General features: G+C 67.0%; 56 protein-coding genes (2 of these 56 cut by a window edge). 26 read left to right on the top strand and 30 right to left on the bottom strand.

Annotation, left to right across the window (positions count from 1 at the left end):
- On the bottom strand, positions 1–2,703 hold the 5' portion of the coding sequence (locus tag JRI60_RS35880) for a kelch repeat-containing protein (RefSeq protein WP_204220425.1). Its footprint begins 1,875 nt before the window's first position; only the first 2,703 of its 4,578 coding nucleotides appear in the window; the start codon lies at positions 2,701–2,703; the stop codon falls past the left edge of the window.
- 116 nt (positions 2,704–2,819) lie between these two features.
- On the bottom strand, positions 2,820–3,017 hold the full coding sequence (locus tag JRI60_RS35885) for a hypothetical protein (RefSeq protein WP_204229492.1): 198 nt from the start codon (positions 3,015–3,017) through the stop codon (positions 2,820–2,822).
- Between the two features lies 1 nt (position 3,018).
- Here JRI60_RS35885 and JRI60_RS35890 point away from each other — a divergent pair, with 1 nt between their 5' ends.
- Positions 3,019–4,104, top strand: a complete 1,086-nt coding sequence (locus JRI60_RS35890) for a hypothetical protein (protein WP_204220426.1) — start codon at positions 3,019–3,021, stop codon at positions 4,102–4,104.
- Between the two features lie 52 nt (positions 4,105–4,156).
- Here JRI60_RS35890 and JRI60_RS35895 read toward each other — a convergent pair whose 3' ends face one another.
- Positions 4,157–5,032, bottom strand: coding sequence for a LysR family transcriptional regulator (locus JRI60_RS35895; RefSeq protein WP_204220427.1), 876 nt, complete (start codon positions 5,030–5,032; stop codon positions 4,157–4,159).
- A gap of 145 nt (positions 5,033–5,177) precedes the next feature.
- Here JRI60_RS35895 and JRI60_RS35900 point away from each other — a divergent pair, with 145 nt between their 5' ends.
- Positions 5,178–6,398, top strand: coding sequence for a YbfB/YjiJ family MFS transporter (locus JRI60_RS35900; protein WP_204220428.1), 1,221 nt, complete (start codon positions 5,178–5,180; stop codon positions 6,396–6,398).
- Positions 6,399–6,557: 159 nt separating this feature from the next.
- On the opposite strand, the gene JRI60_RS35905 is transcribed toward JRI60_RS35900, so the two are convergent.
- Positions 6,558–7,727 (bottom strand): hypothetical protein, encoded by a 1,170-nt coding sequence (locus JRI60_RS35905; RefSeq protein ID WP_204220429.1) that lies wholly within the window; start codon positions 7,725–7,727, stop codon positions 6,558–6,560.
- A 366-nt stretch (positions 7,728–8,093) separates the two neighbouring features.
- Entirely contained in the window at positions 8,094–8,291 is a 198-nt protein-coding gene (locus JRI60_RS35910; protein ID WP_204220430.1) for a hypothetical protein, read from the bottom strand.
- Positions 8,292–8,423: 132 nt separating this feature from the next.
- Here JRI60_RS35910 and JRI60_RS35915 point away from each other — a divergent pair, with 132 nt between their 5' ends.
- The 8 genes from JRI60_RS35915 to JRI60_RS35950 all read left to right on the top strand — a co-directional run bounded on the left by JRI60_RS35915 (position 8,424) and on the right by JRI60_RS35950 (position 15,485).
- Positions 8,424–9,551 carry a sensor histidine kinase gene (locus JRI60_RS35915; protein ID WP_204220431.1) on the top strand — a complete coding sequence of 376 codons (1,128 nt, stop codon included), beginning with the start codon at positions 8,424–8,426 and terminating at the stop codon, positions 9,549–9,551.
- A complete protein-coding gene (locus JRI60_RS35920; protein WP_204220432.1) occupies positions 9,548–10,345 on the top strand; it encodes a LytR/AlgR family response regulator transcription factor in 798 nt (265 codons plus the stop codon). Before JRI60_RS35915 ends, JRI60_RS35920 begins: the two co-directional genes overlap by 4 nt.
- Before the next feature lie 162 nt (positions 10,346–10,507).
- Entirely contained in the window at positions 10,508–11,428 is a 921-nt protein-coding gene (locus JRI60_RS35925) for a TolB family protein (protein WP_239469911.1), read from the top strand.
- Positions 11,429–11,495: 67 nt separating this feature from the next.
- On the top strand, positions 11,496–12,155 hold the full coding sequence (locus tag JRI60_RS35930; protein WP_204220433.1) for a MarR family winged helix-turn-helix transcriptional regulator: 660 nt from the start codon (positions 11,496–11,498) through the stop codon (positions 12,153–12,155).
- 94 nt (positions 12,156–12,249) lie between these two features.
- On the top strand, positions 12,250–12,837 hold the full coding sequence (locus JRI60_RS35935; protein WP_204220434.1) for a protoglobin domain-containing protein: 588 nt from the start codon (positions 12,250–12,252) through the stop codon (positions 12,835–12,837).
- Positions 12,837–13,412 carry a redoxin domain-containing protein gene (locus tag JRI60_RS35940; RefSeq protein ID WP_204220435.1) on the top strand — a complete coding sequence of 192 codons (576 nt, stop codon included), beginning with the start codon at positions 12,837–12,839 and terminating at the stop codon, positions 13,410–13,412. Before JRI60_RS35935 ends, JRI60_RS35940 begins: the two co-directional genes overlap by 1 nt.
- A gap of 101 nt (positions 13,413–13,513) precedes the next feature.
- Positions 13,514–14,254, top strand: coding sequence for an alpha/beta fold hydrolase (locus tag JRI60_RS35945; RefSeq protein WP_239469912.1), 741 nt, complete (start codon positions 13,514–13,516; stop codon positions 14,252–14,254).
- A 454-nt stretch (positions 14,255–14,708) separates the two neighbouring features.
- A complete protein-coding gene (locus JRI60_RS35950; protein ID WP_204220436.1) occupies positions 14,709–15,485 on the top strand; it encodes a hypothetical protein in 777 nt (258 codons plus the stop codon).
- A 56-nt stretch (positions 15,486–15,541) separates the two neighbouring features.
- Here JRI60_RS35950 and JRI60_RS35955 read toward each other — a convergent pair whose 3' ends face one another.
- From JRI60_RS35955 to JRI60_RS35975, 5 genes are all read right to left on the bottom strand, one after another.
- Positions 15,542–15,799 carry a hypothetical protein gene (locus JRI60_RS35955; protein ID WP_204220437.1) on the bottom strand — a complete coding sequence of 86 codons (258 nt, stop codon included), beginning with the start codon at positions 15,797–15,799 and terminating at the stop codon, positions 15,542–15,544.
- A 105-nt stretch (positions 15,800–15,904) separates the two neighbouring features.
- Entirely contained in the window at positions 15,905–16,177 is a 273-nt protein-coding gene (locus JRI60_RS35960; RefSeq protein ID WP_239469913.1) for a hypothetical protein, read from the bottom strand.
- Between the two features lie 273 nt (positions 16,178–16,450).
- Positions 16,451–16,750, bottom strand: a complete 300-nt coding sequence (locus tag JRI60_RS35965) for an RtcB family protein (protein ID WP_430384336.1) — start codon at positions 16,748–16,750, stop codon at positions 16,451–16,453.
- Positions 16,747–18,318 carry a hypothetical protein gene (locus JRI60_RS35970; protein ID WP_204220439.1) on the bottom strand — a complete coding sequence of 524 codons (1,572 nt, stop codon included), beginning with the start codon at positions 18,316–18,318 and terminating at the stop codon, positions 16,747–16,749. Before JRI60_RS35970 ends, JRI60_RS35965 begins: the two co-directional genes overlap by 4 nt.
- The gene (locus JRI60_RS35975) at positions 18,315–20,804 is read right to left on the bottom strand and encodes a hypothetical protein (RefSeq protein ID WP_204220440.1); all 2,490 of its coding nucleotides are present in this window, start codon (positions 20,802–20,804) and stop codon (positions 18,315–18,317) included. The genes JRI60_RS35970 and JRI60_RS35975 overlap by 4 nt, the downstream gene beginning before the upstream one ends.
- A 248-nt stretch (positions 20,805–21,052) precedes the next feature.
- Here JRI60_RS35975 and JRI60_RS35980 point away from each other — a divergent pair, with 248 nt between their 5' ends.
- Genes JRI60_RS35980 through JRI60_RS35990 form a run of 3 tightly spaced genes read left to right on the top strand, consistent with a single transcriptional unit; the run spans position 21,053 to position 22,630 of the window.
- On the top strand, positions 21,053–21,721 hold the full coding sequence (locus JRI60_RS35980) for a MotA/TolQ/ExbB proton channel family protein (RefSeq protein ID WP_204220441.1): 669 nt from the start codon (positions 21,053–21,055) through the stop codon (positions 21,719–21,721).
- Between the two features lie 31 nt (positions 21,722–21,752).
- Entirely contained in the window at positions 21,753–22,178 is a 426-nt protein-coding gene (locus JRI60_RS35985) for an ExbD/TolR family protein (RefSeq protein ID WP_204220442.1), read from the top strand.
- Positions 22,175–22,630, top strand: coding sequence for an ExbD/TolR family protein (locus tag JRI60_RS35990; RefSeq protein WP_204220443.1), 456 nt, complete (start codon positions 22,175–22,177; stop codon positions 22,628–22,630). Before JRI60_RS35985 ends, JRI60_RS35990 begins: the two co-directional genes overlap by 4 nt.
- Before the next feature lie 26 nt (positions 22,631–22,656).
- Here the strand turns inward: JRI60_RS35990 and JRI60_RS35995 are convergent, their stop codons facing one another.
- From JRI60_RS35995 to JRI60_RS36010, 4 genes are all read right to left on the bottom strand, one after another.
- Positions 22,657–24,201, bottom strand: coding sequence for an alkaline phosphatase D family protein (locus JRI60_RS35995; protein WP_204220444.1), 1,545 nt, complete (start codon positions 24,199–24,201; stop codon positions 22,657–22,659).
- 519 nt (positions 24,202–24,720) lie between these two features.
- On the bottom strand, positions 24,721–25,368 hold the full coding sequence (locus tag JRI60_RS36000; protein WP_239469914.1) for a M23 family metallopeptidase: 648 nt from the start codon (positions 25,366–25,368) through the stop codon (positions 24,721–24,723).
- Positions 25,368–26,162, bottom strand: coding sequence for a TolB family protein (locus JRI60_RS36005; RefSeq protein ID WP_204220446.1), 795 nt, complete (start codon positions 26,160–26,162; stop codon positions 25,368–25,370). Before JRI60_RS36005 ends, JRI60_RS36000 begins: the two co-directional genes overlap by 1 nt.
- A gap of 354 nt (positions 26,163–26,516) precedes the next feature.
- The gene (locus JRI60_RS36010) at positions 26,517–28,421 is read right to left on the bottom strand and encodes a sialidase family protein (protein ID WP_204220447.1); all 1,905 of its coding nucleotides are present in this window, start codon (positions 28,419–28,421) and stop codon (positions 26,517–26,519) included.
- 167 nt (positions 28,422–28,588) lie between these two features.
- On the opposite strand from JRI60_RS36010, the gene JRI60_RS36015 reads away from it, so the two are divergent.
- On the top strand, positions 28,589–29,194 hold the full coding sequence (locus JRI60_RS36015; RefSeq protein ID WP_204220448.1) for a Crp/Fnr family transcriptional regulator: 606 nt from the start codon (positions 28,589–28,591) through the stop codon (positions 29,192–29,194).
- On the opposite strand, the gene JRI60_RS36020 is transcribed toward JRI60_RS36015, so the two are convergent.
- Positions 29,172–29,837 (bottom strand): DUF4386 domain-containing protein, encoded by a 666-nt coding sequence (locus tag JRI60_RS36020; protein WP_204220449.1) that lies wholly within the window; start codon positions 29,835–29,837, stop codon positions 29,172–29,174. The genes JRI60_RS36015 and JRI60_RS36020 overlap by 23 nt on opposite strands.
- A 177-nt stretch (positions 29,838–30,014) precedes the next feature.
- Between JRI60_RS36020 and JRI60_RS36025 the strand changes: the two genes are divergently transcribed.
- From JRI60_RS36025 to JRI60_RS36035, 3 genes are all read left to right on the top strand, one after another.
- The gene (locus tag JRI60_RS36025) at positions 30,015–31,031 is read left to right on the top strand and encodes a methyltransferase (RefSeq protein ID WP_204220450.1); all 1,017 of its coding nucleotides are present in this window, start codon (positions 30,015–30,017) and stop codon (positions 31,029–31,031) included.
- A 212-nt stretch (positions 31,032–31,243) separates the two neighbouring features.
- Positions 31,244–31,615, top strand: coding sequence for a hypothetical protein (locus JRI60_RS36030; RefSeq protein WP_239469915.1), 372 nt, complete (start codon positions 31,244–31,246; stop codon positions 31,613–31,615).
- Between the two features lie 121 nt (positions 31,616–31,736).
- A complete protein-coding gene (locus JRI60_RS36035) occupies positions 31,737–33,305 on the top strand; it encodes a sensor histidine kinase (RefSeq protein ID WP_204220451.1) in 1,569 nt (522 codons plus the stop codon).
- A 14-nt stretch (positions 33,306–33,319) separates the two neighbouring features.
- Here the strand turns inward: JRI60_RS36035 and JRI60_RS36040 are convergent, their stop codons facing one another.
- Positions 33,320–33,769, bottom strand: coding sequence for a hypothetical protein (locus JRI60_RS36040; protein WP_204220452.1), 450 nt, complete (start codon positions 33,767–33,769; stop codon positions 33,320–33,322).
- 212 nt (positions 33,770–33,981) lie between these two features.
- Between JRI60_RS36040 and JRI60_RS36045 the strand changes: the two genes are divergently transcribed.
- Positions 33,982–34,770 (top strand): alpha/beta fold hydrolase, encoded by a 789-nt coding sequence (locus JRI60_RS36045; RefSeq protein ID WP_204220453.1) that lies wholly within the window; start codon positions 33,982–33,984, stop codon positions 34,768–34,770.
- A gap of 352 nt (positions 34,771–35,122) precedes the next feature.
- Complete coding sequence (locus JRI60_RS36050) at positions 35,123–35,764, top strand: hypothetical protein (protein ID WP_204220454.1); 642 nt, start codon at positions 35,123–35,125, stop codon at positions 35,762–35,764.
- Between the two features lie 139 nt (positions 35,765–35,903).
- On the opposite strand, the gene JRI60_RS36055 is transcribed toward JRI60_RS36050, so the two are convergent.
- The gene (locus JRI60_RS36055) at positions 35,904–36,104 is read right to left on the bottom strand and encodes a hypothetical protein (protein WP_239469916.1); all 201 of its coding nucleotides are present in this window, start codon (positions 36,102–36,104) and stop codon (positions 35,904–35,906) included.
- Between the two features lie 391 nt (positions 36,105–36,495).
- On the opposite strand from JRI60_RS36055, the gene JRI60_RS36060 reads away from it, so the two are divergent.
- Positions 36,496–37,314, top strand: coding sequence for a MerR family transcriptional regulator (locus JRI60_RS36060; RefSeq protein ID WP_204220455.1), 819 nt, complete (start codon positions 36,496–36,498; stop codon positions 37,312–37,314).
- A gap of 78 nt (positions 37,315–37,392) precedes the next feature.
- Positions 37,393–38,433, top strand: a complete 1,041-nt coding sequence (locus JRI60_RS36065) for an aldo/keto reductase (protein WP_204220456.1) — start codon at positions 37,393–37,395, stop codon at positions 38,431–38,433.
- A gap of 30 nt (positions 38,434–38,463) precedes the next feature.
- Here the strand turns inward: JRI60_RS36065 and JRI60_RS36070 are convergent, their stop codons facing one another.
- From JRI60_RS36070 to JRI60_RS36085, 4 genes are all read right to left on the bottom strand, one after another.
- Positions 38,464–38,790, bottom strand: coding sequence for a cytochrome P450 (locus tag JRI60_RS36070; protein WP_239469917.1), 327 nt, complete (start codon positions 38,788–38,790; stop codon positions 38,464–38,466).
- A gap of 99 nt (positions 38,791–38,889) precedes the next feature.
- Positions 38,890–39,342 (bottom strand): hypothetical protein, encoded by a 453-nt coding sequence (locus JRI60_RS36075; protein ID WP_204220457.1) that lies wholly within the window; start codon positions 39,340–39,342, stop codon positions 38,890–38,892.
- A gap of 383 nt (positions 39,343–39,725) precedes the next feature.
- The gene (locus JRI60_RS36080; protein WP_204220458.1) at positions 39,726–40,757 is read right to left on the bottom strand and encodes a hypothetical protein; all 1,032 of its coding nucleotides are present in this window, start codon (positions 40,755–40,757) and stop codon (positions 39,726–39,728) included.
- Between the two features lie 4 nt (positions 40,758–40,761).
- A complete protein-coding gene (locus JRI60_RS36085; RefSeq protein WP_204220459.1) occupies positions 40,762–40,917 on the bottom strand; it encodes a hypothetical protein in 156 nt (51 codons plus the stop codon).
- Between the two features lie 381 nt (positions 40,918–41,298).
- Between JRI60_RS36085 and JRI60_RS36090 the strand changes: the two genes are divergently transcribed.
- On the top strand, positions 41,299–42,060 hold the full coding sequence (locus JRI60_RS36090; RefSeq protein ID WP_204220460.1) for a right-handed parallel beta-helix repeat-containing protein: 762 nt from the start codon (positions 41,299–41,301) through the stop codon (positions 42,058–42,060).
- 288 nt (positions 42,061–42,348) lie between these two features.
- Here JRI60_RS36090 and JRI60_RS36095 read toward each other — a convergent pair whose 3' ends face one another.
- The 3 genes from JRI60_RS36095 to JRI60_RS36105 all read right to left on the bottom strand — a co-directional run bounded on the left by JRI60_RS36095 (position 42,349) and on the right by JRI60_RS36105 (position 44,894).
- The gene (locus JRI60_RS36095) at positions 42,349–42,666 is read right to left on the bottom strand and encodes a hypothetical protein (RefSeq protein ID WP_204220461.1); all 318 of its coding nucleotides are present in this window, start codon (positions 42,664–42,666) and stop codon (positions 42,349–42,351) included.
- A gap of 453 nt (positions 42,667–43,119) precedes the next feature.
- Positions 43,120–44,061: a type VI immunity family protein gene (locus JRI60_RS36100; RefSeq protein WP_239469918.1), complete on the bottom strand. Its 942-nt coding sequence runs from the start codon at positions 44,059–44,061 to the stop codon at positions 43,120–43,122.
- Entirely contained in the window at positions 44,061–44,894 is an 834-nt protein-coding gene (locus JRI60_RS36105) for a hypothetical protein (RefSeq protein ID WP_204220462.1), read from the bottom strand. Before JRI60_RS36105 ends, JRI60_RS36100 begins: the two co-directional genes overlap by 1 nt.
- Positions 44,895–45,041: 147 nt before the next feature.
- Here JRI60_RS36105 and JRI60_RS36110 point away from each other — a divergent pair, with 147 nt between their 5' ends.
- Complete coding sequence (locus tag JRI60_RS36110; protein ID WP_204220463.1) at positions 45,042–45,221, top strand: hypothetical protein; 180 nt, start codon at positions 45,042–45,044, stop codon at positions 45,219–45,221.
- 432 nt (positions 45,222–45,653) lie between these two features.
- On the opposite strand, the gene JRI60_RS36115 is transcribed toward JRI60_RS36110, so the two are convergent.
- Both JRI60_RS36115 and JRI60_RS36120 read right to left on the bottom strand, forming a co-directional pair.
- Positions 45,654–45,869, bottom strand: a complete 216-nt coding sequence (locus JRI60_RS36115; protein ID WP_204220464.1) for a hypothetical protein — start codon at positions 45,867–45,869, stop codon at positions 45,654–45,656.
- A gap of 18 nt (positions 45,870–45,887) precedes the next feature.
- Positions 45,888–47,897 (bottom strand): C-type lectin domain-containing protein, encoded by a 2,010-nt coding sequence (locus JRI60_RS36120; protein WP_204220465.1) that lies wholly within the window; start codon positions 47,895–47,897, stop codon positions 45,888–45,890.
- A gap of 580 nt (positions 47,898–48,477) precedes the next feature.
- Here JRI60_RS36120 and JRI60_RS36125 point away from each other — a divergent pair.
- Together JRI60_RS36125 and JRI60_RS36130 are read left to right on the top strand one after the other, a co-directional pair.
- Complete coding sequence (locus JRI60_RS36125; protein WP_204220466.1) at positions 48,478–49,497, top strand: M20/M25/M40 family metallo-hydrolase; 1,020 nt, start codon at positions 48,478–48,480, stop codon at positions 49,495–49,497.
- A 124-nt stretch (positions 49,498–49,621) separates the two neighbouring features.
- Positions 49,622–50,842 (top strand): phospholipase D-like domain-containing protein, encoded by a 1,221-nt coding sequence (locus JRI60_RS36130; protein ID WP_239469920.1) that lies wholly within the window; start codon positions 49,622–49,624, stop codon positions 50,840–50,842.
- Positions 50,843–51,021: 179 nt separating this feature from the next.
- Here JRI60_RS36130 and JRI60_RS36135 read toward each other — a convergent pair whose 3' ends face one another.
- The 4 genes from JRI60_RS36135 to JRI60_RS36150 all read right to left on the bottom strand — a co-directional run bounded on the left by JRI60_RS36135 (position 51,022) and on the right by JRI60_RS36150 (position 54,780).
- Positions 51,022–51,804: a hypothetical protein gene (locus tag JRI60_RS36135; protein WP_204220467.1), complete on the bottom strand. Its 783-nt coding sequence runs from the start codon at positions 51,802–51,804 to the stop codon at positions 51,022–51,024.
- A gap of 134 nt (positions 51,805–51,938) precedes the next feature.
- Positions 51,939–52,880: a hypothetical protein gene (locus JRI60_RS36140; protein WP_204220468.1), complete on the bottom strand. Its 942-nt coding sequence runs from the start codon at positions 52,878–52,880 to the stop codon at positions 51,939–51,941.
- A gap of 329 nt (positions 52,881–53,209) precedes the next feature.
- A complete protein-coding gene (locus tag JRI60_RS36145) occupies positions 53,210–54,367 on the bottom strand; it encodes an RtcB family protein (protein ID WP_204220469.1) in 1,158 nt (385 codons plus the stop codon).
- Complete coding sequence (locus JRI60_RS36150; protein WP_204220470.1) at positions 54,364–54,780, bottom strand: ribosome-binding factor A; 417 nt, start codon at positions 54,778–54,780, stop codon at positions 54,364–54,366. Before JRI60_RS36150 ends, JRI60_RS36145 begins: the two co-directional genes overlap by 4 nt.
- 328 nt (positions 54,781–55,108) lie before the next feature.
- On the opposite strand from JRI60_RS36150, the gene msrB reads away from it, so the two are divergent.
- Positions 55,109–55,306: the start of a peptide-methionine (R)-S-oxide reductase MsrB gene (gene msrB, locus JRI60_RS36155; RefSeq protein ID WP_204220471.1), read on the top strand. 225 nt of this gene lie beyond the right edge of the window; only the first 198 of its 423 coding nucleotides appear in the window; its start codon is at positions 55,109–55,111; its stop codon lies off the right edge, out of view.

Raw genomic sequence — 55,306 nt, forward strand, 5'->3', positions numbered from 1 at the left:
GCTCAGCGTCCCATGGGCCGGAGGGGTGACGATGACGAAGGTCAACGAAGGATCCATCTCGGCATCCGTCGCCACCAGCGACAGCTCCACGGGCTCGCCGTACGGCGTGGAGACCGTCAGGTCCTCCGCCACCGGCGCGGTGTTCTCCACCACCGTCACCATCCGCCCGCCGCCTCTCGCGTTGGCGAAGACGGAGAGCGTATGGGCGCCTGGCGTCGCGCTGGCGGGAATGGACACCGTCACGCCGGTGGCGGACATCTCGGTGCCCGGCAACGTCCAGAGTCGGCGCCCCTCGGCCGCCTGCAACCGCACCAGCGGGAAGCTCGTCGCGGAGTCCTTGTGGTCTCCCGTGCTGGCTCCGGAGATGCCCCGGAACAGCGTGCCTGTGATGCGTGCGGAACAGGCGCGCATCACCACGTCGGGCCCCGTCACCACCGGACGCCAGGCCGGCTGCGCCCCGGTGTCTTCGTACAGCTCGGCGCTCGCCAGCCATACGCCCGCGGCGCCCTGCCCTCCCAGCGCGAGCACCTCGTTCGAGGGCAGGACGACGGCGTCGAAGCGCACCCGCTGGGCAACGAGACCCGACGCGGGTTTCCAGGTATGGGTCGCGCTGTCGTACAGCTCCGCGGTGGCGAGCACCGTGCCCCCCGGTCCCTGACCGCCCATGACCAGCACCCGGCCGGAGGGCAACAGCGCGGCCGAATGGAATGCGCGCGGACTGGCCAGTGTCCCCGCCGGGGCCCAGGTGTTGGAGACCGGGTCATACACCTCCGCCGACGCCAGCTCCGCCGCGAGCGAGCTCCCCGCCACCGCCAGCACCCGGCCCGACGGCAGCAGCGTCAGGGTGAAGGAGGACCGTGCCTGCGAGAGGCCCGCGGCGGGGGCCCACGTGTTGGAGGCCGGGTCATACAGCTCCGCGGAGGCCAGCGGCGCGCCCCCGTTCTCGCCACCCGCCACCAGGACCCGGCCGTCGTGCAGCAGCACTGCCGCGTGACGCGAGCGGGGCGTGGCGGCCGAGCCGGCGGAGCTCCACGCGTTGGCGGCCGGGTCATACAGCTCCGCCGCCCCCGTGCCCGCGCCGCCCACCACGAGCACCCGGCCCGAGCCCAGCACCGTCGCGGTGTGCCCATCCCTGGCGGCAGACATCGAGCCCGCGGGCGTCCAGGCATCCGCCAAGGGGTCGTACCGCTCCGCCGAGGCCAGCGGCCCCCCACCATTCCCACCTCCGACGGCGAGCACCTGGCCAGACGGCAACAGGCTCAGCGTGGCGCGCTCGCGCGCGGTGGCCAGGGAGGCGGCGGGAGCCCAGGTGTTGCTCGCGCGCGTGTAGCGCTCCGCTGTCCCGAGTACGCCACTCGCGCCCCGGCCCCCCGCGGCCAGCACCTGTCCCGACGGCAGCAGCACGGCGGCGGAGCCCCGGCCCTGCGCGAGATTGCCGGCCGGAGCCCAGCGGTCGCTGGAGGCCTCATAGAGCTCCACGTTCGCATAGAAGGTCAGGCTCGGGTTCGAGCTGTAGCCTCCCATGATCAGCACCTGACCCGTCGTCAGCAGGGTGGCGGTGGCATTCTCGCGAGCCACCGCCATCGTACTGGCGGCGGCCCAGGTTCCCGTCGCCGGGTCATACAGCTCCGACACGGCCTGCGCGTTGCGTGCCCCGTCCGAGCCACCCTGGACCAGGACCTTGCCATTGGGCAGCAGGGTGGCCGTGTGCCCGTTTCGCGGATGGAGGAGCGCACCGGTGGCGGTCCACGTGTTGGCCACCGGGTCATAGAGCTCCGCGTGGGTGGTGATCCCCGCGCTCGTGAAGCCTCCTGCCAGGAGGACACGACCATCGGGGAGCAGCGTCGCGCTCGCATAGTGCCGGGGAACCAGGGGAGGCGCCGCCAGCGACCAGGTCCCGGCGGAGGGGTCATAAAGCTCCGCGACGGGCACTTCGCGCGTGACGTTGTTGACGCCGCTGGCCACCAGCACCCGGCCGTCCCTCAGCAAGGTGGCGGTGTGAGCCCGGTGGACGACGGACATGGAGCCGGTGGCGGTGAAAGTATTCGTCTCGGCGTCATAGAGCTCCGCCGTGTTCAGGTTGGAGCCTCCCGCGACGAGCACCTGCCCCGAGGACAGGAGGGTGACGGTGGACAGGCTGCGAGTCGCGGACATCGCCCCCGTGGCGGACCAGGTGTTCGTCGCGGCGTCATGGATGCTTGCCGACCGGCTGCCGTCCGTCACGACGAACGCCCTTCCCGTGGGAAGCAGGACGCTCGACATGATGTTTCCCAAGATGCCTGGGCTTCCGGCGAAGGCCCAGGTGCCGGTCTCCGGATCGAAACGCTCGGCGGAAGCCACGAACCCGGTCCGGTTGACGCCGCCCGCCACCAGGACATCGCCGTCGGGCAGGAGCAGGGAGGTGTGCTGCGCCCTCGCACTCGCCATGCTGGCCGTCGACGACCAGCCCGGGGCCACCACCAGCGGCGCGGTGAGCCCCTCGAGGGAGACCTCGGTGGCGAGGCCCACGCGGGGCCCCTCTGCCTCGGCGAGGTTGGCTCCAGGGGACGCCGTCACGTCGGCGGCGAGCTCGGGGAAGTATGCCCACGCCAGGGCGACTGCCTCCGCCGAGGATGGCAGGGTGCCCTTCTGCTCGCATGCGAGGACGAAGACACCGCAGAGCATCACGAGAACGAGGCGTCCCGAGACCCAACCTGTCTGCATTCACCCTCCAGGCCCAGGCCTGCGCCATGGGCTGACGCGCCGAGGGGCGCGCCCGGCGCGGAAGTCCTCCGCGTGTGACTCGGCGTGTATCACGCCCACGGGTCAATCGGCTCGGGTCAATAGCAGTTCTGCTCCACGCCGCCCTCGCGCCGCACCGTCACCTGGCGTATGCGTATAGGCGAGATAGAGGCCATGTTGAGGGTGAGGGCTGGAGCGGAGGGGCCGAGGAGCGCCGCTGACGGGGGCCGCCCGAGCAGTGCGCCAGGCTGGTGGAGAAACCACGCGGGCGTGTGGTCGCGTAAGATGGCAGGCACCATGCTCTCCATTCGCTCTACCACTCTCTCCTGCCTCGTCGTGCTCGGCTTCGTCGCTGCTTGCGGCGATAATTCCACTCCCAGCCCCGTCGACCCACCCGACGCCTCTACACCGGTGCTGTGCAACAGCGTCGGCGTCGAGCTGTGCGGCGACTCCTGCGTGAACACCGTGAGCGACCCGAAGCACTGCGGTGGTTGCGACAAGGCGTGCGCGACCGGAGCGGCTTGTGAGGGCGGCGCCTGTGTCGCGATCTGTCAGATCGACGGCAAGCAGGTCGCCGTCGGGGCGGTGAACGCGGCGAATTCGTGCGAACAGTGCACGCCGGCGACGTCCGCGACCGCGTGGACGCAACGCGCTGACGGGACGTCGTGCAACCCGGGACAGGTCTGCTCGGCCGGCGTGTGCACTCCGAAGTGCTTCATCGACGGCGTGGTCTACGCCGCGGGTGCGCCGAACCCGGGGAACGCCTGCGAGACGTGCGTGCCAGCGACGTCGACGACGCGGTGGACGGCTCGCGCGAGCGTTCCGCTGCTGGTCGGCGGTGACGACATCACGGCGCAAGGCTGGACGACGGCCTCGCAGACGCCGAACACGCTCACGTACGGCGCGGACTACGTTCGCCTCGCGACGTCGACAAACAGCGGCGCGCGAACGAGCGGGCAGCTGCTCATCATGCGGGCGAACTCGCTCGACGCAACGAAGCCGTTCACGCTCCGCGTGACGATGCAGGTCGAGTCGGTGAACACCCACAACCAGTTAGACAGCGGAGCAGCCATCCTGGGGAGCATCACACCTCCGGCCGGACAGAGCGTGGATCGCTCGCAGATGATCTACCTCGACAGCGCGGCGATCGGCTGGGCGGACGACACTCAGTCCGCGGCGTTCCCGGTGACCGACGGCGCGTATCATGTCTACGATCTCTCGGTGGACGCAGCGAAGGTGGCGACAGTGAGCATCGATGGCGTCGCGAAGCTCACGCGGAACAACTTCACGGCGAACGGCACCATCGCCATCGGCGACCAGACGAACGACCCGAACGTCGACGGAGCAGTGCGGATCAAATCGGTCGAGCGGCTCTGTCCCTAGCAAGACAGGAAGCAGTGGGCCCTGCCTGTCGGGCGGTTCCCCGGACCGCGGCTCAGTCCGCCGCTCCTTGGATGGCCTCTGTCAGGAACTTCGCCACCGCGCGGACACGCGCGGTCCCGCGCAGATCCGGATGAGTGACCAGCCAGACCTCGTAGTTCGCCTTGCGGGTGCGGCCGGGCCAGAGCCGCACCAGGCCTTCTTTCTCGCCCATGTAGACCGGCATTTCGCCGATGCCGAGCCCGGCGGCGACGGCGCGCCGCACCAGCAGGCTGGAATTGAGCGCCGCCGCAATGCGGCCCTGGCGCGTCGGTTCATCGAGCAGCGTCAGCCCCTTGCCGCCGTCCAGGTAGCCCTTGTAGGCGACCAGATCATGCCCGGCGAATTCGGTGTTCGGCGCCGGCTCGCCGCGCGCTGCCAGATAACCCTCGCTGGCGAAGAGCGCCACCGGCCATTGCGCGATCCGGCGGGCGAACAGGTCCGGGTTCTCCGGCTTCATGTTGCGGATGGCGATGTCCGCCTGTCGCCGGGTCAGATTGAGCATCTGGCTCGAGGCTTCGAGATCGACGCGGATACCGGGCTGCGCCTCGTGCAGCGCGGCGACCGCCGGAATGAGGAAGTCGATCGCGATCGAGTCGGTGCTGGTGACCCGCACAGTGCCACTGAGCGCCTCGTCCTGGCCGTCGATCTTGGCCTGCAACTCCAGCGCGGCGCTTTCCATCCGGCGGGCGGCGGCGAGCGCGGACTCGCCAGCCGGCGTGAGCAGATAGCCGTCGGACGCGCGCAGGAACAGCTTGGCTCCGAGGTCCCGTTCCATCGCGGCGATGCGGCGCCCGACGGTCGCCTGGTCCACGCCCAGGGCGCGCGCGGCGCCGCGCAGGCTGGCCTCGCGGCTCAGGGCGAGAAAGATGCGGGTGTCGTCCCAGTTCATCCGGCGGTCCTCGGTCTGCTCTCGACGGGGTGATGCACAACTGCATCACATGGATGAGAAGGTGCAGCAACTCTACAACGCCTTGCCGGCCCTATCCTCTCGCCCTGCGTATCCGCGATCGATACGGACCGGGAAGGGACAAGACATGACCATCCATCGCTCCACTGCCGGCGCCAGCGCGGGCGCCACCGCTGAAACCCTGTTGGCCATCTTCGCGGGTCTGTCCGCCAGTCTCGTCGGCATCGGCCTGGCGCGCTTCGCCTACACGCCGCTGCTGCCGCCGATGATCCAGCAGCACTGGTTCGCGGCCTCCAGCGTGGCGTCGCTGGGCGCGGCCAACCTCGCCGGTTATCTCATCGGCGCGCTCAGCGGACGCGGCCTGGCGCGCTACGGGTCGCCGGTGGCGGTGATGCGGCTGATGATGCTGCTGACCTCGGTGTCCTTCCTCGCCTGCGCGTTTCCGCTCTCGGAGGTCTGGTTCTTCTGCTGGCGCCTGCTCTCCGGCGTGTCCGGTGGCGCGGTCATGGTGCTGGTGTCCGGCGTGGTGCTGCATCAGGTGCCGGCCGAGAAGCGCGGCCTGGCCAGCGGCGCGATCTTTCTCGGCATCGGCCTGGGCGTGGCGCTCTCCGGCACGATGGTGCCGCTGATGCTGACCGTCAGCCTGCGCGCCGCCTGGCTCACCCTGGGCGTCGTCGCGCTGCTGCTGACCTTCGCGAGTTGGGGCGCCTGGCCGGCGCAGGACGGCGCGCACAAGGTGCCGACGCTGGCGTCGCCGCGGCGCAGCCGCATGTCGCGGCCGATGCGGCTGTTGATGGCGCAGTACGCGCTGATGGCGGTGGGCCTGGTGCCGGAGATGATGTTCCTGGTGGACTACATCAGCCGCGCGCGCGGCAAGGGAGGCGGCCTGGGGGCGGCGGCCTGGGTGGCCTACGGCGTCGGCGCGATGGCCGGCCCGGTGCTCTACGGCCTGGCTGCGGACCGCTGGGGCGCGCGCGCCGCGATCCGGCTGGCGCTGGCGGCCCAGGTGGTCGCGGTGCCTGGACTGATGGCCGCGACAAGCAATGCCGCGCTGATCGCGCTGGCGGCGGTGATCGGCTCCTTCCCCGCCGGCGCGGTGCCACTGGCGCTCGGCCGGGTGCATGAGCTGATGGAGGACCCTCACGCCCGCCAGGCGATGTGGAGCCGGGCGACCGTCTGCTTCGCGCTATCGCAGGCGCTCAGTGGCTATGCCTATTCGGCGGTCTACGGCCTGACCGGCGGCCATCACCTGGTGCTCTTCGGGCTGGGCGCCGGCGCGTTGCTGATCGCCTTCGCGCTCGATGCGCGCGGGCAGGACGTGCGCCATCGGCCGGCGTGTGCCCAATAAGCGCTGCCTGGCCTGTCCACCAGCCGGGCACACAACCCGGGCAGCCCCCTCCTCGGCCCCTCCGCTCTTGCCCACGCCTTCAACAGGGCCCCCACCCCTCCTATACCCAGCCCGAGCCGTCTTGGTGCGGCGAGGCATTGGACAGCGCGCGTCGTGGAGCTACAGGCGCCCGTGGGGGAGGCGCCCCTGGCTCATCGCCTCCACCTGAAGGAACGTGAACGGCTGGTCGAACAGCATCCGGTCCTGCTGGCGCGAACGGAACAGATCCACGATGAGGTTCATCCGGTCCGCGAGATTCGCCCAGTCCCGGGCACCGCTCCCCCGCGTGGCGTCCGGGGTCCGGTCCAGCCGGGCCAGCAGCTGCACCAACTCCGGGTGCTCCAGCTGGGCGAGGTCCGGTGGGAAGTCCCGATCGCTGGCCAACGAAGGGAGATCCTCCCCCAGCCGGAGCGTCACGTCCGGCAACTCCATCCGCATCAGGGCGTGGGTGGCCAACTCGCGCCAGCGCTGCTCGAGCCAGCGGGTGAAGGAGTTGAGGGACGCCGCCAGCGACTTCGCCACGGGGGCGCCGGGCAAGATCCCCCGGAAGGAGCCCAGCGACGCCGCGATTTGCCCGTTGAAGATCTCCCGCACCGGCGCGTTCAGCGCGCCCGCGACGGCGTCCTGCAAACGGACCTGCTCGTGGTACCCCACCAGCAGGTTGGCCAGCAGGAGGAGCTCCGCGCGGCGTTTGGGGGAGGACTCGAAGATCGCCTCGTCGTAGTGGGTGATGGCCTGGATGAGCAGTTCCTGCCCTCCCTGCTCCACCGCACCCGGCGTCAGGCGCTCGATCAAGCCCCGCAGCACGCCCGGCTCCTGGGGCGTGGAGCCCCCGACACGCCCCCGCATGTCCGCGTAGAGCGGCCCCAGCTCGGCGAAGACGACGAGGTTCCCCCGGGCGAGCTGCTGGGCGATCTCGTCCACCACCTCCTCCACCGTCCGGGTGAGCGCGAGCTGAAGCGCGGCGGGCGAGCCCCCCCATTTGTGGGATAGCGCCTGCGCCGTGTCATAGCTCCGCGAGCGGGCATCCGCCCGATCGACGATCTCCTGGAGGAACGAGCCCAGCTGCTCCTTGCGGATGAAGGTGCCCGCCGTCTTCGACGCCCAGGAGGCGAAGGCGCACCAGGAGACGTTCTCCTCGCCGAACACGTCCGCCAGCGCCACCTTGAGGTCGTGGTAGGCCTGCGTGATGCGGAGGTTGCGCAGGACCGGATCCTCCATGCGCACGATGGCTTGCACCTCCTCCACCGACGGCGCCGGCCAGAGCCTGGGAATCGTATTTAGGGCCATGTGACTCCTCCCTGACATCTCACGATGCGACCGCGCGTCCAGGCCTGGGAGGGAAGTGGCACCGGGCGAGGCGCTCGCTCCTCTGGCTGCAATTCACGAGCAGCGCGAGCCTCGTACCCGTCCGAAGCTCTACGTCTTGAGCCGGCCCACCACCTGGTGCGGCTGAAGCTCGGGCTCCCCCTCAATCCCTTGTAAAGGGGAACCCCGGAAGCGGAGATAGCGGAGCCTGGGTGCTCATCCAATCCGACAAGGCTTGCTGAAGCGCCTCGGCGGTCGGGTACCGGTCATCCCGTGCTCTGGCCAACGTACGCTGGAGGATCGCCAGGAGAGCCTCGTCCAGAGAGGGATTGAACTGCCGCGCGGAAATCAGCCGCCCCTCCACGATCTGGGAAAGCCGAAGTGGGAGATCTTCACCTCCCCCTCGAAGCTCACCAGCACATTGCCGCCATGGAGGTCCTGTCGGACGAAACCCAGAGGCACTCCCCGCGCGTCCAGCCGCGTGTGCCAATAGCGCAGGCCCCGGCATATCTCGATGGCGATGCCCACGGCGATGGGCGCGGGCAACCATTTCTGACCCCGCCCCCTGGCCACAAGGACCCTGAATGGAGGGCCGCACAACGGTTGGTCCCCGCCAGCGCTCCGTTCGTCCCAGGGGGTGTGGCGACCGTCCGGAGCGCTTCGCTAGCCTGCCGGCCCATGTACGAGCAGGACGAAACAATCACCGAGCCCGAGGAGGTCCCTCCCCTGCCCGCCTGGGCACTCTGGAGCGGGGCCCTGTGCTGGTGGCTGGCGGACGCACTGGTCACGGTCAGCCAGGTGCGACTGCTGCAATCCGCGGGAGAGGCGCCCGCCAGCGAGGGACCGCTGTGGCGCATGGCCCTGGGCAGCTCGCTGCTGTGGGTTCCCATCACGGTGCTGTGTCTGCGTTTGTCCGAGTGGTTTCCACTCCTCCGCCCCCGGTGGAGGCGCGCGGGCGCCGTGCACCTCGCCACACTCGCCACCGTGGTGCTGGGGCGAGCGCTGTTCGTCGTCCTCACCCAGGACGTCTTCGGCTGGTACGCCCGCCCGCCGGGCTTCGGTACCGTGCTGGCGCAGAGCGTGGCCAACAATGTGCTGCCCTACGTGCTGATGACCGCCGGGGCCCACGCGCTGGGGCTCGCCCGCCGCGCCCACGTGCGCCAGCAGCGCGCGTCGCGGCTGCAGGCCCGGCTCGCCGAGGCCCGGCTCCAGGTGCTCACCTCGCAGCTCCGGCCCCACTTCCTCTTCAATGCCCTCAACGCCGTGGCCGCCCTGGTGCACAAGGACCCCGACGCGGCGGAGCGCATGCTCGCGCGACTGGGAGACCTGCTGCGCCATGGCCTGGAGTCCTCCGGACGCCAGGAGGTGACGTTGCGCGAGGAGCTGGACGCGCTCGCGCCCTACCTGGACATCGAGCGCACGCGCTTCGGCGAGCGGCTCGCGGTGGAGTGGCGGCTCGCCCCCGATGTGCTCGACGCGCGCATCCCCCACCTGGCGCTGCAACTGCTCGTGGAGAACGCCATCCGTCACGGGCTCGCGCCCCGGGCCGAGCCCGGCCGGGTGCTCATCAGCGCCGCGCGGGACGGGGACTCGCTGCACGTGCAGGTGCGGGACGATGGCGTGGGCCTGCCTCCCTCGGGACTGCCCCGGCATGGCCGGGGCGTGGGCCTGTCCAACCTGCGCGCGCGACTGGCCGCCCTCCATGGCACTCGCGCCACCCTGGAACTGAGGCCCGGGCAGCCTCGTGGCACCGTGGCCGAGCTGCGTCTGCCGTTGCCCTCGCGGGGCGGTGAGGTGACGGCGTGAGCGGGGGCACCTCGGAAGAAGCCCCCTTGCGCGTGGTGGTCGCCGACGACGAGCCCCTGGCCCGCGAGCGGCTGCGCACGTTGCTGGCGGGCGAGCCCGGAGTGGCGTTGGTGGCGGAAGCGGCCAGCGGCGCCGAGGCGGTGCGCGCGGTGCTCTCCACCACGCCGGACGTGCTGCTGCTCGACATCGAAATGCCGTCGGGCGACGGCTTCGAGGTGCTGCGGGCGCTGCCGCCCGACCAGACGCCGGTGGTGGTGTTCGTCACTGCCTGGCAGCGCTACGCGGTCCAGGCCTTCGAGGCGCGGGCGTTGGACTACCTGCTCAAGCCCTATGACCGGGAGCGCTTCCGCACCGCGCTGCTGCGGGCCCGTCAGCACGTGCGGCTCGTGCGCCGGTCGGAAGCGCCCCCCCACAGGCAGGAAGAGATGCTCTGCGCGCTCGCCCAGGCGGAAGCACCGCCACGGCGGTTGCCCGTCAAGGCGGACGGCCGCATCCGCTTCGTGGACTGCGCCGCCATCACCCACGTGGAAGCCGAGGCCAACTACGTGCGCGTGCACGCGGGCGGCGAGCAGTTCATCATGCGCGAGACGCTGACACACCTGGAGGAGCGGTTGGACCCGCGCCGCTTCCTGCGCGTCCATCGCTCGGTGCTGGTCAACCTGGACCACGTGCGCGAGCTCGAGCCGCTCTCCCAGGGCGAATACATCCTGTCCCTCTCGGGCGGCGTCGCGCTGCGCACCGGCCGCGGCCACCGCTCCCGCGTGGAGCAGGCCCTGGGGCTGGAGGGGAACTGACGTCCGCCGCGTCCGTCCCCGCGCCCGCGCACTTCGTCCCGCGCCGCGCGCGCTTCGTCCCCACCTCCCGGACAACCCCTCGCCAACACGCTACCTCCATGTCCGTGGCGAGCGGAGAGAACCCCGCTCCGCCGCCCGCACCCATCTCAGGAGGAACCTGTCATGTCCGTGTCGTCCCTCGTCCGTTCCCCGATGCTGCTCTCGCTGCTCACCCTGGCCACGCCCGCCCTCGCCCAGGAGACCGCCGCGCCGTGCGTACCGGAGGTGCTCGCCCCCGGCTTCGTCTCGTTGCCGGACCAGGAGGAGTACCGCATCGTCTTCACCCTCGATGGGCGCACCGCCTTCTGGGGCGTGAGTACCGACTTCTTCCCCAGCTCTCGCCAGTCCACCATCGTCTTCTCCGAGTGGCGCCACGGCCAGTGGAGCGAGCCGCGTGTGGCGCCCTTCTCCGGCGAGTTCAGCGACATCGATCCGTTCGTGTCGCCGGATGGCCGCTCGCTCTTCTTCTCGTCCATCCGGCCGGTGGATGGCGTGGCCCGCGAGGACGCCGAGCTGTGGGTGGTGGAGCGCCAGGGCACGGGCTGGAGCGAGCCGCGTCACCTCGGCGCCGCCGTCAACAGCACCTCGGACGAGCTCTACCCCAGCGTGGATGCGTGGGGCACGCTGTACTTCGGCTCGGACCGGCCGGGCGGCTTCGGGGGCTGGGACCTCTGGCGCTCGCGCCGGCGGGCCGATGGCTCCTACGGCCCCGCGGAGAACCTCGGTGCCGCGCTCAACACCGCCTACTGGGAGTTCAACCCCACCGTGACGGCCGACGGGAACACGCTGCTCTTCGCCTCCATCGACCGACCGGACGGCTTCGGCTCGGGAGACCTCTACGTGGCCAGGCGCCAGCGCGATGAGTGGAAGCCCGCGCGCAACCTGGGCCCCGTCGTGAACACGGAGAGGGATGAGTACCACCCCTCCCTCTCCGCCGACAGGCGCACCCTCTTCTTCGTGCGCCATCAGTACGAGCCCTTCCTGCCCGGCGACCTGTACCACGTGAGCGCCCATGCGGCGGGCGTTCCCTCCTGGGGGGGTTGAGGCGGGCTCGGCGGGTGGGTGACCGGGCAGCCTTGACAACTTAGGACTCCTAAGTTACCTCAAGACCATGACTGGGAAGCGACCGGAGTACTTCAACGAGAACAGCGAGCCGATCTCCGCGCGCATCGCGACAGGGCTGCACAAGATCGGGCTCGCGATGAAGCAGCAGGCGTGGCAGCAGGCGAACGGGGTGGGCCTGTCCGCCACGCAGGGGCAGATCCTCGCCGCGCTGGTAGCGCACGGGCCCCTCTCCAGTACGGAGCTGAGCGAGCGCCTCGGCGTGACGCTTCCCACCATCAGCGATTCTGTCCGCGTCCTCGTCGAGAAAACACTCGTGACCAGGTCCGCGGACCCGAGGCACCCGCGCGCCAGCCTCCTCATGCCAACGACGGAGGGCGCCGCACTCGGTGCTCGCGCGCGTTCGTGGCCAGAGTTCATGGCGGACGCGGTCGCTGACCTCTCCCCGGATGAGCAGCGCGCGTTCTTCGCCGGCATCGTCAAGATGATCCGGATGCTTCAGGAGCAAGGGCTCGTTCCGCTCACCGGCATGTGCGTGACCTGCACGCATTTCCGTCCGAACGTGCGCCCAGGCCCGTCGCCGCATCACTGTGCCTTCGTGGACGCGCCGCTATCGAGTGATCAACTGCGCCTCGATTGCCCGGAGCATGAGCGCGCGGCTGAGTCGGCGCGACGAGAGGTCTGGGAGCGGTTCATGCGTCGCGGCTGACGCCATTGCGTCTCAGGCACGAGCGAACACGAATTCCGCGGCCATTCCGGCCGACGGCGACAGCGGAGCTTTGCTCCACGAAGGAGAAGAAGAAATGAGCAACATCCCCGGCTATACCCATGGCACCTCGTCCGTTCCGCGTTCACCTGTGTCCCTCACCGACTTCGAACAGATGAAGGCCAGCGTCCTGTTCGGCGAAGAGGACGTGAAGTACCTCCGCATGTCACACGACATCGTGAAGGGGCGTGTCGAGGCGATCCTCGACGTCTGGTACGGGTTTGTTGGGAGTCAGCCGCATCTGCTCGCCTCGTTCAGTGGAAAGACGGACGGCAAGCCCCTTGGCGACTACCTTGGCCTCGTCCGCAGGCGCTTCGGCCAGTGGATCCTCGATACGTCGCGTGCCCAGTACGACCAGGCCTGGCTCGACTACCAGCACGAGATCGGCCTGCGCCACCATCGGGCGAAGAAGAACAAGACCGACGGAGCCCCCTCCACGGACCTCGTGCCCTTTCGGGACCTGTTCGCGCTCATCTTCCCGGTAACCTTTACCCTGCGCCCCTTCCTGGCCGAGCAGGGCCATTCAGCAGAGGACGTCGAGAAGATGTCCGCGGCGTGGCTCAAGTCATGCCTGTTGCAGGTGACGCTCTGGGCCCACCCCTACGTCAAGGACGGGGACTTCTGATGACGTTGCGCCCCGCGCCCGCGTGGCGGACGGCCGCCTGGCTCAACACGCCGGAGCCGCTCACTCTCGAGCAACTCCGCGGCAAGGTCGTCCTCCTCCACGCATTCCAAATGCTCTGCCCTGGATGCGTCGCCCGAGGCATTCCGCAGGCACAGCGCGTCGCTGAAGTCTTCGCGGGCGCGCCGCTCGTCGTGGTCGGGCTGCACACGGTCTTCGAGCACCACGAGGCCATGAAGATCGAGTCCCTTCGGGCGTTCCTCCACGAATACCGGGTGAAGTTCCCGGTGGGCGTGGACGCACCGAGCGAAGTCGGCGAGCCCATCCCGCAGACAATGAGCGCGTACGCAATGCGGGGAACGCCGACGACGGTATTGATCGACGCGCAGGGACGTCTTCGCCGGCAGCTCTTCGGTGTTCACGACGACCTGCTGCTAGGCGCCGAGCTACAGACCCTGCTGCTCGAGGCCCAGTCGGGACCAGCGTTCGGTGTGCAGCGATCTACAACCCAGGTGATTCCCGCCGCTGCCTGTGACGACAGCGGCTGCGCTGCGCCTTCGGATGCCGCGCCGGACTGACACGGCGTGTTGTCGTCGAGCATCTCGGCCTCCAGCTGCCGGCCACCCTCCTCGCCGCAAGCAGGATGTCTTTGCCGCGGCGCGGTGGGTAGACTCGCCTCGTGAAACTCGAGACAACGATCGTGGGCAACGGCCCCCGCCGCATCGGACTGGTACATGGGCTCGGTGTCGACTCGTCCACCTGGGAGCCGTTCATCGAGCAGCTCCGCGCGGCGGGCGAGGTGACGGTTTTCGCGCCCGATCTGCGGGGCCATGGCCGCAGTCCGCGGCCGGACTCGTGGACGCTCGCCGAGTTCGCCGACGATCTCGTCGAGACCTTCCCGCGTGAGCTCGACGTCGTCGTGGGACACTCGCTCGGAGGCGCGGTGCTCGCGGCGGCGGTGGAGCGGTTGTGGCCCGGCCACGCGGTGTATCTGGATCCAGGCTTCCAGCTGGGCCTGCCGACCTCCGGGCTCTGGGGTCGGTTGTTCTGGGCGGCTCCGGCCCTGACACTCGGTGTCGCCGCCCTCTTCACCGCGCGCTCGAACGCGGCGGCGCGCAAGGGCTACCCGGAGCGCACGCAGCGCCTCATCTCGGACGCGACGGCGCGCTTCGACAAGCGCATGGCCACGAGCGTCTTCCGGGACATCGCTTTCCACCCGGTGGTCGCCGCCAGGCCCGTCGTGCCCTCCACCGCCGTACTCTCCGCGGACAGCAAGGCCGTGTTGCCAGAGGCGCTTGCCACGGCACTGACGGGGTTCGGGTGGGATGTGCGCAGGCTGCCCCACCTGCGCCACGACATGCAGCTGCAGGATCCGTCGGCGACGTTCGCGCTCCTGCGGGACGTGCTGCTCGGCGAGTGAGCTCTGAGCTGTCCCTTCATGGTGGCGGCTTCGATTCCCGCTGCCCCCATGGCGCGGCCCTCGAGCACGGCGATGGGTGTAGCCGATGGGCGATCGAGCTCTTTTACCAGCTCGACGCAGGCCTTCGCCGCTAACGAGACATCCGCGCCACTGCGGAGCGCGCTGCGCTCGGAGGACCATTACGCCCGTGAATGGGCGTTCCCCGCCTGCCCATATTAGCGCACGAAGCGGGCGTTGGGCTCGACGCTGATCTCGAGCTCGGAGGCGAACGTGGGGTCTCCAAGGTGGAGCGTATTGCAAAAGTGGGACGACTCCCCGGCGTGCGCTCCGTGTATGAGCCCTGGCACGAGCGTGTGCACTCCTCCGCACAGAAGTGGGCAACACAGGCCTTCCGCCCCGCGGGGTGTGGTGGTGCCACGATTGCATCAGGAGCACGCTTCTCCCTGGGGGATGGATGCGTACGAAGATCCAAGGTGTGGGCTCGCTGTTGCTGCTGTTGCTGTGGGGATGTGGCCCGGTCACGCTCGAAGACATGAAGGCTCCCATCCTCTGGGTGGCGACGCCGCCTGCCACGGGCCCGGGGTCCAAGGAGTTGCTCATCACCTTGAAGGAAGGCGGGGAGGACTGCCCGAACCTGTCGAACCAGATGCGGGCGTACTTCAACGACGTCGAAGTGCCCATGAGCCACGCGGGCCAGTGGAGCAATGGGAGCATCATCATGGGGCCCGGTCCCCGTTGTTTCTCGACGCTCTTCCGCGCCGAGGGGAACGGCCTCCCCTCCACGCTCGGGGATGACGTCACCCGCATACACATCACGGAGGGAGGCAAGACACTCCATGCGGAAATCCAGGGCCTCTGTGCTCCACGGCGCGTCACGGTGCGCTCGCCAGCGAGCGGCGTGCTACGTCCGGGCGACGAGGTGGAGCTCGAGTGGCAGCCCGCGACGGACGAGGTGCTCGTCCAGGGCGTCACTCTAGCAACCAGCACAAGCGCCCATGATGTTGCACGGCTCAGCGACGGAACGCTCCAGGTGGAAGGCAACCGCCTACGCTTCCGGCTGCCGCAGCTCACCGGGGCCAGGGAAGGAACAGCCGAGCTCCGGTTGACCAGCGGCTCGGAAGGCGACTACCGCCACAGGGTGACTCGCTGCGAGGGCTTCGTGCAGTGTCACTTCGAGTGCAGGTACCCGCAAGTGCAACGGACCGTCCAGGTGACGCTCCAGCTCGGTTGAGCGTCCGTAGAGAACAAGAGACCGTCAGTCCCCCGTCGCAGCGCGCCGTGAAGATGTCAGGACAAGAGCTCGATGATGGAGAAGAAGGAGGGCACCGCCATCACCGTGACGATGAGCGTGGCGAGGGTGGTGCGCATCTCGCTCTGGCGGACCCAGCGGTAGCCAAACCCGAGGACCGCGAGGAAGACGAGGAACAAGCGCACGGCATCCAGCAGGTCACCGCCAGCGAATGACGCCACCGTTGCGGCCGTGAAGGGGCTGCACAGGAAGTAGAGGACGGTGACGGGCGTCGAGGGCCTGTAGGGGTCGGGCATGGCCGGTTGGGATGGCGGGGCCAGAGTGACGGGAGACAGGTTCAGCCCTGTCTCCCAGCCATCAGCGCTCGGGGAAGCCAACCATCCCCAAGAGCGAGTGGGGCCTCAGTAACACGCTCCACAGCGCACACTGCCGGTTCCCACCTCGTAGTAGTCCGAACCGTTGGTGCAGTAGTAGCGCAGGAAGTTGCCCCACCCGGTGCCGCAGACCTGGGCGCAGTCCCAGTAGGAGCCCAACGTGTAGCCAGAGGGGCAGCTCGGGGCGAGCTCCTGCTCGGTCTGATTGACGCTCTGCTCCGGCTGCTGCTCGGGCATCGTGCCGCCACAGCCCACGGACAACAGCCCTGCCGCCAACAGCCCGCCCAACATGCTCTTCATGTGCATGGAATCCTCGCCAAGCCTTGATTACGGGTTGAAGCGTCGACGGTAGTGAGAAGGAGGAATCACTGTCAACCCACGCGGCGTGGGCCCGGGGTCCATTGATACGAGGAAAGAGGAAGCTCCAGGGTGGTCACGGCGCCCCGCGCATAGGCGAAATGGGGGCCGTGTTGAGGGGGCGGACTGGTGCAAAGGGGTCGAGGAGGGCCACTGCCGGAGCGAGCAAGGGCGTGCGCCGCGCCGGTGCAGGGGGCAGTGCCATGGGCTTGGGGCTCACTGCTGCCCTGGCCGCCCTGCCTCGAGGAGAGAAGCAGGGATGGCACCTCCCACTCCCCGCGAGCCCGAGTGGATGAGCAGCCACAGGTCTCCCCCCGCATCCCGGTCCAGCTCGAGGAAGTGGTTGCCTCCACCGAGCGTGCCGAGGTGCCTCGACGCCAGGCGCTCCCACTCCCGCTGGAGCCGGTGCGTGGAGAGGCTCGCGGCCTGGAGCCCGGGAGGCAGGGGCAGGCCCGCGCCCCGGTGCACCGCGTCCCCCACCGGCACCCGGCGCGCCAGTACCGCCAGCTCGCTCAAAGCGCCTCGTACCCCTCGTCGTTTCTCCCCACCAGCCCGCAGTCCACCGCAAGCGAGAGCGCCGTCGCGAGCCGGTCCGCTGTCAGGCGGGGTCTCCATTCGTCCTTGGCCAGGAGCGTGAGCCCGTCTTCTTCGATGGTGACGCGCAACCGTTGTGTATTGCCATCGAACCGGTTCGCCGCGACCGCGAAGTGCTGGCTCAAGACCATCGCCTCGAACAAGAACAACAGGAACTCACGTGTTGTCATCGCCTCACAGCGAGTCACCAGCTCGCGCCAGTATTTCAAGGAGATGCGCTCGCTGCCACCGCTGCCCATCGAGGATTCGGCTTCCGGATCAGCCCCGAGCAGCTCGGCGCTCCGCGCGCACAGGAACAAGCCCTGGAGGGCCTGCACGACCAGCGTGTCCCTCCTCTGCCGGAGTGCCTCCTCCACGCGCTCGATCGACTTGAAGGCACACGCCGCGTCATCGGTGAGTGCCCGCTCATGGAGTTCTTCGAGGGTGGAAACCGTGGGGACGAGACGCCTCGCCAACTCCGCCACCGTGAGACTGCGGACCTCCTCGGAGAGCTCGGTCTTCAAAGCCTCGAGTGCCGAGCTCACCAGCGAATCGGTCTCCCGGGCACCTGCCTCGAGCCTCTGCTCGAGCCACACGAGCAGGCTCTCGTGGGCAAGGCGCTGCGCCTGACGGACCTGCATCACGGCCCACCGTGTCCGAGCCTGGACGAGTTGCGTGGGGACAGCGAGAGGAGTGAGACCAGGCAGCCGCGCGTAGACCATCGCCTTGCGCAACTCGTCTTGTGTGAGAGGCTTCTTCGCCCACGACAAGACCCACCGCGCGAGTGCGAGGGTCGCGCTGCGGCGCCCCTTGGCGCTGTGGTCTCCTACCGTCCTCTCGTCGAAGAAGGCCCTGCGGAACGCGGCGCGCTCTTCCTCGGTCGGCTCGAACACGTTCCACCCCGGGAGCAGGCCGCGGGCGTCCTCCTCGGTACCTACCGCCGCGCCGAGTCCCAGAAGGTGTGCTCCTGGACGAGAGGCGAGGTTCTGCTCGAGCACCTCCGCCAGACGCACCCCTTCGCCGCACGTGCGCAGGAATCCGCCCTCCAACTGCTCCAGGAAGCCCAATCCGCCAAGCACCTTCGAGGCGGGGCCATACTGCACCGGTGCCATGAGACGGGTCTCCGGGGTTCGCTTCCAGGCCGTGAACGTGAGTGGCACGGTGTCCTCGGGGCGCTCGGCGGGAGACCTCGCGTTGCTTCCCGGAAGCCTTGCAGGAGCCATGAGGACATGCCCCCACGTGAACAGGATCTCGGCGCGCTCACAGAACTCACGCAGCAACTGGCTGGAGGCCTGCTTCTGCCCACTCGCCGAGACGAGCTTGTAGAACTTCCAGTGAATCCAACTCAGAACGGAGAAGGCGCGGATGTATCTCGTCACGTTGTTGATGCCGGGCAGGCAAGCCCCCATCAGCTCGAGGTTGGCTTGCCGAAGTCCCAGGAAGTCCACGCCACCATTCAGCAGCTTGTACGGCGGGACGAAGAAAGGGCCGTTTGGGATCTGCACGTTCATGGTTTCAGTTGGACGGTCAGTCGCTGGCACTGGAGGCATTGAGTGACGCGGTAGGTGAGGAGCTCGAGCTGCGCGCTGGGGGATAGCGTGACGAAACAGTGCGCGCACGCGTCCTGGGTGCGCTGTTCTCGGAGGTTCGGGCGCGGGCCCCACCTCGAGAGACAGGCGAGGAGTTGAGGCCCGCACGGTTCACCCTTGGAAAAGATGGGCAATGTCCGGTCTGGCGGCCGGCGCGCGTCGTAGGCGGCCAGGACGTCCTGCAACTGCCTGCGACGTGTCCGTGTCGCGAGAATGAGTTCCAGACTGCTCTTCAATTCGGCGGTGGGGGTGTCGAGCATGCGGCCGGCGAAACCGACACGCCGATTCACGAGCAGGGAGGACCGTGCTCGCTCCAGTTTCACATCGCCACCGGCGAAGCGCTCCAGGAGGCCGTGCAGACGTGAGCGCAGCGCGGGGAGATCCACGTCCTGCGCCGACAGTAGCGGAACGAGCGCCGCGGAGGTGAAGACATGCTGCTCGAGAGCATCCACCTGGGGTCTCGAGCGTGGCTCCGCACAGGCCGCGTGTAGCCATGTCCTGAGAAACTCCGCCGCCAGGTCCCGGTCCTTCAACCTGCTCAGCCGCATGTCCATGCCCACCTCGAACCAGACCACGAGCGTTGCGCTCCGGTCCGTGGGGCTGTCCGCCGTGCTCGACACGAGTCGCATCTGCTCATCGAACAACTCCAGGCTCTTCAGGCGTTGCTGGATCGTGGCGCCGCTGTCTCCCTCTCCCTCGTCCTCCCCTTCCTCCGACACGAGGGCACTGATAGGTCGTTCCACCGCCAGTCCACCTCGAGACAAGGGCTGGCTGATCAACCGTCGGCGCAACTGCGCCATCACGCGCTCGAGGACGGCTCCCTCCCCGCCCACCGGGCTCTCCGCGGAGTCGTTCTCGGACCTGTCCGGCAGCTCGGGAGTTGGGGCCAGGGCCTCCAACTCGATGAGCACCTGAGGCTCCTCATCGCTCTCGGCTTCGCTCGAGCCCTGCGGCGTCACCTTGATGGGCCGAGTGAAGGTCGACAGGTGACGCGCTGAGCTCATCGCGAAATACTCGAGGAGTGCAATGGCATCGTCCTCTGTCTCTTCGCGGTTGATGAGGCGCAGCAGGGAGGTCACCCCGAGCCCCTGGAGTCGCGGCATGCGGAGGAGCTCATCCATGTGGATCCAACCGCGCGCAACGCGGTCGCCTTTCATGAGCTCGATCTGCAATGAGCTCTTGAAGGCCAGCCTCTCGGCGTTTGCAAGCGTCGTCCGAAAGTCTCCCGTCGAGCTCACGGTCACATGGACCTCGGAATGTGATCCACTGGGGAGCACGATTCTTCCCGTCCAGTCACCGGAGGGATCCAACAGGGAAAGCAACTTGCCGACGAGCGCGCCGTCCCCCAGGATCGAGGCATGGACGAGGCAGGTGTGTCCCATGCCACTGGGACGGCGCTTGGGCGCGACGAAGTCCGTGGGCATGGTGACGGACTTCCACCGCACATGGCTGGAGCGCAGTGGCTCCATGCGGAGGACGCCCACCTCCACGTTCTTCGTCGAGCAGAGCGCTGGCGACGTGGCGTTGATGCTTCCCGTCACTGTCAACCTGGCCTCGGGGAGCTCCACTTCGATCCACTTGGCGTGCAGGCTGCGTCCCTCGTCCGCAAGTTCCGGGCGGACGGCTCGCAGCGTCTTGTTCCAGCCTTTCGCTCTCATGAAGGGGAAGGGAGAGGGATCTCCCTCACGGCAAGAAAGCCCCACCGAGATGTCCTTGCATCCTGTCTTCTCGGCCAGGAGGCGAGTGGCGGCACCGTCCAGGTCATGAAAGGGTGATAGGACGAAGAGCTGCTTCCCTCCACCATTCGCGGCGCACACCTCACCGAGCTGCTCGACCGCGGGCCTGTTGACCGTGTGAATGAGCCTGGGTTGTTCCAGCACGGGAGTCGGTGGGAACGCAGCCGCCGTGGCCCTGGCGCGTGCGGCGAACGTCGTGGCCCAGGCGCGCTCCGGAATGAGGAGATCCTCTCGGGATTGAAGTGCTTCCAGGAAGCCAGCGAAGTCCTCGAAGGTCCGGGCGGCCGATGCTGGCTCGAGAACCTCGAGGACCTCGAGGTTCCTACCATGGCCTCCGAAGGTCAGGTTGCCACTGCCCACGAGCAGCAGGTCCCCATCTGGGCCCGCCAGGTAGCAGCACTTGGGGTGGAACACACCGTGTGGCAGGCCCGCTGGCAACAGCCGGTACTCTTGCCCTATCCGGCTGGAGCGGCGCTCCATGAGCGAGGAGCGGTACCCCTCCACGTCAGCGATGATCCAGATGTCGCGGCAGCCGCTCTCTCGAAGACGACGCAGGAGGGTGGACTCGAAGAACGTCAGGCTCAGGGTGTATGTCGTGAAGAGCGCCTGCTCCCAACGCCGTGACGCGATCACCTCCTCGGGCTCTATACCTGTCATCTCGAGAGTCGCCATCCTCCAAGCATAGACGAATCGATTCCCCTCCACCCGCCCGGCGCACGCTCCTGGGCTCCCGTCAGCCCCCCTCCTCTACCGCTCCATGCATGCAACAGGGCCCCTGTCCCTCCTCTGCGTGACAGGACCATGACGAAGAAATGACCGTCCCTCGGCCATGGCGCGTCCGCGACTCCTTAAGGTGAACGGCATGTGGACGGGCATCACGGAGCCCGCCATCACACGCTCGAGGAGGGGCGCCTCACAGCATGCAATTCACGATCGCTGAAATCTGGGAGCACACGGGCCTGTTCGCCCGGATGATCATCTTCGCGCTGGGTGCGATGTCGATTGCCTCACTGGTTGTCATGGCCGAGCGCATGTTGGTGTACCGGAAGAGCCGCTCCGAGTCGCGCGACTTCGCCGCCAGGATGGGGGCCATCCTGGCGAAGGACGACCTCGACGCGGCGGCCAACACCAGACCAGACAAGAACGTGGGGCACCTGGGTCGGGTCATCAACTCTGGCCTGACGGCCTACCGGGTGTCGTCCTCCAGCAAGGACGTGGCGGTGGAGTCCGTGGCGCGCGCCCTCGAGCGCCAGGCGCAGCGTGAGGTGCAGAGCCTCAAGCGTGGCCTGGGCGTGCTGGCCACGGTGGGCTCCACGGCCCCCTTCGTGGGTCTGCTGGGCACCACGATGGGTATCGTGAACGCCTTCAACCTCATGGCGGCCGCGGGCTCCGGTGGTCTGGGCACCATCTCGTCCGGTATCGCCGAGGCACTCATCACCACCGCGTTCGGCCTGCTGGTGGCCATCCCCGCGGTGATGGCCTACAACTTCCTGCAGGGTTGGGTGGACGCGCGCTCGGTGGACATCTCCGAGTCCTCCAACGAATTCCTGGACATGGTGGCCCGGCACTTCGGCGGCTCCCACTCCTGATCCACCCCTTCCAGAAAACCCAGGTGCACTCATGGGAATGTCAGTCGGGGGCCCCTCCGGAGGCCCCAAGGCCGAAATCAACGTCACGCCGCTGGTGGACGTGGTGCTCGTGCTGCTCATCATCTTCATGGTCATCACCCCCATGCTCCAGCGTGGCAAGAACGTGGAGCTGCCCAAGGCCAGGGAGATCGAAAAGAAGAGGGACCCCCAGGACAACGCGCTCATCCTCTCGGTGACACCCGACAAGAAGCTCTATCTGGACAATGACTCACTGGACGAGAAGGCGCTGGAGGAGCGGCTGCGCGAGGAGCTCGCCAAGGACCCCGTCCGAAAGATTCTGCTCAAGGCGGACAACTCGCTTCGGGTAGGTGATGTGCGCAAGGTGATGAACGTGGCGCGCAAGGCCAAGGCCAGGCGCGTGTCCCTGGGGGTCGAGGAACTGAAGGAATCGCCATGACCCAGAGCAAGATTCGCAGGTCCTGGGTCAAACCCGCCTCGGCGCCCAACTCGGAAATCAATGTCACACCGCTGGTGGACGTGGTGCTGGTGCTGCTCATCATCTTCATGGTGGTGACGCCGCTGATGGAGAAGGACATCGAGGTGCGCGTGCCGGAGACCGTGGTGGAGGAGAGCCCGCCACCCGACCCGAACGACACGCAGATCGTGGTGCAGGTCGCCGAGTCGGGGGACTACTCCATCAACACGGAGAAGATCGCGCCGGCCGACTACGTCACGCGACTCGCCAAGATGCTCAACGGCAAGAAGAAGGACGAGCGCGTCGTCTTCTTCGTGGCGGATGACGAGGCGAGCTACGGCAAGCTGGTGGCCGCGCTGGATGGGGCCAAGGCGGCCGGCGCGGTGGCGCTCGGCTTCGCGCCGGAGGAGGCCGAGCCCACCCCACCGCGGTAGGCGCGGGGAGGATGACGCCCAAGCCGTTACTGGAAGCCCGACTCGAACAGCAGCTTCGGCTCTCCGGGGGTGGCCTCGTCCTCGCCAAAGAGCTTGAAGTTGAGCCGTACGCGGTCACCATCGAGCTCCACCTCGATGGTGCCCACATTGAGGCCCCCCACCGGCTGCTCGAGCACGCGTGCCATGCTGCCGCCCAGCAGGTGGATGCGTGCCCACTTCCCCTCGAGGTCCGCCATCGCGAAGTGCGTGCGAGGCATGTGGCGCGCCAGGTGCCAGTCGAGCGAGGACAGCTTGTGGGTGATGGAGCTCGACACGAACTGGTAGAGCGATGTCGGAGGGTTCGTCCGCCAGTCGCACCGGGCCGCATAGCCCACGTGGACGTCTCCACTCACCATCACCACCCGCTGCCGGGGGTGGCGCTGCTGGTGGTTTCTGATGAGCTCCAGCATGCGGCAGCGGTCGGCGCGGTACTGCGGGTGCGTCCAGCGGTCGTGCGCGTCCTCGCGGAAGCTGCCCGGCACGTAGCGGGCAAGGCGGGAGAGCCAGCCGGGCATGAAGAACGGAGGCACGCTCACGACGATGAAGAGCACCGGGGCGGAGTCGTTCACGTTCAGCCAGGTCGCGAAGCGCTCCAGCTGGTGCGGAGAGAAGACGCGTGCATGGTTCCCGTCGGCGGAGCGCCGCTCCGAGCGCACGTCGAGCACGTAGCCCGCCGCGGCGCCGTACTCGAAGGTGTAGTCATAGGGGCCCTCGAAGCCAGGGCGTAGAAGCTCCACCCGCGAGTGCTGGTAATGGCGGTAGGCCTCCTCGGCCGCGTCGCGCAGATGGCGCCACTTCTGGTGATGGTGCTTGGGCAGGGTGCCGTAGTTGTCCGCCACCTCGTGGTCATCGAGGATGGGGTAGCCAGGAAAGCGCGCCTGGAGCTCCAGCCAGTCCGGGTGACCCCAGTTGCGCCGGTAGCGCCCATGGTACAGCGCGAGGACCTCGTCGTGGGTGCACTCCAGCAGGCTCTCGCGGCCCGGGGGGGCGACCGTCTTGAAGTACTCCGGGTCGAACAGCGACTGACTCTCGGGAAAGTCCGCGTAGAGCTGGTCTCCCACCCACAGCACGAACTTGACGTCGCAGCGCTCCCACGCCACACGCGCGACGCGCAGCATCCGCAGCCCCATCTCGTGCATCTCGCCCTTGTCGTCGAAGGGCTGGTGGCAGCTCGCCACGCCGAGGCAGAAGCGCCGGGGCATCTGCGAGGGCCTGGAGGGGAGCGTCTCGAAGCAACCCTCACCCACGAGCACGCCATCCGCCCGGCTGATGCGGTAGCCGTAGCGCGTGACCGGCTCGAGGGGCCGGGCCCCGGCGATGTCGTCCGGGTAGGCGAAGGCATGGGTGTGGTCGCTGTGTGCGCGGTCGCCCATGTCGAAGGCGTAGGTGACGCGCTCGGAGCGCACTGCGTCCAGCCAGAGCTCGAGCCGGTGCGCTCCCCCTCCAGGCGAGCGCATCCAGAGTCGCACACCACGCGGGCTCACGCGGCCCACCGCCACGGCGCGCTCCATCACGGGGAGTTCGGTCCGCATGGATCCAGAGTGGGGATGCCCGAGGCTGCCGGCCAGCAGCCCCTTGCCCTACTCCAAGCTACGTCCCGGCGGCACCGGCGACCCTGGAGCAGGCCACCTGGCAAGGGCTGGGCTCCTCCCTCGCCTCCTGAGCCAGGCCCAGGTTGCTTCACCGAAGGCGGCTCCCAGCGGCGCGGCTCAGCAGAACTGGATGAAAGGTGTGTCAACGACTTCCAACGCAATGGAGCCGCTTCCCTGGGGCCAAGGCCTGGCCTGGGAGATTTCCCCTACCGAGGCCTCTTCAGGAACTCCAGGATCGTTCCATTCACGCGCTCCGCCCAGGGCGACGTAGGATTCCTCGACCCACTCGTCGACCATCCGTTGGCTGGCCTCATCCCCGCGCACGAGGTCCTCTGAACAGCTCATCCAGCCAACGCGCATGGTCCTCCGGACTCTCGATGCAGCGTCCATGTCGGGGAGGGGAAGCGAGGCGCCAGACACGCGGTCCGGCGCCCTGCCTCCTCCCTCGATACCTCGCCGCTACTGGCAGGCGATGCCGGGCAGGCCCCGGTACGCGCCCTGCGAGGTCCACCGCGTGTAGGGCGTACCGCACGAGCCCGCGTACGGGTCATCGATGCCGTAGTTCGGCACCCAGTACTCGAAGTGCAGGTGCGGCCCCGTGGAGGCCCCGGACGAGCCCGCCCGCGCAATCCAATACGCGCAGGCAAGGGACGTGTTCCGGGCGAACTGCTGCGTGTACTTCATCAGGTGCCAGTACTTGGTCTTCGTGCCATCCGCGTGCCGCATGATGATGTAGTTGGCCGTGTAGAGGCCGCAGGCGGCGTACGGGTTGGCCTGGTCCCAGTAGTTGCACCGGTCGAAGTACCCATCCACCGAGGACTCGATGACGCCCGCGGCGGCGTTCATCACCCACACGCCGTAGTCCATCTTGCTGAACCCGCCCACCAGGGCGTAGTCCGTGCCCGTGTGGCCGGAGTAGCGCACGCCTCCACACGCGTAGTCCCGGCCACCGTAATCCTTGTACGCGCTCACCGTGCAGCCACCGTTGCCACACTGGTCCCCGAGCTGCGACATGGGGAAGCGGAACATCGTCTGCGCCGAGGAGACCCCCGGCAGCGCCACCAGCGCGAAGAGCAGCGTCGCGGCGAGCTTCTTCATCGTGTTCATCACTTCTCACCTCCCACATCCGGAGCCGCCTGGCCCGTGCGCACGTTGATCTTCCAGAACTCGCCGCCGCCCGCGTTGTAGCGGAGCACGTCGTCGCTCACCCACTCCATGTGGTGGCTCGAGACGGGCGGAGGGACGAAGCCCTCCGGAGCGCCCCCGAACAGCATGTGGCTCTCCAGCCCGATGTTGGTGAGCTGCTTGGGCTCGGCGCCATCCACCGTCGTGACGAAGAACGACGCCACGCTGGTGCGGCCGGACACGAAGACCACCGTCTTGCCATCCGGCGAGATGCTGGGCGTCGCGTCGATTCCGGGCCCATCCGCCAGCACCTTCACGCGGCCTTTCAGATCGATGATGCCCACGGACGTCTCGTGTCCCTCGCCGTCACCCACCAGCGTGGCCACCAGGGCGTCACCCTTCGCCGTCGGGAACAGATCTCCGCCCACCTTCTGGGCCAGCAGCCGCTCGCGGCCGTTGGACTCGCGCAGGCGCAGGTTGCCCTGCCCATCCAGCAGCGCCACGTTCTGCCCCACCGCACGCGCCTCACGGTACTTGAACTCGCGATCCACCACGCGCACCGCGCCGGTCGACTCGTCATACTGGGCGATGGCCAGCAGCGGCACGTCGTCCGTCGCCAGTGGCTGCTCCGGAATCTCGGCGATGATACCCACCATCATGTTTCGGCCTTGACCGAAGAGGTGGACGAACCGGGCCTTGGGTCCGAACTCCTTCTCGACGGCGGGGACGATGCGCTCACGCGCCTTCTCGACACGGCGAAGGTCCGACGGGTTCATGCGACCCGCCGCCGACGCGCTGGTCGCGGCCAGTGTCAATGCCGCAATGGAGAAAAATAGCTTTTTCATCGGACTCCCGGGGAAGGGGGGGTTACCAGGACTGGCACAACGGGCACTTCCTCCTAAAGACGGAGAAAATTGGCGCGCGTCTCACGCGGGCCGAAAAAATCATGCTGGCAAATTTTTCGCGTGAAGGTGCGTGTCGGCATGCTCCCGGCCCACGCGCCGATGCATGCGCTCATGAGCCCCCTCGGGAGAGCCAGAGCGGATGAGCAGTGGCTGCGCCAGACTCAGCACCACGCCTGCTGGGGTGCTCCCCGTGCCGGGGCCACCTTCGGTCAGGCGCTCGAAGGGTCACTCCACCGGCCGGGTCGACTTCAACACGCGCTGGCCATCCACGAAGTAGACGAAGTCCTCGGCGTCGACGTGGATGAAGGGCTGCCCCACGAAGAGGTTGGGGACCGTCGCCCCGTCCATTCGCGGCGCCCCGAAGGGCTTCCACTCCTCGTGCGAGCGCTCCCAGAACAGGATGGCTTCGTCCGCCGAGTCGTCCTTGATGGTCAGCAGGTTGCCACGGCTCGTCGCGGCCAGCGGCACGCGGTCCTTGACGCCCTGCCAGGTGCGGCCCTGGTCCTCCGAGCTCGCGGCGAAGGAGTCCACGGCCCGGCAGCCGGACAGATCCGATACGAAGCCCCACAGCCGACCGCTCGGGTCCGCGGTGGTCACCTCCGGCTGGTATCGGGGGCTCACCGGCGACTGCTCGGGGTTCTGGATGATCTGCGCGGTGACCGGCTGCCAGCTCGCGCCCTCGTCGCGGCTCTCCAGCAGCGCGCGCCGGTCGCAGCCGGCGTTGTCCGAGCCGCTCACGAACAACCGCCCCGGCGTCTCCACCAGCGCCTTGACGGTGACCGAGTTGGTGCTCGTGTTCGACATCCGGACCGGCTCGCTCCACGTGGCGCCCTCGTCTCGCGAGAAGCGCAGGCCCAGGTGGTGCGCGAGCGCCAGCCGCCCATCCCGCAGCCGCTGCAAGAAGTACGTGTTGTCGAAGAAGTGCTCCACCCTCCACTCGACGTCGCCCGGGGTGTAGGTGATGACGCCCTGGTTCCAGAGCCCCGTGTAGCGCCCACCGCCCTGGGGGAAGGCCCGCCGCAGGTTCGTCGGCGCCACCGAGGCTCCCTGGTGGGGATTCAGGATGTGGAGCGCCGTGTCCGGCGCGGCCCCGACGAAGTTGCTGAGCAGATCCATGTGGAAGTAGTACTCGCCGCCCCGGAAGAAGAGCGTCCCCAGGGATTGCCGGAACCCGTAGCGCTCGAGCGTGAAGTCCTGCTGGTAGCTGCGCCCCTCGTCGGTGGAGCGGTAGGCCAGGTCCCGGAAGTGCAGCTCGCCGGGGACGGGCTCCTCCATCTTGATCATCGAGGACCGGTTCGCCAGGCCGCCCGGCATCGGTGCGCCCACCCAGCTCGCCCCTCCGTCGCGCGAGACGAAGGCCGTGTTCTGCGTGCGCGCGAAGAGGGTGCCCGCCCGCGTCACGAACAGGTCCACGCCGCTCCAGTCGATCGAGCCCTGCTCGCTCTGCAGCACCGGCACCTGCTGCCAGGACTGGCCGTCGTCCCGGGACACCTGGAGCCCGAAGTACGAGGCCACGTAGATCGCTCCGTCCGCGCCAAAGTGCACCGAGGGCCGGTACGTGCGGTAGCTGAACGGCAGGCTCGGCAGCTCCACCTCGGGCCAGGGCGCGTCCTGGGTGAAGTCCCGGCGGCGCCCCAGCCACACCCGGGCCTTCTCGTCTCCCGTCTGGCCCGTGCCGGCGTCCACCTCCTGCCGCACGGTGAACACGGTGCCATCCTCGCGATACCCCCACGCGCTCCAGGCCGGCTCGCCGTTGAGGTAGTAGATGATGTCCTTGTCCAGCTCGATATAGGCCAGGCCGTGCTTGCCGGTGAGGGCGAGGCCCGCCGTCGGCGTGACGAAGACCCACTTCTGGATGGACCCGAGCGCCGCGGCGTTGATCTCCTTCCAGGTGCGGCGCTTGTCGAACGAGACGAACACGTTGACGGTGTCCAGGTAGACGCTGTCGCCCATCGCCTCCACCTGCTGGAGCACCCGCGGATCGCCTCCCTCGACCGGAGGCGTGGCGAACTCGAGCGGAAACCCCTCGCCATCCGCGACGACCACCTCATCGGGATCCCTCTGGGTGGGACAGGCGGACAGGAGGACGAGCGCCCCCAGCAGGGCGGCGAGACGACGGCAGACGGGCATCGGGGGACCTCCGGGGAGCACGACCCCTGGAGTATAGGCGCGGGATAGGAGCCCAGTTGCCTGCGCCACCTGAACGAACCGGCCGTTCGATTCCCGCCCCCCCCACCATTTGGTCCGTGGCCGCCCCGGTGGGATGATGGGCCTCCCGCCGATCGCGCGGTGTCCTCATGAAACACAAGCTCGTCGACTACTTCCGCCACATCGCGCATCTGTCGGACGAGGAAGCGCAGGCCATCCTGGACAGCATGGTGGTGAAGACCTATCCGAAGGGGACGCACCTGCTCATGGCGGGCCAGGTCTGCACCGAGGCCTACTTCGTCCTCCAGGGCTGCGTCCGCCAGTACTCCGTCGTCGACGGTGAAGAGCGGAGCCACGGGTTCTTCACCGAGGACGAATGGGTCCTCTCGGTTCACAGTATGGTGACCCAGACTCCGGCGGATCACTTCCTGGTCTGCGCGGAGGACACCACGGTGGTGGTGGGCACCGAGCAACGCGAGCAGGACTTGTATCGACGCTTCCCGCGCTTCGAGACCATCTCCCGGATGGCGATGCAGAAGGTCCTGGCGGAACAGCAGGAGCGGTTCGCCTCCTACCTCACCGATGGTCCGGAGCAGAGGTACCTCAAGCTCTCGAAGACGCGGCCGGACATCTTCCAGCGGATTCCGCAGTACCAGCTGGCCAGCTACATCGGCGTGAAGCCCGAGTCGCTGAGCCGGATCCGAAAGCGCATCGCCACGCGCGGCAAGCCGGCTACGCCGCGACGGAAGGCGTGACCGTCCGGAACCCCTTGGCGATGAGCCAGCCGCCGAGGAACACCTCGAACAGGCCCCCGGGCGCGGAGAAGAGGATGCCCCACGGCAGCCCGAAGAGCTCGAGCACGGACCCCAGCGCCAGAAACCCGTAGCCCACCGCGCCCACCAGCGGGAGCAACGAGGGCAGAAGCCGGGACCGGTACAGCGACAAGCAGAACGCCACGCTGCCGGCCCCCAGGATGATCATCGCGAGCTGGTATGCCCAGAAGTTTCCCTTCGAGAGAAGATTGAACAGGGTCACCCGCTCCGGCGTCGTCTGCCCTTGCGCGGATTCTCCGAGCTGCAGGATGGACAGAAGGAACACCACCCCGACGATGAGGAGCAGCGCCTCCATCACCCGCGTGCAGACGTACGCGACGGCGATGCCCGAGCTCCGCTCGCGGAGGATCGGAAAGAACAGCACGCCAATCCCGACGACGGTGATGGAGTTCAACAGGAGCAGCAGCGCGCCCCAGACGAACGGCGTCCTCTGACCGGCCACCGCGGCCAGGTGTTCCGGATCCTTCAGGACGGAGGTGATGAGCGCGGTGCCGATGCCGTAGGCGAAGAACGGCAGGAGAAAGAGAATCCCCAGGACGCGGGAGTGAAGGCGGGTGGTGTTCATCTCGAGGGTTCCAGAGCGTTCAGCGACGTTGTGGCCTCGAAAGTAGGAGAGGGGCGCCCTCGCCCGCATTGATGAGGGTTAATAAATGCGAGCCGCGCTCCGCTCGCCGCCGAAGCGCCGGGACCCCCCAATCCGCTTTCGGCGCGCATCACGCGATCCGATATGATCCCTCCCTCCATGGACCAGACACCTCCGCCGAATCTCTCGCAGCAGCTCCTGGAGCACATCTCCAGCTACTGGATCTCCCAGGTCATCGGTGTGGTCGCGCGACTTCGCCTCGCGGACCTGCTCGCAAGCGGTCCTCTCTCGAGCGAGGCGCTGGCGCCGCGGGTCGGAGCCCACCCGGAGGGGCTGTATCGCCTGATGCGCGCGGGGGTGGTCGCGGGCCTCTTCACGCAGGTGCCTCCCCGCACATTCACGCTCACCCCGCTGGGGGCCTGCCTCCGTTCGGAGGTGCCCGGGTCGATGCGCGACATGGCCATCATGCAGACCGCCCCCGGCCATTGGCTGCCCTGGGGAGACCTCGTCACCGCCGTGCGGACGGGTCACTCCCCGGTCCGCCAGGTGCTGGGGACCGACCTCTGGGAGCACTACCAGAAGAACCCGGAGGAGGCCGCGCACTTCGACCGTGCGATGGGCAGCTTCTCCAGCTTCGTCGCCGCGGAAGTGGCACGCCTCCACGACTTCTCACCCTATGCCCGCGTGGCCGATGTGGGGGGGAGCCAGGGCGTGTTGCTCGCCACCGTGCTCCGTGCCCACCCCTCCTGCCGAGGCATCCTCTTCGATCTACCGCACGTCATCGACGGAGCCCGGGCCCATGTGGAGGCGGAGGGGTTGGGCCAGAGGATGGACCTGGTGGCGGGGAGCTTCTTCGAGCCCGTCATCCCCACCGCGGAGGCCTACCTCCTCAAGCACATCCTTCATGACTGGGACGACGCCTCGTCCACCTCCATCCTCCGGCAGATTCATCGCGCCGCACCGCCGGGAGCCCGGCTGCTCGTGGTGGAGATGGTGATGCCGGACGGGGAGCCTTCGCGCACGGCCCTCATCGACCTCAACATGTTCGTGGTCTCGGATGGACGCGAGCGCACGGCCCGCGAGTACGAGGTGCTGCTCGCCAGCACCGGCTGGGCGCTGGAGGGCATCACTCCCTCCCCGAGCGGCGTGAGCCTCATCGAGGCGCGCAAGCGCTGACCGGGCCCTGGCAGCCGTCGCGCGATTCGTGGCGAAACCGCCTCAGATGGTCGGCACGGGGGTGTTCACCACGGAGGGGAACGGGTTGGAGTTGAGAATCCGCCGGATGTCATCGGCGCTATTGGCCGCGGGGAGACTGTTGAGGATGGTCCCCATATTGTAGTGAGTACGGCGTCCAGCTCTCCCGAGGCTTCCGGGCCCTCAAGGTGTGGATGAGCCTCAAGGCATACGGGGCCGCGAAGTACGGCCGTCTCATCGAGCAGAACGTGGAGCAGGCCCACCTGCTCGGGCGCCGGGTGGACGCGGAGCCGGAGCTCCAACGTCTGGCGCCGGTGTCCCTCAACATCACGTGCTTCCGGTATGTCGGCCGGGGCGCTCCCGAGGCCCGGCTCGACGCGTGGAACCGCGAGCTGCTCTGCCGTCTGCACGAGTCCGGCGTGGCCGTGCCCTCCTATACGACGCTGGAGGGGCGCTACTGCCTGCGCGTCTGTTTCAACAACCATCGCACCCGCCGGGAGGACCTCGAGCTGTTCGTCCAGGAAGTGCTACGGCTCGGCCGGGAGATCGCCGGGGCGGAGGCGTGAGAGCGCCAGGTGGCTCGCCTCCCCAGCGACGACCCGCCAGCCGGTGCGGACGACAGTCCGTCGTGGCGGCGTCGGAGCTGAAATTCTCCGCGCTGCTCAGGCGTCTCCCTGCGTGCTCTCCATGGAAGATTCGTCCTCCAATTACCTGTCTCTCCTTTGTGCGGGCAGCGGTAACGACCAGCCCTCTCGCCAAGCCACGCATCCCCGCTCGCAGGAGGCCCTGGCGGACTTCGTCGACTCGGCGGCCCTGGGCCTGCATTGGGTCGCGCCCAATGGAACCATCCTGTGGGCGAACCAGGCGGACTACGAGCCGCTCGGCTACACGGCCGACGAGTACATCGGCCACAACATCACCGCCTTCCACGCGGACGCCGAGGTCATCTCGGACATCCTCCAACGGCTCACGCGGGGGGAGCGGCTCCTGGAGTACCCGGCGAGGCTGCGGTGCAAGGACGGCTCGGTGCGCGAGGTCTCCATCTCCTCGAGCGTCCGCTTCGACGAGACGGGGAAGTTCCTCCACACCCGGTGCTTCACGCGGGACGTGACCGAGCACGCCCGGGTCGCACGCGCGCTGCGTGCGAGCGAGGAGCGCTTCCGGATGCTGCTGGCGGGGGTGAAGGACTTCGCCATCTTCATGCTCGATGCGGGTGGCCGCGTGGAGACGTGGAACCAGGGCGCCGAGCGGCTCTACGGCCATACGATGGAGGAGCTCGTCGGGCAGCACGTCTCGACGCTCTACACGCCCGAGGACCTTCGGGCGGGCCGAGTGGACGAAGAGCTCGCGGCGACCAGCCATCACGGCCGGTACGAGTCCGAGTGCGAGCGCGTGCGCAAGGATGGGAGCCGCTTCTGGGCGCATGTCGTCACCACAGCGCTCCGGGACGAGGAGGGACGGCTGCGGGGCTTCGCCAAGGTGACGCGGGACGTGACGGAAAAGCGGAAGGCGGAGGAGGAGAAGGAGCGGCTGCTGCGCGAGCTCAAGGCGGCCGTCGCGGCCCGCGACGAGTTCCTGTCCATTGCCTCGCACGAGCTCAAGACCCCGCTCACCTCGGTGAAGCTGAACCTGCACGCCCTGGAGCACCGCGCGGAAAAGACGGTCGAGCAGACAGAGGGCGCGGGGAGCCGCAGGCTCGTGCGCATCCACGGGCAGATCGACCGGCTGGCGAAGCTCGTCAACAGCCTGCTGGATGTGTCCCGAATCACCGCCAACCGGCTCGACTTCCATCTGGAGGAAGTGGAACTCGGAGAAGTGCTCCAGGATGTGCTGGGGCAGTTCAAGGAGGAGCTGGACCGGGCGGGATGCGCGCTGCACCTGAGAACCGACGCGGGCGTCGTCGGCCGGTGGGACCGGCTCCGGGTGGATCAGATCATCAGCAACCTGCTCTCCAATGCCATCAAGTACGGGCCGGGCAAGCCCGTCGAGGTGGATCTGCAGCGGTTGGGCAAGAGCGCGCGCCTCGTCGTTCGGGACCATGGCATCGGCATCTCGGAGCGGGACCAGGAGCGCATCTTCGATCGATTCGAGCGGGCGGTGTCGATCCAGCACTATGGAGGCTTTGGCCTCGGGCTGTGGATCAGTCGGCAGATCGCCGAGGGCCTGGGAGGCAGCATCACCGTTCACAGCCAACCGGGGCTGGGCTCGACCTTCGTCGTCGAGCTCCCCTTGAGTGGGCTACCGGGCGGAGATTGATCTCGTCCGCGGTCTCAAGCGCGAGGAGGAGGCCAACCCTCGGCGGCTTTTATCTCCGCATGGGCGATGTTGAACTCTTTCAGGACCTCCAGCGCCCGACTGGAAACCTCCAATCGAAAATCCGGAGTGAGACAGAAATCGGCATTGCGGTCCTTACCAGTCATCTTGAGCCATCGGAACTCCGGCAGGGTGCGCCCAGGGTATAGCTCTTGGAACTCTGGCGATGTGCTCACTTCAACCTCGTCCAGGCTGAAACCCACCAGTCTTGCCTCTTCGAGTGCCTTCGCGAGAGCGGAAGAGACGAGAAAGCAGGGGAAGACTTTTAGCAGATCATCACCCAGCCATCCCTCGAAGCGATGATGGAAGTGAAACACCTCTGGAGGATGAACCGACGTATTCATGACCGTGTTGTCGCCTAGTTCTCCAGCGACTTCAGGATACAATACCCACCGCTCCGTGCTCATGGCGACCTCTGTTCAATCTAGAGTGGGGGCTCGAAAAGCGCACCAAACCGCCCATCCAGTTGCCGTGCAAAATCAAGCACATCCTGCTTCGTCGGAGTGGATGACTGAAGGAGGGGGTTGCTCGTTCGTTCGGGTCAACGCCATTCAGCTCCTCTTGTGCGCTTCTGTCCTGCGTGACCTGGTGGTACGCGAGGCGCATGCGTGATGGGTTCTTGAACACGACCTCCCTCCACATCACCCGGTGGGGCGACTCCGGCCCTCGGGTGGTCATGATCCATGGGAGCGCGCAGGGCAGCGCGGTGGGCGGCGACCGCCACTTCTCCGCTCAAGCGCGGCTGGCGGAGCGAGGCTGGCGGGTGATTGTCCCGGATCGGCCCGGACACGGCCGCAGTCCGGCGCCTGGCCGCCCCGATGACGCCGAGGCGGATGGTGCGTGGGTCGCCGAGCTGCTCGAGGACGGCGCGCACCTGGTGGGCCATTCCTTCGGCGGCTGTGTCGCCGTGGCGGCCGCCGCGAAGCGTCCCTCGGCGGTTCGCTCCCTGACGCTCATCGAGCCCGGCATGCAGATGATCGCCATGCGGGATTCGCGCGTGAGGCGACAGGTCCTGAGCCTCCTGCTGGCCAAGGTCCTCCCGGGTTCCGCCGCCACGCGCGCGGCTCGGTTCGGCAAGCTGATGCGGATCCCCCCCGACATCCGAGGCGGTACCTCGCCCGAGGAGCTGGAGCGGATGGGTCGGGGCCTCGCCCAGCTCCGGCTCCCCGCCAAGGAGATGCTCCAGCGGCAACTCGGCGACATCCAACGTGAGCGCATTCCCCTGTGGGTCGTGACGGGCGGTTGGAACCCCGGCATCGAGGCCACGGCGGACGCCGTCGCGGCGCTCGGCGGCGGTCGACGGCACGTCATCGCCTCGCCCCACCACTTCCCTCAGCTGGTCTCCGACGAGTTCAATGAGCTCCTCGTGACCTTCATGAAAGAGAGCGACGCGCGCCACACCTATTAGCCTGGCCCGCCCTCTTTCAGCGCACCGTGGCCGACAACCGGTGCTCAACCTCCAGCGGGACGCCGCGAGCTTCTGCTCGCGCTTCCTCTTCTTCTTCGCCCACGTGGCCCCGGACGCCCCTGAGGTCCACCGAAGCACCCGAGGCCGCGTTGTCCTCCCCCCTCGTCGGGGTTCCACCGCCTGAACGCACTGCCGACGACAGCCCCGGCTCCGAGATCCCCTCGGGCCGGGGTTTTTTCTTTCGAGCCTGTACCGGCTGCAGCCGCGCCCCGCATGAAGAGCCCCGGCGCCGCCTCCTGCGCCGCGCGCAGCTCCTTCGCGGGCTCCCGCGAGGGAGGGATATGCTTTCGACATGGGCCTGAGCTTCTTCTGGCTATCCCTCTGCATCCCCCACGAGCACTCCTCCGCAGTTGCCGCCAGCTTCGACGCAGCTGTGGCCACCTCGCCAGTGAGTCCGACCGCGCGCCAGGTACTCGACCGCTGGCGCGAGGCCCCAGGGTCCCTTTCTCCCGAGGCAATTCCCGATCCTGCCCATCCTGGCTCTTGGACGTACCCCGAAGGGACCAAGGAGTTCGAGGAGCTCTTCCGCCCGGAGGCGCTGAGTGCATTCGGGCAGCGATTCATCAAAACGGGCGCGGAGGCGAACGGCTGGGGCATCCAGCTCGGCGCGGACAATGGCAGCCTGCTCATTACCGACCGCATCCCAGCCGCCGCCGCCCTGTACTTCGGCTTGGGGGCAGAGCAGGCGGCACGCCTACCCGGCCACTTCGGCGCCCTCTTCGTGGCTCCGAGCGATGTTGGCGGACTTCTACCAGCCCTGGATGCCGTGCTCGAGCACCCCTCACCGGAGATGCTCGCGCGGGCCCGAAGGTGGCTGAATGGCGGGAACAATACCCGCGTCCGCCCCGAGGCCCTGTTCTCCTTCATCCCCAGCGCCCTCCGGAAAGCCCTGGCGCGGAAAGAAGGAGTGTTGCTGCTCACGGCCAAGGGCTGACGAGAAGGCCGCGTTCGTCCCGGAGACCATGCCCATCGGCGCGCAGGCAACCCGGCGTCAGCGTTTACACCCCGTCACCACGACCTTGATCTGCAGGCCCGCCTCTTCCAGTGCTGGCATCAGCGCGGCCTTGTGAACCTCAGTGCCAACCCCGACCCACCTCCGTCCAGCGCAGTCGCTGCTGCAGGGAATGCGCCTGGTACGCCTGCAGCGCGTCCTCGGGCCCTTGCGCGGGCAGGGCCCCTCTTTTCTCCAACAGCCGCAGCACCCGGTGCCGCACCACCTTCAGCAACTTCTCCACCTCTGCTTGCGTGGGCGGCGGCAACGCCTCGATGCGCACGCCGCCCTCCCACCGCACGAAGACGCCGTCCGGTACCAGCGAGCGCGAGGGTCACCCCAGGCCGCGTGGTGTTGAGGCTCAAGACAGCCAAGAGGCCCAAGCCCCTGCCACGCACCTGATGGGAGCGCGGCCTGGGCAGGCGTGTACCCCAAGGGGCTGCGCGGCCTGTCCTCCGGCTGGGAGCATCACTCGGGTGGCCCCGTCAGCGGCCCTCCTCGGCCCCCGCGCTCCAGCCCTCGCCCTCAATCCGCCTTCCCTCTTTCTCATGCTTCGGCCATCCCTCCGCGGGATTCCACCGGACGGACGGTTTCGCACTGCCATGTGTTGGAACACAAGGGCCTTGAGCTGGCCCCTGGGGCCACCCTTAGCATGCATTCAGGAGAAATTCGGTATGCGCGACCTGATTCGCAGTGGGCATTTCGCCCAGATAGCCCGCCTGACCCGCAAGGCACTGCGGGTGTACGCCGAGCAGGGGTTGCTCCGTCCGGTGCACACCGATCCCCTTTCGGGCTACCACTACTACAGCTTCAGCCAACTGGAAGACGCCCGCAGAATTACCCGTCTGAGGGACTTCAACATGTCTCTGGAGGACATCCGGGAATCCCTGAGAGCATGGCATGCACCCGAACTCTCCAGCCTGCTCCAACAGCAGCAGCGAAAGCTGCAGGCCCAGCAGGAGGACATCCAGCGGGTCCTGAACGACCTGCGGGCCTTCATGCAGACCGAGCGGTCCCTGTATCAGGTGAACACCAAAAAAGTACTGCCCCAGCGCTGCATCACCCGGCGTGCCCGCTGCGCCCCCGAGCATTCCTGTGCCTTCATTGATGCCACACAGCCAGCGCTGCTCACGGCTCTCAGAGAGGCAGGAGCCCACCCGGCCGGGTCTGGAATCGTGCGGTACTTCGAGAGCGAGGGGGAGGACACCTGGGATGTGGAGGTCTGCCAGCCCTTTGCGATCGATGGACCCCTGCTGCTTCCAGAAGGGTTCGATGTGCTGACCCTCCCGGGAGGAACAGCGGCCTACACGGTGCATGGGGGGGAATGCGGCGGGGACTTCGGGCTGCAGGGTGCCTATGAAGCGGTCTGGAACTGGATCCGGGAACACGGCCACGAAACCCAGGGCCCCCCCTATGAGGTGTACCTGTTCGAACAGGGCAACACCGACGACACCGCCGATTACCGCACCGAGGTGGCCTGGCTGATCCGCTGAGCCGGGAAACACCACTCCCGCACAACAACAGAAAACCCACGCAAGAGGTTTCGCCAGAAGCGAAGCCAAGGAGGAGTCATGTCTACACGCAGGCTGGGAAACACAGGCATTCAGGTCAGCGCCCTCGGACTGGGCGGATGGACCATCGGAGGCCCCTTCCGGGGCGGCACCGACGAATGGGGTTACGGACCGGTGGACGACCGGGAATCCATCCAGGCGATCCAGAGGGCGGTCGACCTGGGCGTGACCTTCTTTGACACCGCTGCCAATTATGGGGCTGGGCACAGTGAGAGGATTCTGGGAAAGGCCCTCGGCAGTCACAGGTCCAGCGTGGTGATCGCCACGAAGTTCGGCTACCGGGTGCTGGACGACCAGAAGCTGGTAGACGGTCCGGAGGTCTATCAGGAAGCCATCCGCCGCTCCTGCGAGGCCAGCCTGCGCAGGTTGGGTACGGAATACATCGACCTGTTCCAGTTCCATGTGGGCGATCATCCAGCGGATCAGGTGGATGATGTGCTGGACACCCTGGAATCCCTGGTGGCGGAGGGCCACATCCGCGCCTATGGATGGAGCACCGATGATCCGGTGCGGGCCAGGGCTTTCACCGCCGGAAAGCACTGTGCGGCCATCCAGCACCAGCTCAACATCTTCGAGGACAATCCTGAAATGCTCAGGCTCTGCGAGAAGATTGGCATTGCCAGCATCAACCGGGGTCCTCTGGCAATGGGCCTGCTGACCGGAAAATACGCCAGAGGTGCACGCTTCGACTCCACCGACATTCGCGGTGCCAACGTACCATGGATGAAGTACTTCCAGAACGGTCAGCCCAATCCTGAATGGCTTGCCCGCCTGGAGCAGGTGAAGGACATCCTCACCTCTCAGGGCCGGACCCTTGCCCAGGGTGCACTGGCCTGGCTGTGGGCACACAGCCCGGTGACCCTGCCGATTCCGGGATTCCGAACGGTGGCGCAGGCGGAGGAAAATGCCCGCGCCCTGAAATTCGGACCACTGACCCCGCGGCAGATGCAGGAGATCGACCGGATCCTCGGACGGGAGGACTTCAGGGCTCCCTCGAGCGGGAACGAAGCCGAATCCGCAAGAGGCGGGTCCGCCGCCTGAGGCGGCGAGCGTCGGATGGGCTTGCCCCGGTTACGTGGACAGTAGGATCAAGGTGCCAGGGCGATGGGCTGGGTGTGGCGTGAGTCCGTCGTCTGTCCGTGCCAGGGGGGCGCCGATGCAGATGTGAATGCCCTCGCCGAACGCGACGTGCTTGTCGGCGTCCGGGCGGGTGATGTCGAAGACGTCGGGATGGGAGAAGCGCTCCGGGTCCCGGTTGGCCGTGGCCAGGCCGACCATCATCGGCACCCCCTTGGGGATGTGGGTCCCGCCCAGCTCCAGGTCCTCCTTGGCGATCCGCCGCGAGATGAAATCCACCGGGCCCCAGTACCGCAGCGTCTCCTCGACCAGGCCCTTCACCAGGCTGGGGTTCGCCTTCGTTTTCCTGGAATATCGGGTTCTCGCCTGGTGGACACATCCACTCGACCAGCTCGTCCGACACGGGGGAGCTCCCCACTCTCACTGGCCGAGCGACTGGGGCGGCGGTTTGGCGCTGAAGGCGGGCAAGTAGCACTTGCCCTGGTACTCGTAGAGAACGTCCGGGCACGGGGCCTTGAGTTCATGCGGCAACCAGCAGGCACCGACCAACTCGACCTCGGCGTAGCGGGTGCAGGGAGGGCGCTTCTGCCCTTTGAAGGGCTCGCGCGGCAGCGGACGGGCGAGCACGGACTCCCCAGCATCCGCGGTGTCCACGAGACCTCCGCTGAGTTGCACCCGCCAGTCCGTCACCGGGGCCGCGCCCTGCTCGGCGGCGGGTTTGAGCACCAGGGCCGTCGCCCCGCTCGTCTCGTGTGTGGCCCGGTAGAGCTCCCCCTGGTTGCCAGCGGACTGCGGCACCTGCTCGTGAAGCTGGTACGGCCCCAACCGCTCCGCTTCCTCCCACTTCTCCTCTGCCTTCTTCTTCTCGTCCATGCGTGCTCCTCGCGGGCCTCCCCGCCCACCGGAAGCCCGAGGCTCTTGTTCGCATGGAGTCGAGCCCTTGCGCCAGGAGGTGCTCGGGTGCATCAGGGACGTCCTACCTTGGAGAGGGTCCCGGAAGCACGGCAGTACCACCCGTGAGGCCAGTACGAAGTGTCAGTACGAAGTAAATGGCGAAAGTCGAGTCTGACACCTCCTGCTGGGGTGTTCCTCTTCGGTTCGGCGTTGCAAGTGACGCTGCACTTCCACTCAGGAGCGCCACGGAATCTGGGCAAGCCCCACCCGGGAAGGAGCGGGGCAAAGCCTCCCTCCGCCCCTGCCCTATGCGTCCTCAGCAGGAGGCGGATGTCGCGCCGTGACAGCAACTGCGTGTCTCCTCAATCAGGCAAGCACAGCTGTCGCGGGCCGCTGTCTTCATCTCCCGCCTGAATTCCCAACACCTCTGTGCCGCCATAGGCGCCCTTGAGAGTGAATTCAGTGTCGGCGTAGCAGTAGAAACGATCATCAATCCCCACCCTCACCCACCAGACGCCTGCAGCGGGATTCTCAACAACATAATCACACTGATTGGTGTATACATTGCAGTAGTCGTAACTGGTTCCTGCCGGAATCGAATCAAATCCAACATCCATGGCCAGAAAGCACTTACCGCTCGTGCAGTTCACACGGCGCGCCGCGGAGAACTTCAAGTATTGGGTACCTGCCGGCACTTCCAGGAAGTACACACTGTCGGTAGACTCCCCGTAAGGATACAAGAAGCCGTACTCGACCACATTATTCTGGAGCTGGTATCCCAGTTCCGTCTCGGTAGTCGAGGCAGCAGAGGTCGACGCCAGCGCGCTCTCGGACGTCGTTGGCTCAGATGCCCCACAGGCCATCAAGAAAAGCAACATGCCAATCGCGGAAAGGCGCGCGCACGTGGATCCAGATACATCACTCAGACAGCTCATTCGAGTTCCTCGGTGGATATGTGAATACTTCGATCGCAGGATCATGCATCCAAGAGCCCCACACAACATTTTCGACGTGTTGGCAAGGGCGGACAGAGGGCGCGGCATCGCGACGGGCAAAAGGCATTGGTCCTGGTAGGCCCGGGTCTGCGGTGGGCAGGGGCGTTTCTCAATTGGCAGCCAGCATGCGCCAGATACCTCCACCTCGAGGCCTTCCGTGCATGGTGCCCGCTTCTGGTTCTTCACCGGGCGTGGAGCATCGCCGGACCGGCCCGGCACGGGATCCACGTAGACGTCCGTGGCCCAGACTTCCTCCTGGGCTTCCACCTCTTGCACCCACCTCTCGGCAGTGGGGGCCAACATCGCCGGAAGCAGCCTCACCACGAGCGCGGCAGCACCCGACAGTACCAGTCGCCGCCACGGGCGCGACTCGTTGGAAGCATGGAGGGCTTGGTCCATGCACCTATTCCCTCAGAGGGACGTAGTTGAAAACGGCCGAGGAAATGAAACGTACCCGCCAGTCGTTCAGCCCTACCGAGGTCTTCTCGTCCTCGGCGGCGGGCTTGAGCACCAGGGCCAACACCCCGCTCGTCTCGAGCTTGGCCCGGTAGAGTTCCACATGCCCTCGTTCAATACCTCTTCACGCTGTGCCTGGCTGGTGCTACCCGTGGCCCTGTCCTTCGCCTGTGGTGGAACCTTCATTTCCGATGATTCCCCTGACGAGCCCATCCTGGAACAGGTGCCCCTCACGATGTTGGCCGATCCCACGGCGTGTAGCGCCAACAATGGAGCCGGTCCCTTCCGCGTCTACATGTCTACCAGTGGGAATGATGCCAATTCCGGGCGCGCGTCGAGCAGCCCCGTCCGCACGCTGAACCGGGTGCAAGACATCATCAGGGCTGCAGCCCCCACCTGCCCCACGGAGGTGCGTATCGGTCTGGGCACCTATCATGGGCAGCGGGTGGACTGGACCTATGTATCAGGCCATGAAATCAAGTTCATGCCAGCCGATGGGACCAACGCCGCGCGTCCCGTTTTCGACGGATGCTCATCGGCGACCGGCTCCTGCACACAGGGCACGTGGTTCAAGCTCAGCGACGCCTACGGCGTCCAATCGAAGCTGCACTTCTGGTACATCCGCGTCCAGCGCTACAACACCGCCATCAGCTTCAACGGCATGCGCGATACCGTGTCGGGCTACAACGGCGGCAACCGCATCTACGGCTGCTACTTCGATCGGATCGGCAACGGCTGGGCGGGTGCAGAGGGCCATACGCCCAGCACGGCGGCCGTGCGGCTGGTGAACTCGGACGACAACATCATCGAGAACAACCACTTCTACAACATTACCAACTCCACTAGCCCCGGCCTGCTCCACGCCATCTACGTCGCGCACAAGTCGGAGCGTAATTCCATCCAGCGCAACGCCTTCAGGCGCGTGTCCGGTGATGCCATCCGCATCCGAGACTACTCCAACTACAACATCATCAACCAGAATCGCATCAGCCAGGCCGGAAGCTATGGGTACTCGGAATGGTTCTGCGACTCCGCCCAGAACACCGACTGCACACTGGCCACCGAGTGTCGCTCGTACCAGAACGAGTTCCGCGACAACACGCTGGATGGAACCTACTCCTGCCAACCCATGTCCACCTGGGTGTACTACCAGACGGATTATCCGGCGAACTGTGCGCGTGCGCAACTCGACCCGCGCCTGCGTACCAGCGGCAATGAAAAAACCGCTACGCCCTGCTCACAGTGAGCATCCACGGATCGACCCACCAGGCGTGAGTTCCCAGCCCCATACAAGCAGCAGCCGAAAGCCTCCACCGCTCCCGTGCCTCTACCATATGTAAAGGATTGCAGGGCATTGTCGATGCGGGTACCGAGCCCGAACCGGTGACGGAGGCATCAAGCTCCTCGCTGGGCCGCTCCCTTCTGTGCCGCGTACACAAGAGGCGACGCCTCAGCGGGGTTCGGAGCCGCCACCGTCCAGACTGGTGACAGGAGAGCGCGGCACCGCGACGGGCAGACGGGTTCTCCTGACTCTCTACCCGATGAAGATGTCGGCGATCTCGTTGGGGTTCACCTCGCCAAGAATCTCAAGGATGAAATCGATGCGCGCCACGGTTGCGGCCTTCTTGGGGTTACCTACCAGGGCGGCGCGAAGTTGCCGGAACTCGTCAAGGACGACGGGCAGGTCGACGATGTCCACGGAAATGCCCGACTGGAAGAGCGGCACCCAGTGGAGACCGAGCTTCTCGGCTGTGGCGGCCCATTCGGTGCCATACGCTCCTTCCGTAGCCACCGGGATGTAGAGACGCTCCCGCTCCTGCTCCTTGAATTTGATGAGGATGGCCACAGACATCAGCGCCCTCCCAGCTCATCGGTCACGAAGTCAGGCACGGGTGGCAGGAAAAGGTTGACGCCCAAACGTACGTCGAATGTCCAGCCCGGATATTTGACGCGAAGGGCCTGCAGTTCTGAACCATCCAATCAGGAAGGGCCATGCCAGGCAATCAGTTCCCCCAAGCAGGTGCGGAGGAGGCGAGCGCGGGATCGAGGCAGCGGCCAGGAAGGAGCGGATGAAGGAGAGGACGCCGCGAGTGGACCAGGCAGAATTACGCGCATGGCGGAATGGGGGCCGTGTTGAGGGGGCGGGCTGGAGCAAAGGGGTCGAGGAGGGCCGCTGCCGGAGAGAGCAAGGGCGTGCGCCGCGCCGGTGCAGGGGGCACGCCGAAGGCGATGGGCTTCTTCTAGAGAGACCAGGAAGGTCGCCGAGGGGGAGCTGCCGCCCGCGGCTCCTTCCGCCATGGGTGCGTCAAGGACAGAAGCGGTGGATCCACCGGCGCATGTCTTCCTGGTCGTTGTTGAGGAAGGAGAACCAGTTGGCGCGCTCCTCGTGGAGGAAGAGTTCGAGCAGGTGGCCGAGGGAGAGGAGTTGGGGAGAGGGGCGCTCCTGCTGCGCGGTGTCGATGGCTTCGGGCCACTCGCCGAGGGTGATCAGAACGCGCTCGCCTTCGAGGGGAGGCAGGGTCTGGAAGGAGACGTCTGGGAAGGGGAGGTGCCGCCGCAGGACCTCGAGTCCACCGAGCCGGCCGAGAAGGGGCAGGCCGAGGAAGGTGAGCCAGTAGGCGCCTCGGGCGTTGGTGCCGATGTGCTGGCTGGTCTCCCCGAGCTTGTAGATATCCAGACCCGGATAGCGGTCGCGCAGCTCGCGGACGGTGCGGTGGGCCGCGAACCAGCATCCGTCGGGGGCGACGAGGGCGAAGCTGGCGTAGCCGAAGCTGAAGGGCAGTTCGCGAGCGAGTTCGAGAGCGAGGGCGCGCACGTGGGCGGGGCCGTGTTCCACCAGGTACTCGGTGGGCAGTGTGAAGTTCACGGCGCAGGTGGGATCCTCATCGTGCATGAACCGCGTTTCGTCGAGCCAGCACCCCCAGTACTCAAAGGTGTAGCCGCTCGCCGCGTCACAGTGCTCCACCAACTCGACCTGGCAGGCGATGGGCCAGTTCCGCTCGAGCATCTTCTCGCGGACGTGCTCCCAGCCTTTGTCATCGAGAGGCTGGAAGTCACCATTGTCGTCGGGGTACCAGCCCAATGCCTGGGGGTGAATGGCACGGCGGTACGTTTGCAGGGCCCGCCATACGGCATGAATCACTTCTCCGTGGGAGCGGCGCATGAAGAAGCAGATGACGATGCCATCACGAGCCACAGGGAAACCCCTGTCTGTCTGCACTCGGAGGATGGGAAGGTGCTTCTTCATCAATAAATCCCCTGTGGCGTGAGGCGAAAGACTTCCGCACCCAGTGCCTCTTTGTAGATCTGGCCTTGATTCGCGCCGGGAAAGGCTCCCCTCGGGCCGTAATCCGTCCACCTTGAACGGTTGGATGGGGGACAAGGGAACTTGAAGTCGAGGACGAGCGCGGCCTGAAGGAGATTATTGTAGTCCGCGTGGAGGACGATATCGGGCTTGATGGTGCCCTTCAGCCTGTCGGTACAACCCTCTTTGATGAACTGCTGCTCCTGCTCGCGGCTGATGGTCTCGAGGATCTGGCTGGTCCGATAGAAGCGGTAGCGCTGCTCGATGCTGAAGGGGGCGGGCCAGAGCTGAGAGAGTACCTCGCGAGCGCAGGCGAGGGCGATGTCGTGCTTCTGCCTGCCCAGGAGCATGGCGCGGGTGATGGGCTCACCGCAGCCGTCCACGTCCATTTCCTCGCCGCATTCCTCCCGGGTGGGAGGGCGATTGCCGAAGTGCGAGGAGTTGACCCGATGCTCGGCCAGCCGGGCGCACTCCGTGAGGCGCTCCTGCAACTCCCTGGCCTTCTCCGCGTCGTGGTGGAGCACGGACATGACCAGTGGAGTGGCCACGACGAGCGCGGCGCCCACGGCCAAGGGGGCCGCGGAGGTGCCCGAGGTGCCCAGCATGCTGGCGTGGCGCACGCGAGCGGCGGACTCCGTGTCGAGGCGGAGGTCTCGGCGTGGAGGAGCACCGAAGCGCCCGGGGCCGGTGGCGCAAGCACCGAGCAGGGTACTGGCCAGGAGCAGGCGCGCGAGCCGCCCGCGGAAGGAGAGGAGCTTGTCGGTATTCAAGGGCATGGGAAGTGGCACTTCAATCACCGAACCGTTCCGGCACTTCATCCAGACACAACCGCGAGGGTCACGGTACCCTCTTCACATGGACGCGTCCCGCATCGAATCGGGTGAATTCGTCGTGGACTTCGTTCCTGGCGGCGTGCCGTCTCCGTGCTGCTCCCTCCCGGCTATGACTCAGGAGGCCCGTTCCCGCTCGTGCTCTTCCTGTACGGCGGTGGTGGCTCCCGGCAGACGCTCGTCGATGCGAAGCCGGTGTTCGACCCGTGCTGGAGCGACGGCAGCGCTCCTCCGGTGGTGCTCGCGTGCGCGACGGTGGGGGAGATCAGCTAATACCGCGCATAGGCGGAATGGGGGCCCTGTTGCTCGGCGGCGAGCTGGTGCAGGGAGGCGGAGGAGAAGACGGCTGAGGCCAGCAAGGCCGTGCGCGGCGCCGGTGTAGGGGTGCGAGCACCCCCATGGGGCACACTGCAGCCTTGGCCGCCCTTGCTTGAGCAGAGCGGCGTCGTTACGTGCGTTGCCGTCCCGGCGGAGGTGATGCCCGCCGTCAACCCGTGCGCCCCCTCCACGTAGCCCGTCCAGGCCTGAAAAGATGAAGCCGCCCTCCGCGAAGCGGCTCTTGCTCCGCCCGAAGAAGCGCGCGAAGGCCTCCCGCGTGGGCTCAAAGCCGAGTTGCAGCGACTCCTCGGCCGAGCGGCCCTCCTCGTAACGCTGTAGGGCGAACACCGCCTCGGGGAGAGAGGACAGGGCTGGGAGAAATCCAGTCTACTCAAATCTCGGCTGTATTCCATGGAGTTCCGGCTGTGCCGCCGCATCGTGCGACGGAGAGTTGGACGCCCTCCCCATGCGGAGGTCGAGGGGCGCGGTGCCCGCCACGTCGCCGAAGAGACGCTCATCCACTCCGGCGAAGTGGGCCCTCTGCTCGTACGTCCGGGCCTCCTCGTAGAGGACCCGGACGAGCGCATTTCGATAAGGCTCCAACCCCACCGACTCCGTCAATCAACGCAAGGTGAGAACAGCGAAACCTGAGGGTGTATCAAAACGGCCACTCAGTTCTCCGGATTTGGTTCGATAGGTAATACCCCAATCCTCTCGTCTTACCTTCAGCTCCCTTCTCTTCTTGAAGCCAGAGGCGGGGTTGGCTTTGCCCATGGCGGTGGGGCTGGTGCATCCCGCGGCATACAGGGTGCCCCCAATCGAAATGGCAAGTTGATCTCGCGAGCGCTTACGCCCGCCACCGCTCTTCTGCTTGTAGGCAACAACCTTGGCCTTCACCGAGGTGCGAATCAAAATGGAATGAATGGCCACCTTCAGCTTGTAGGTCCTGCCATCAATGGGGCCAAAAGGCGCATCTACTTTTTTGTTAGTGATGCAGCCATCGCTGAAGGCCACAACCTGCGCTCGCGGCAGTTCTGCCGCTGCGGTTCCGTGGCCAGCCACGGGAGGGACGGCTTGCGCTGTCTTGGGCTTTTCGCTGCTGTTGGGATTGGCTGGACAGGAGTCGGAGAGAGCCGCAGCCGCGGTCTGGGTCTGCGCCCCTCCCACCTCTGTCAGTCCATACTCGGTCATCCGATAGACGGTCTGACCTATCTTGAGTTCGTAGTTGCTGTTGAACAGGGTGTTCTCTGCATCGTCGAACGTGATGTCCAAGGAGTCAGGATCGGTGCCTGTCATGTCGTTAGCCAACCAGGTCCGCTCGACTACTTCAATCCGTGAACGCTTTGACGTGAATCCGGAAAGTTGTCGCTCCAGGTTCTTGTATGGAACGAATTCATCAAAGTTGTTCTGCTCATCCACGACATCCATCTGCTCGGCGGTCAGGTTGGGATACTGATTCTCGTAGTTGGTGTTGTAGGTCTCGTAGTCAGCCTCCAGTTGGTTGATGACCGCATAGAGATCGTCGGCGGAGTTGAACCGCAGGACACCATTGCTGGTTTCGTAGGTGACCGGGACGTTTGCATAGGTGATGGTGACTGAGTTGCTATCAGCAATGCACTCGAACTCATCATTGCCGTCCCAGTCATCCACGACGGGAGCGCACCCGGCGTTGGCCCAGACGTTGTTTGGCTTCGAAGAGACGGAAACTTGGCGAATCCCCGTTGAGCCAGGCCAGAACTTCTTGCAGTACGAGATGCCGCCAATGTTGCACCCGGACGAGCAGTCCGGGTCCGGCGCCCAGATTCCACCGGGAGACTGGCGGTTGTTGACCTTACCGCAATACCGCGCAAAGCGCCCGAGCACGGTGATGGCGGTATAGCCGACCCTTCCGCTACAGCTTCCGGAGCTATAGCAACCTGCATTGATGACGTACGTGCCGCCACCGCCAGTGGGCACCGTGTAGCTGAAATTGGAGCTGACGCCACCACAGGCATCATCATTGTAGGCGACCTGTTGACCGTTGGGGCCATAAAGCCGCAGATAGGTATCGCCCGAACCGGAAGCCCCCGAGATGCCGCACGTTCCAGCGGTGAGGGTCTGCCCGGCCTGAAGAGTCACCGCCACGTTCACCGTGTTCTGAGTGGCGGAAGCCGTATTCGAGGCAGAGTAGTTGAAGTAATTCACGGTGACGCTGCTGTCGATGCTTTCGCAAACGTAGGCGAACTGCTTGTTGCAGTCCTCGTCATTCCAGAGTCCCACGTAGGTGCCAGAGGATGCCTTGACAGCGCAGTCCTCGTTGCCGGCTGCATTGTTTGGCTCGCCTGGGCTCCAGTTCGCATAGAACGAGGTTCCAGTGGACCATCGCCACGAGCCTTCGACGCTGCGATCGTTGTACCCAATCCACCAGATTTCTGTTGAGCTCAGATTGCTCTTCAGCCACTCGTCTTCCGCGCTGTTGTTGATGGTCACCAAGCCATAACCCAGAAGCGCGCAGCTCTCGGCGGCCTGCGCCCAGGTCTTGCGGGTGGTGGCAAAGATGTAGTCATGGCCATTGTAGGCGATTTTCTGCTGAACCTCGCCCAACGTTTCTTCGGAAAAGCCTGGGGTGCCATTGAGCTCGTCCGAGCTCATGCCGCAGCCCATCAGCATTGCGCATGAAAGGATTGTGGCCAGGCTCAATTGTATGGGGAGTGTGACTCTTGCTGCGTACTTCACGCCAAACATTCTCATTCACCTTGGTGCGGCTGGAGGTCAGCCGCTTGCGTACGACAAGCCGCTCTCGTCTCGGCGGCGCTGTAGCTTTATCATGACAGTTGGAAATCGCTGAGCTGGGGGCAATAGGCGCAAGACGCGTCGTCGCCCCAGCAGCCAAGCAAGCCCATGACATTGGGATGCAGAGATCGCGGCTAGGCGACTCCGTGAGCCGTTTCAACGATGGCCAAGAGTCTGTTTGAGCTCCTGGGAAATGGGAGGCTTGGGGCTGCGCAGGGGCATGAAGCCGCAACCGAGGTGGGGAAGTGCTCGAAAAAGTATAGGCGGATGGGGCCTTGTTGAGGGGGCGGGCTGGTGCAAAGGGGTCGAGGAGGGCCGCTGCCGGAGCGAGCCAGGGCGTGCGCCGCGCCGGTGCAGGGGGCTGTGCAATGGGCTTGGGGCACACTGCTGCCCTGGCCGCCCTGCCTTGAGCAGAGAGCCAGGGCGTGATTAGCACCTGGTGGCCGAGCACCCCGGCAAGGCAGGAGGGCTGCGTGTCCTGCTCATCGGTCACCTCGACACCGTTCAGGAGGGCGCAGGGCTGGAGTTCGTGCGCGACGGGCCGGTGGCACGTGGCGCCGGCACGCAGGACATCAAGGGCGGCGACGTCATCCTCCTCACCGCGCTCCGGGCGCTGAAGGAGGCGGGAGCACTGGGCGACCTCCACGTCACCGTCATCCTCACGGGGGATGAAGAGAGCGTGGGTGAGCCCATCGCGGTGTCGCGGCGCGAGCTCATCGAGGCGGGTCGGCGCAGCGATGTCGCGCTCGCCTTCGAGGGCGGAGAGCGTGACACCGCCGTCGTCGCACGCCGGGGCGCGAGCACCTGGTCGCTCGAGGTCACGGGGAAGCAGGCGCACTCCTCGGGAGTGTTCAGCCAAAGCGCTGGCTACGGGGCCATCTTCGAGGCCGCCCGCATCCTCGACGAGCTCCGGCGCACGCTGGCCGGTGAGCAGTACCTCACCTTCAACCCGGGAGCCATCGTGGGTGGCACCGAGGGCGGCTTCGACCCGCGCACCGCCACCGGTAGGGCCGCGGGCAAGGACAACATCATCGCCAGCCACGCGACCGTGCGGGGTGACCTGCGCTTCCTGTCCGAGGAGCAGAAGGAGCGGGCTCGCACGCGCACGCGGCAGCTCGCTGCGCGCAACCTGCCGGGCACCTCGGCGGAGATTTCCTTCCAGGACGAGTACCCGGCCATGTCCCCCACGCCCGGCAATCTGCGCCTGCTGGCGGTGTACGACGCGGCGAGCCAAGCGCTCGGGTACGGCAAGGTCGAGGCGTTCGACCCGGGCAAGCGCGGAGCCGGGGACATCTCGTTCGTCGCGCCCTTCGTCGATGGGCTCGACGGGCTGGGCGCTCTGGGCAGCGGGTCGCACTCGCCGCGCGAGGAGGTCCGGCTCGACTCGCTCGCGATGCAGGCCGAGCGCACGGCGTTGCTCCTCTACCGGCTGTCGCGCCAGCCCCACCCGGCCCCGTGAGAAGGCGCCGCGGGTGGGAATACGACCCACCGAGCGACCGGGTAGGACGCCACGACAGCCGACCTGTACCGGGGGATGACGGCCCCGGGCCGCATGGCTACCTCCTGGCCTCGGGAGGCGGGACATGGGGCGGGGACGAAGGTGGGCGATGGTGGTAGCGGCAGCCACCGTGATGACGTCGGCGTGCGCCGTGTTCACCACGAAGGAGTCATCCAAACCCTTCCAGCTGCGCTCGGAGGTGGACTCGCGGGGGGCGGGGTTCGCCACCGCGCTCTACCAGACGGTAGGCGTGCGCATGGTGCCGGGCAATCGCCTGCGCTGGGCCAACAACGGCGCCGTCTTCGACGTGATGGTGGAGGAGCTGTCGCGCGCTCGCTCCTCCATGAACATCGTCCTCTTCATCTGGCGCCCGGGACAGGCCTCCGAGCGGCTGCTCTCCGTCATCACCGAGCGGGCCCGGGCGGGAGTGGCCTGCCGGGTGCTCGTGGATCCGCTGGGCAGCGCCCCCTTCGAGAAGGAGGTGAAGCCGAGGCTGGAAGCGGCCGGGTGCAAGGCGCACCTGTTCCGCCCGCTGCCGGCGGACGAGAACCTCGCGCGCAACCACCGCAAGGTGATTGTCGTGGACGGCCGGGTGGGCATCACCGGTGGAGTGGCCATCCAGGACGAGTGGCTGGGGGAGGCGCGCAACGAGAAGGAGTGGCGCGACACGAACGCGCGAGTGGAGGGCCCGGTGGTGGCGCAGCTCCAGCAGGCCTTCGCGGAGAACTGGCAGGAGACGACGGGCGAGCTGCTACCCGCGAGCGACTTCCCGGGGCTCGACAGGCCGGAGCCCGGACTGGACGGGGCGGGCGAGGGTTGGGCGGCCTTCATCGGCAGCACGGCCAACCCCGAGCTCACGCGGGCCGAGCGCCTCACGCAGTTGATGGTGCGCGCGGCGCGCAAGCGGCTGTGGATCGCCCAGGCGTACTTCACGCCGAACGAGGCCCTCACGGAGCTGCTGGTGGAGCGGGCCCGGGCGGGAGTGGACGTGCGGGTGCTCGCGCCCGGGGACAAGAACGACCACGCGGCCATCACCGTGGCCCAGCGCGCGACCTACGACAAGTTGAGGGCCGCGGGCGTGCGCATCTGGGAGTACCAGCCGTCGATGATGCACGCGAAGACGATGCTGGTGGATGACCAGCTGGTGCTGGTGGGCTCCATCAACTACGACCCGCTGTCCTTCAACATGCTCGAGGAAGGCTCGCTGGTGCTCCAGGACGACGAGGCCGCACGGCGGATGGAGGCCTTCTTCCTGGAAGACCTGAAGCACGCGCGCGAGGTGAAGGCCGCACAGGCTTCGCGCTGAGGCCCGGCGCGGCCGGAGGCGCGACCTGCTCCCTCCAGGGCAGTTGACTGACGTCGGTGAGAAGCGCCTGATACAGGCGCGTGGTTCACAGAAGGGCTCATCGCCCGGCTCGAAGCGGGCGAGTACACAATGACAGGCAAGCAGAGATACCGCCTCGTGACGCCCACGGCATGAACGAGTCAGCGAGGCTCGGAGCCGCCGCCACCGTCCAGGCTGGTGACAGGAGGGCGCGGCACCGCGACGGGCAGAAGACATTGACCCTGGTAGGCCCGGGTCTGCGGTGGGCAGGGGCGCTGGGCGACGGAGAGCCAACATGCGCCGGACACCTCCACCTCGAGGCCTTCCGTACAGGGCGCCCGCTTCTGATTCTTCACCGGGCGCGGAGCATCGCCGGCCCGGCCCGGTATGGGGTCCACGTAGACGTCCGTGGCCCAGACATCCTCCGCGGCCTCCTCTTGCACCCGCCCCTCTGAAACCGGGGCCAACGTCGCCGGCAGCAGCACCACCACGAGTGCGGTAGCACCCGACAACGCCAAGCGCCACCACGGGCGAGATTCGCTGGAAGCGTGGAGGGCTTGGTCCATGCGCCCTACCCCTTCGCGCACATCCTCCAAGGTGCACACCAGCGACTCAACCGAGTGTCTGTCGGGGGCCACGGACATGGTGGTGTGCTCCACCTCCAGGGCGAAGTAGTTGGGATCGGCCGAGGAGATGAAACGGACCCGACAGTCGTTCAGCCCCACAGGGGGCTTCTCGTCCCCAGCGGGGGGCTTGAGCACCAGGGCCGTCGCCCCGCTCGTCTCGTGCGTGGCCCGGTAGAGCTCACCCCGGCTGTACTCCTCCTGCGCCACCTGCTCCTGGAGCTGATATGGCCCCACCTGCTCCATCTCCTCCCAGTCCGCCTCGGGCTTCTTCTGCTCAGCCACCGCTTCTGGCTCCTTGAAGGCTCCCGTGCACTCCATGGCGGCCCTCCCCTACGTGTCTTGGGAAGTGGTTATCCTGGAGCCGACTTCAAGCGTCAACTTCCCTGACACAGAGGGGCTCGACCCCTTACACCAGTCCGCCCTCTCAACAGGGGTCCTATTCACCCTACAAGTCACGGTTTTTCGTCCAGAATGCTGTTCGAGAGAGCGCCACAGCTAGGAGGGCACCGCTGCCCGTCCTCGATGACCTCCCCGTCTCCTTCCGATTCGGTGCCAGTGGACGGAGACTCAGACAGCCGTCCGATGATGCTCCTTCCCTGGGCATCGTGCGGCGTCAGCACCAGATGGATCTGTCCCTCGAAGTCCAGGCCGAAGTGGATGCGAATGCCCGTCGCGAGGTTTCCGTCACCATCTCGTTGGTTGAGCAGCACTGCGATGGCATCGCGGTTGAAGCTTTCCGAGCGAATGAAATTCAACCGGGTGCTCAGCCCGGGTATCTGTCTGGGGATCTCATTCCAGGTGCTTCGGAAGCGTGCGGTATAGGCCGCCGCTTCCTTGGCGGAAATGATGTGGTTCCTGGCGGCATCCAAAGCACTGGCCTCCTGGTTTCCACCCAAGCTGTTTTCCTCATCAGGACAGGCAGGAGGGCACCGCAAGCCATCCTCGATGACCTCTCCGCCTCCTTCCGGCGAAAGGCCTTCACCTTTTTCGGAGGAGAGCGGCTGGATGATGTTGATTCCGCGCGAGTCGTATGACACCAGAATCAGTCTGACCTGTCCTCCCGCATCCAGGCCGAAGTAGATGCGAATGCCCGCAGCGGGATTGCCGAGGGAGTCTCTTTGATTGAGCAGGGAGGCAATAGCACTGCGGCTGAAGCTTTCGGAGGAGGGGATGTCCAATCGCGCCTTCAGCTCAGGAGCCTGACGGTAGAGTGCATCCCGGGTGTCTTTGAATCGGGAGATGTACATCATCCCTCTTTCCAGGGGAATGATGTGGACCTTGGCGGCTTCCGGCCTGCTGGAAACTTCTTTCGGAGACGCCGACGTGTGGCCTGATCCTGTCGTCAGGAGCAGGGTGGCAACCGAAACGGCGCAGTTGGTCAATCTGGATGGCATGGGGAGTCTCCAGGTCGGTGGGGAGTACCGTAAGCAATGAGCCTAAACGACGAGCCCAAGCTTATTTTCTCCAGGCACATACTTTCCAGGAGGTGGATGCCCGCTTGAGTCAGATGATCTCGCTCAAGTGGGGGCGGAGCCGGGGCCAGAAGATGAGAGCCCATCCTGGGCCGCGACGGTGGAGGAGCCGAAGCTTCCGTGGAGCCCCTGGCTGCGCGTGTGGTTCGAAGCCTACGCGAGCAGGAGGGTCGCAGCCCGCGTGCAGGATTGCCCCCTTCCAGAACCTTCAGCGCCGCTGCGGCGGGGTCAATTCCCACCACCCCCATGGCTCAGCCCTTGAGCACGGCGATGGGCGTGAGCCGTAAAACGGGCATCACCAACTCCGCCTCGTCCTCCAGCACCTCCGCGATGTCCCGGTAGGCCTCCGGCGCCTCCTCCACCAGGTCATCTACCCTGCCCCGGTCGAACACCACCCGGCGCAGCGCGTGCTCCAGCGCCGCCGGGCGGATGCGCGCCCTCGCCTCTCCTCGCGTGAGCACCCTCCCCGCCCCGTGCGAGCAGGAGCCGAACGCCCTCGGCTCTCCCCTCCCCTCCACCACGTACGAGGCCGTGCCCATCGAGCCCGGAATGAGGCCGCGCTGCCCCGTCTCCAGCCCCACCGCCCCCTTGCGGTGCACGAGCAGCGCCCGGCCCAGGTGCCGCTCCTCCGCCACGTGGTTGTGGTGCACGTCCACGCTCGCGCCCGGCTCAGGCTCACACCCGAGTGCCTCCGCCAACACCTCCACCGCACGGGCGGCGAGCATGTCCCGGTTGGCCCAGGCGAAGCGGCACGCCAGCTCGATGTCCGCCAGGCACGCGGCCCCCTCGGGGGTGTCGGTCCGCAGGCCCGGCAGCGAGCCCTCTCCCCGCGCGGCGGCCACCCTCAGGTGGTGCGCGGCGATGGCCCCTCCCACTCCCCGCGAGCCCGAGTGGATGAGCAACCACAGGTCTCCCCCCGCATCCCGGTCCAGCTCCAGGAAGTGGTTGCCTCCCCCGAGCGTGCCGAGGTGCCTCGGCGCCAGGCGCTCCCACTCCCGCTGGAGCCGGTGCGTGGAGAGGCTCGCGGCCTGGAGCCTGGGAGGCAGCGGCAATCCCGCCCCCCGGTGCACCGCGTCCCCTACCGGCACCCGGCGCGCCAGTGCCGACAGCAGCCGTTCCAGCTCCGCCCTCCCGAGCGACGCGGCCGGGAAGGCGAAGCGGTGCGCACTGACGCCGCACCCCAGATCGCCTCCCAGCGCCCCAGGCACGACGGTGCGCTCGGTGGCGAAGACGGTGCCCACCGCCACCCCCTGCGCCACGTGGACGTCCGGCATCGCCGCCACGTGCTCCACCACGTACGGCTGGCTGGCGATGTGCTGAAGCTGCTTCACCGCTCCCGGTGGCACCTCTCGCGCCCAGGCGAGGATGGGCACCGCCCCGGGCGGGCTCTCGAGGACTCGAGGCATCATGACTCGCCTCCTTCCTCGTCGGGCGCCAGGCGCGGCGCCACTCCCACGCAGACGAAGCGCAGGTTCGGCACCCGCTTCAGGTTCAGCCCGAGCGCCAGCTGCGAGCGGATGAAGCCACTCGCCCGCACCAGCGCCTCCTCCACCGGCGCCGGGCCGGACTCCTGGCGCTCGGGGGGAAGGGTGAATCCGATACGGGCGTGGCGGCCGTCCGGCGACAGCTCGAGCATCGTCACCACGACGCCCTCGAGCAGCGGGTCGGACAGCTCACCTCGGAACAGGAGGGACACCTCCTCGAACAGGGTGGACTGCAGGCGCAGGTGCCGCGCCGGAATGGAAGATTCTTCGAACGAAAAGGATTCTGCGTCCGCGCGCCGGTGCGACGCGCGGGAACGACGATGCTTCTTCGAGCTCATGGAGCGAACGGTTCCCTGGACGCCACACCCGCTCAGGGGCACGGCGCCTCGATTCAGGAAAAGACGAGGCTCCACGCCGGCGCTCGTGCGCCGGAGTCAGCGGATCCGTTCACCGAGGAGACGGTACGCGCCGGTCACCCGTGCGAGGGCGTGGAGAGACCCGAGACACCGTTTTGCACACGTCCCATGGCACACCTCCCGCCGCGCAAGGTTCCACCGCGCGAGCCGCGAACGCCCAAAATGGGCACACGCACTCCATGTGTCAATCCCCGGTCGCCGCCCCCCAGGAACGATTGCCCCCGGACCCGGCGGACAGCAGGATGCCGACATGGTCGAAAAACTGGTCCTCAGTGACGAGGAATGGCGGAAGCGTCTGACACCCGAGGAGTACCAGGTGCTGCGCGGTCATGGCACCGAGCGCGCCTGGACCGGCTGCTTCGTCGCAACCAAGGAGGCCGGCACCTACGTGTGCGCCGGCTGCGGCAACCCCCTCTTCAAGTCCGGCGAGAAGTTCGAGTCCGGCACC

The organism is Archangium violaceum (assembly GCF_016887565.1).
Taxonomy (GTDB): domain Bacteria; phylum Myxococcota; class Myxococcia; order Myxococcales; family Myxococcaceae; genus Archangium; species Archangium violaceum_B.

Bases quoted from the DNA above. Each gene is read 5' to 3' on its own strand.
- JRI60_RS35890 (WP_204220426.1), top strand. From the start codon at position 3,019: ATGCTCTCCATTCGCTCTACCACTCTCTCCTGCCTCGTCGTGCTCGGC.
- JRI60_RS35895 (WP_204220427.1), bottom strand. From the start codon at position 5,032: ATGAACTGGGACGACACCCGCATCTTTCTCGCCCTGAGCCGCGAGGCC.
- JRI60_RS35900 (WP_204220428.1), top strand. From the start codon at position 5,178: ATGACCATCCATCGCTCCACTGCCGGCGCCAGCGCGGGCGCCACCGCT.
- JRI60_RS35905 (WP_204220429.1), bottom strand. From the start codon at position 7,727: ATGGCCCTAAATACGATTCCCAGGCTCTGGCCGGCGCCGTCGGTGGAG.
- JRI60_RS35915 (WP_204220431.1), top strand. From the start codon at position 8,424: ATGTACGAGCAGGACGAAACAATCACCGAGCCCGAGGAGGTCCCTCCC.
- JRI60_RS35925 (WP_239469911.1), top strand. From the start codon at position 10,508: ATGTCCGTGTCGTCCCTCGTCCGTTCCCCGATGCTGCTCTCGCTGCTC.
- JRI60_RS35930 (WP_204220433.1), top strand. From the start codon at position 11,496: ATGACTGGGAAGCGACCGGAGTACTTCAACGAGAACAGCGAGCCGATC.
- JRI60_RS35935 (WP_204220434.1), top strand. From the start codon at position 12,250: ATGAGCAACATCCCCGGCTATACCCATGGCACCTCGTCCGTTCCGCGT.
- JRI60_RS35940 (WP_204220435.1), top strand. From the start codon at position 12,837: ATGACGTTGCGCCCCGCGCCCGCGTGGCGGACGGCCGCCTGGCTCAAC.
- JRI60_RS35950 (WP_204220436.1), top strand. From the start codon at position 14,709: ATGCGTACGAAGATCCAAGGTGTGGGCTCGCTGTTGCTGCTGTTGCTG.
- JRI60_RS35955 (WP_204220437.1), bottom strand. From the start codon at position 15,799: ATGCCCGACCCCTACAGGCCCTCGACGCCCGTCACCGTCCTCTACTTC.
- JRI60_RS35960 (WP_239469913.1), bottom strand. From the start codon at position 16,177: ATGAAGAGCATGTTGGGCGGGCTGTTGGCGGCAGGGCTGTTGTCCGTG.
- JRI60_RS35970 (WP_204220439.1), bottom strand. From the start codon at position 18,318: ATGAACGTGCAGATCCCAAACGGCCCTTTCTTCGTCCCGCCGTACAAG.
- JRI60_RS35975 (WP_204220440.1), bottom strand. From the start codon at position 20,804: ATGGCGACTCTCGAGATGACAGGTATAGAGCCCGAGGAGGTGATCGCG.
- JRI60_RS35980 (WP_204220441.1), top strand. From the start codon at position 21,053: ATGCAATTCACGATCGCTGAAATCTGGGAGCACACGGGCCTGTTCGCC.
- JRI60_RS35985 (WP_204220442.1), top strand. From the start codon at position 21,753: ATGGGAATGTCAGTCGGGGGCCCCTCCGGAGGCCCCAAGGCCGAAATC.
- JRI60_RS35990 (WP_204220443.1), top strand. From the start codon at position 22,175: ATGACCCAGAGCAAGATTCGCAGGTCCTGGGTCAAACCCGCCTCGGCG.
- JRI60_RS35995 (WP_204220444.1), bottom strand. From the start codon at position 24,201: ATGCGGACCGAACTCCCCGTGATGGAGCGCGCCGTGGCGGTGGGCCGC.
- JRI60_RS36000 (WP_239469914.1), bottom strand. From the start codon at position 25,368: ATGAACACGATGAAGAAGCTCGCCGCGACGCTGCTCTTCGCGCTGGTG.
- JRI60_RS36005 (WP_204220446.1), bottom strand. From the start codon at position 26,162: ATGAACCCGTCGGACCTTCGCCGTGTCGAGAAGGCGCGTGAGCGCATC.
- JRI60_RS36010 (WP_204220447.1), bottom strand. From the start codon at position 28,421: ATGCCCGTCTGCCGTCGTCTCGCCGCCCTGCTGGGGGCGCTCGTCCTC.
- JRI60_RS36015 (WP_204220448.1), top strand. From the start codon at position 28,589: ATGAAACACAAGCTCGTCGACTACTTCCGCCACATCGCGCATCTGTCG.
- JRI60_RS36020 (WP_204220449.1), bottom strand. From the start codon at position 29,837: ATGAACACCACCCGCCTTCACTCCCGCGTCCTGGGGATTCTCTTTCTC.
- JRI60_RS36025 (WP_204220450.1), top strand. From the start codon at position 30,015: ATGGACCAGACACCTCCGCCGAATCTCTCGCAGCAGCTCCTGGAGCAC.
- JRI60_RS36030 (WP_239469915.1), top strand. From the start codon at position 31,244: ATGAGCCTCAAGGCATACGGGGCCGCGAAGTACGGCCGTCTCATCGAG.
- JRI60_RS36035 (WP_204220451.1), top strand. From the start codon at position 31,737: ATGGAAGATTCGTCCTCCAATTACCTGTCTCTCCTTTGTGCGGGCAGC.
- JRI60_RS36040 (WP_204220452.1), bottom strand. From the start codon at position 33,769: ATGAGCACGGAGCGGTGGGTATTGTATCCTGAAGTCGCTGGAGAACTA.
- JRI60_RS36050 (WP_204220454.1), top strand. From the start codon at position 35,123: ATGGGCCTGAGCTTCTTCTGGCTATCCCTCTGCATCCCCCACGAGCAC.
- JRI60_RS36060 (WP_204220455.1), top strand. From the start codon at position 36,496: ATGCGCGACCTGATTCGCAGTGGGCATTTCGCCCAGATAGCCCGCCTG.
- JRI60_RS36065 (WP_204220456.1), top strand. From the start codon at position 37,393: ATGTCTACACGCAGGCTGGGAAACACAGGCATTCAGGTCAGCGCCCTC.
- JRI60_RS36075 (WP_204220457.1), bottom strand. From the start codon at position 39,342: ATGGACGAGAAGAAGAAGGCAGAGGAGAAGTGGGAGGAAGCGGAGCGG.
- JRI60_RS36080 (WP_204220458.1), bottom strand. From the start codon at position 40,757: ATGGACCAAGCCCTCCATGCTTCCAACGAGTCGCGCCCGTGGCGGCGA.
- JRI60_RS36090 (WP_204220460.1), top strand. From the start codon at position 41,299: ATGCCAGCCGATGGGACCAACGCCGCGCGTCCCGTTTTCGACGGATGC.
- JRI60_RS36095 (WP_204220461.1), bottom strand. From the start codon at position 42,666: ATGTCTGTGGCCATCCTCATCAAATTCAAGGAGCAGGAGCGGGAGCGT.
- JRI60_RS36100 (WP_239469918.1), bottom strand. From the start codon at position 44,061: ATGAAGAAGCACCTTCCCATCCTCCGAGTGCAGACAGACAGGGGTTTC.
- JRI60_RS36105 (WP_204220462.1), bottom strand. From the start codon at position 44,894: ATGCCCTTGAATACCGACAAGCTCCTCTCCTTCCGCGGGCGGCTCGCG.
- JRI60_RS36120 (WP_204220465.1), bottom strand. From the start codon at position 47,897: ATGAGCTCGGACGAGCTCAATGGCACCCCAGGCTTTTCCGAAGAAACG.
- JRI60_RS36130 (WP_239469920.1), top strand. From the start codon at position 49,622: ATGGGGCGGGGACGAAGGTGGGCGATGGTGGTAGCGGCAGCCACCGTG.
- JRI60_RS36135 (WP_204220467.1), bottom strand. From the start codon at position 51,804: ATGGAGTGCACGGGAGCCTTCAAGGAGCCAGAAGCGGTGGCTGAGCAG.
- JRI60_RS36140 (WP_204220468.1), bottom strand. From the start codon at position 52,880: ATGCCATCCAGATTGACCAACTGCGCCGTTTCGGTTGCCACCCTGCTC.
- JRI60_RS36145 (WP_204220469.1), bottom strand. From the start codon at position 54,367: ATGATGCCTCGAGTCCTCGAGAGCCCGCCCGGGGCGGTGCCCATCCTC.
- JRI60_RS36150 (WP_204220470.1), bottom strand. From the start codon at position 54,780: ATGAGCTCGAAGAAGCATCGTCGTTCCCGCGCGTCGCACCGGCGCGCG.